The sequence below is a fragment of the Micromonospora sp. RTBAU3-60 genome (assembly GCF_054963695.1).
The window spans coordinates 1-42,485 of sequence record NZ_JBUEGB010000059.1 but is presented as its reverse complement, the minus strand read 5'-3'; the positions used below and the strand labels follow the sequence as shown (position 1 = coordinate 42,485).

The following is a 42,485-nucleotide window of genomic DNA, read 5'->3' as shown; positions in this document are numbered from 1 at the left end:
ACCGGTCCAGGACTCCAGCCCAGCCACCGCTGAGCGGAGAGCGAACCATCCGAACCACTCAACTATGAGCAAGAAGTAGGAAGCAGATCCTCCGGTACGACTCCCCGGTGCAGCTCATCACCCGGTTCACGACCGGCCCGCTGGATCTCGGCGACGGGCTCCGGCTCGCCGGCGGCGCGGAGCTGACCATGCTGCTCGGTGCCGCCAACCGCGACCCGGCGCGCTACCCCGACCCGCACCGGTTCGACCCGGACCGTCCGAACATTCAGCCCGTCTCGTTCGGCGGCGGCGCCCATTACTGCCTCGGCGCACCGCTGGCCCGGCTGGAGGCGCAGGTCGCGTTCCCGCTGCTAAACCATGCTGCCTCGGCTGAACCTGGCCGCCCCGGGCGAACGCTGCGACCGCCTGGTGCTGCGCGGCTACGCCACGCTGCCGGTCACCACCGGCTGACCTGGCCGCACCGCGAAGACGAGGGATTCGTGTCGGTGGCTGCCGCCGAACCGGCGTGTACGACAGAAGGCCGTGTTCGGCTAGTTTGCCGGGCAAGGCGGTTTCGTCAGGCCGCAGTCGTGTCAATGACAAGTCGTTCGAGCGCCTCGCCCTGTCACATCGGCTCGTCGGCTGGGCTCATAGGTACGAGTGCAAACACGCAAGGAGGCACAATGCAGTTTGAAGAAGCCGTCGAGGCCGCCGACGAAGCGACGATGCGGTCGATGCTGGCCGCCGACCCCGGGCTGCACGAGCGGCACGCAGACCTGGTTACGCGGATGGCCGAGGCGCGCAACTGGTCGGCGGTCCGGCTGCTGATCGATCTTGGCTTCGGCGTCAACGGTGTCACCGCCGCCGGCGCCACGGCCTTGCACTTTGCGGCGGCGGCTGGCGAGCTGTCGATCGCGCGCCTGCTGGTCGAGCACGGTGCCGACCACACCGCCCGCGAACCCGGGTTCAATGCGCAGCCGGCGGGCTGGGCGCAGTACTTCAAGAAGCCGGAAACCCAGAAATATCTCGAGTCCCTGGCCTGAGCCGCGCCGCCTGGTCATGCGGCATCAGGCCCCGGCTCGTCGAAGGAGGGCTCGCTCGCCATCCCGTTCCGCGTTCACCGCCCTGTTCGCTCCGTCCGGTTGAGGAGGGCGGACGGGAGGCGGTGGACGTGGTCGGGGTCACGGACAACGTCGATCCTGACGATCTTGTCGCCCGCGACGGTGAAGGCCATGACAGAAAACGGCCGCCCGTCGCGGGTGATCAACGTTCCGATCGCGCCGTTGACCAGGGCGGGGCGCAGTTGGCCACCACGTGGGGCGCGGGCCTGCTTGGCCACGGCTGGCGCGCCGCGGACGACGGTTGGCGGCCGGGTGGTGCCGACGTCGGTGCGCAGGACGACGTCGGGGTCGAGGACCTGGACGAGGGCGTCGAAGTCGCCGGTCCACGCAGCCGCGTAGAAGGCACGGACGACCTGCCGCTGGCGCGCCAGATCCGGATCGGGTGATGGGATCTCGGCATCGTGCACCCGGCGCCGTGCCCGGCTGGCGAGTTGCCGCGCGGCGGCCGGGGTGCGGCCCGCAATGCCGGCGATCTCCTCGAAGGGCAGGTCGAACATGTCGTGCAGCACGAACGCCAACCGCTCAGCAGGAGTGAGCTGATCGAGCACGACGAGCAGGGCCAAGCTCACCGAGTCGGCCAGCAACGCCTCCTGCTCGGGGTCGAGGTCCCCGTCCGGGATGACAACCAGGTCGGGCAGGTGCGCGGCCAACGGATCCTCCCGGCGGCGTCGGCGGGAGCGCAAAATATGCAGGCACTCCCGGGCCACGACGGTGGTCAACCATCCGCCGAGGTTGTCGATCTGGTCCGCGTCGGACCGGCTCAGCCGCAGCCAGGCATCCTGAACAGCGTCGTCCGCGTCAGCCAGCGAGCCGAGCATTCGATAAGCCACCGCCCGCAGGCGGGGTCGGTGCTGCTCGAAACGCGCGGCCAGCCGCTCATTCTCATCCATCGGTCACACCATTCCATCGCCAGGGCTCCGAGAGACGAACCCTCAGGCATGGCGAATGTGACACGTCTGGCCCGGCTCACATTGTTTCAGGCTGGCGACCCCGACTATACCTGACTAAGGTCAGACATATGGATGCGGAGCTCATCGCCGCCGTACGGCGGTTCAACCGGACAGTGACCCAGCGGGTGGGCGCTCTCGACGACGAGTACATGGCTCGCGGGCGTCCCCTGGCGCAGGCGCGTCTGCTGTGGGAGATCGGTCCCGGCGGCGCCGAGGTCGCCGCGCTGCGCGCGCGACTCGGCCTGGACTCGGGCTACCTGAGCCGGCTCCTGCGCACCCTCGAGGGCGACGGCCTCGTCACCGTGGGGCCGGCCGACCAGATCGGCGGCGACGGGCGGGTACGGGCCGCCGCGCTCACCGAGACCGGCCGGGCCGAGTGGACGGAGCTCGACAAGCGCTCCGACGAGTTCGCCTGGTCCATCCTCGAGCCGCTGCCCGCGCACCGCCGCCAGCGGCTCGTCGCGGCGATGGCCGAGGTCGAGCGGCTGCTCGTCGCGTCGATGGTAATCATCACACCGTGCCCGCCGAGCGACCCGCGGGCCCGGGCGTGCGTACGGGCCTACGCCCGGGAGGTCGCGCGACGGTTCGACGACGGGTTCGACCCGACCCTGAGCAATGCCGTCCACGACGACGAGCTCGTCCCACCCGCCGGAGTGTTCCTGCTCGCCACGCTCAACGACGAGCCCGTCGGCTGCGGCGCGGTGAAGCTCCACCGCGACGCGCCCGCCGAGATCAAGCGGGTCTGGGTGGCCGACGCGGTGCGCGGGCTCGGGCTCGGGCGGCGGCTGCTGGGCGAGCTGGAACGCTACGCCGCCGAGCGCGGCTGGACCGCCGTCCGGCTGGACACCAATCGCAACCTCACCGAGGCAATAGCGCTCTACCGGGCCGCCGGCTACCGCGAGATCGCGCCTTACAACACCGAGCACTACGCCCACCACTGGTTCGAGAAGAGCCTCGCGCCGTGACATCCTCTCCCACCTAAAGGCGGGAGAATCCCGCTTCCAGCGTCGTACGTCGCCGACGCTGGGTGGGTGGCCGACAGGACACCTTTCGGCTCCTGTCCCGGACTGCCCGCCCGGTGAGTGGGGGCGCCGCCTCGGCGGCGTCCCTGACGTTGATCGCCGCGTTCACGTCAGCATTGGCCTGGTGTCCGCAGGACCCGCACCGAAACACCGCTTGGCTTTCGCGGTTGTTCCGATCGGTGTTCCCGCAGCGGCTGCACCGCTGGGAGGTAAACGCGGCTGGCACCCTGACGATTCGGGTGCCGGTGGTCCGTGCCTGGTTGGTAAGGGCTGTCTCGAACAGTCCCCAGCCCTTGTCGAGGATCGCCCGGTTCAGTCCGGCCTTCTGGCGCACGTTTGTGCCAGGCTCGGCGACGGTGCCCTTCGCGGTAGCGGTCATAGCCTTGACGCCGAGACATTCCAGCTTGACGATCGCGTGCTGGGCGCAGAGCCGGTTCGCCGCCCACATCACGAAGTCACGACGCCTGTTACGGATGTTCGCCTCGGCCCGGGCAATCTCTGCACGGACCTTACGGGCACGATTGGAGGTTGTCGCGCCGCGTTTACGGCGGGCGGTCTCCTGCCGGCCGGCTTTCGACTTCAGTCGGGCCAGGTCGCGCTCCTGACCGGGTGAGGTGAAGGTGCGGTTCCACATACGCCCGTCGGACATCGCCAAGGCGACCTTCACTCCACGGTCGACGCCCACAACCGTGTCCGGCCGGGCGTGCGCCTCGGGCGTGGTGATTCCGGCGTGGACGCCGAACCCGACGTGCCAGGCGACACCGTCGAAGGACACCACCGCGTTCCGGACCGCGCCGCCCAACGGGCGGGACCAACGGAACTTGACTTCGCCGACCTTCGGGAGGCTGACCGCCCCCCACCGGCGGTTGAGACGGCGGACCTGGATCGCCTGACCGGGGAACGGAATCGACAGCCGGGCAGAGCGACGTTTACGGGTCGGGGCCCCGGCGGGGTGCTGCGGGTTCCACCAGTTGCGGTATGCCTGATCGAGTTGCCGCAGCACTTGCTGACCCGACTGCGCCGGCAGGTCGGCCACCCAGTCGAAGTCCTTACGCGCCTCTGTCAATGAAGCGCACTGCGCGGCGACTCCGAGAGTGACCCGCCGCTGCTGCCAGGCGAACCGGCGCTGCTCCAACGCGGTGTTGTACAGCCAGCGGCACGTGTGCCCCCACGAGTCCAGACGCTGCGCCTGCTCGTCGCCGGGGTATAGCCGGTACCTGCGGCCCGTGTCCGCTTTCACATCCATCATCATACACTTGGTTTCATGACCGCCGATGCCCCGGTTCGTACTGGCAGGCACTGTGTTTCCTTGCTTCACGCCCATTTGGTTTTCGTCACGAAGTACCGGGCGCGCGTCTTCACTGACGAACACCTGCGCTACCTCGAACAGGTCATGCGCCAGGTGTGTGAACAGTTCGAGTGCGAACTGGTCGAGTTCAACGGCGCAGACAACCACGTCCACCTGTTGGTCAACTTCCCACCCAAGGTGGCGCTGTCCAAGCTGGTCAACTCCCTCAAAGGCGTGTCCTCGCGTTACCTACGCCGCGACTTCCCCGAAATCCACCGCTACTACTGGCGCGACGCCCGACTGTGGGCCGGCTCCTATTTCGCCGGCAACCTCGATGGCGCACCGCTGTCCATGCTGCGCCAGTACATCGAACAGCAGAACTACCTCGACTAGCCAGGACGACCCCAGGAGCTTCGCAGCCTTCGACCGCGCGAAATCGGAAAAGCCGCTTCACTACCGCCCTGAAGGGCGGCGCACTGGGGATTGTCTTGGTAGAGGTTGATGCCGTTTACGTCTGCGTACTGGCCGGCGCGCCGTTGGCCTCGGTCGTCCATTCAGTGGCGGTCAGGGTGATCCTTCCGTCCTGACTGCTGGATGCGGTGCGGATGTCCTCCGCTCGGCGGGAGGCGCCGGTACGCTGGGCTGGTGGAGCGGTGCGATGAGTGCACATTCGCCTATGCGAGCGTGTCCGGCCAGGAGCTGCCGCGACTGCTGCGCGAGTTGCGGGCGCGGTACGCGGCTGCGCTGAGCGAGGTGCTGGACCTGCGCCGGCGACCCGCCCCTGGTGTGTGGTCGCCGCTGGAATACACCTGCCACGTGCGTGACGTGCTCCGCGTGCAGGGTGAGCGACTGGTGCTGGCCCTCACCGTCGAGGCGCCGGAGTTCACGCCGATGGGGCGCGACGAACGTGCCGTCGCTGACGCGTACAACGAGCAGGACCCGGCGGTGGTGCTCGACGAGTTGGCGGCGGGGGCCGACGATCTGGCGGCCCGGTTCGGGGTGCTCGGCCCGTCGGAGCTGGCCCGCACGGGCGTCTACCCGTGGCCGCAGCCGCAGTCCCGGACGCTGCTCTGGCTGGGCCAGCACACGATCCACGAGGGGGAGCACCACCTGCTCGACATCCGCCGGGCCGCCCGGTCCCAGGTCGCCGGCGAGCTCTGAGCCGCTCCCCCGCCGGCGACCCGGCGGTGACCTCGCCGAGACCCGGTCGGTCCGGATTCGGCTGGATCAGCCGCCCGCCGGCCGGACCGGAGATCGACGGGTGGGCCGGGAGCGCGCGGCGGGTTCGCCGAGGCCGGCCCGAGGGATATGCCGGATTCGTCAGAATCAGGGCATGCATCAGGAGCCCGCCGAAGCCGGTCGACGGCAGTCCGTGGACGGTCACCAGCGCCGGAACACGCTGCAACGAATCGTCAGTTTCACCGACGCGGCCGTGGCGATCGCCCTGACGCTGCTGGCGCTCCCCCTGGTCAACTTCGCCGATCAGAGCACCGCCCGGCAGTCGGTGGCCGACCTGGTCCAGCAGCACCTCGGCGACATTCTCTCCTTCGCCGTGTCATTCCTGGTCATCGCGTTGTTCTGGCGGACGCACCGGCAACTGTACGAACGGCTCGTCGACTACGACGAGGTCCTCGTCGTGCTGAACACGATCTGGATCATGCTGGTGGTCTTCCTGCCGTTTCCCACCGCGCGGCTGTTCGTGGAGACCCGCCTGCGCGCCGACTCCGCGGCCTTCTATGTCGCCAACATGCTGGCCATCAGCCTTCTTGCGCTCGCGCAGACCTGGTGGATCGGTCGCCGGCCCCAACTGCGGACGTCAGCGGGTCCGGAGACGGCCCCGGCGCTGCTGCCGCCCGTGGCGCTGTGCGTGGTCTTCGCGGCCGCGACCCTGGCCGCGGTCGTCTCGCCGACTGCCGGGCTGCTGCTGATCCTCCTCGTGCCGGTGGCGCAGTTCGCGGCCGCCCGGCTCAGCAGGTCGGCCGGCGGCTGAACGCGACGGCAGGCCTGGCGGGCGGTCCCGTCCCGGCACGATCGGCCGGCGGCGACGTGGAGAAGGCGAAGGAGGCCCTCCGGCGGGCCGTGCGCGGCCCTGGCCATCCCAGATCAGCCGGTGCGACGTGCGCCCCCGGTACGTGCTGGCATCGCGCCAACGGCCACGCCACCCCCGCGCCGAGCGGCCGGGCAAGCCGTACCGCAGATCGTCGTCTGCCGGGCAGCGAGACGGCCGGGGCCGCCAGGAGTCCCTGGCCGCCCCGGCCGCAGCACGGATCGGGCCCGACGGCGGATCAGTGGATGACGACGGGCGCCGGCGTCTGCTCGGTCTGCTGTCCGTCGAGCAGGTGCGACGGCTTGCGCCGGCGAGGCAGGAACGCGGCCGGGATGAACGTGGTCAGTACCAGCGCGAACCCGACCCAGAACGTGGTGGCGAAGGAACTGGCGGCGAAGTCCAGCCCGCGCTCGATGAGCTGTGCGGGCACCGGGAACTCCCGGAGGAGCTCCGGCCGCAGCTGCGCTGTGATGGCCAGCCCGGCCTCGGTGATCGGCTTGCCGCTGCTGGGGTCCACCGCACCGGGGATCTCCCGGGAGCCGTTCAACTCGCTGGTGAGGATCACCGACATCACCGCGGCGCCCACGGACCCGCCGATCTGCTGGAGGATGTTGACCAGCGTGGAGCCGCGGGCCACCTCCTGGGCCTGCAGCGTCTTCAGCGCCGAGGTCATGATCGGCATCATCGTGCCGCCCATGCCCAGACCCATCACGAACAGCGAACCGCCGAGCAGCCAGTATGAGGTGTGCGGGTCGACCTGGGTGAAGGTGAGGAACCCGGCGGCGATGAGCACCAGCGCGAACGGCACCGTGCGGCCCACGGGCACCCGGTCGGCCAGCATGCCGGCGACCGGCATGGTGAGCATCGCGCCGATGCCCTGCGGCGCCATCAGCAGCCCGGCGGTCAGCGTCGACTCCCCGCGGATCTGCAGGAAGTAGCTCGGGAACAGCAGGCCGGCGCCCATGAACGCGATGATGAACACGAACATGGTCACCGACGCGATGGTCAGGTTGCGGTTGGCGAACAGCCGCAGGTCGACCAGCGGGTGCTTCGGCTTGAACGAGTAGACGATGAAGCTCACCACGAGCGCGGCGCCGACGAGCATCGGCGCCCACACCTTGGTCTCGGCGATCGTGCCGGCCTCGGGGAGCGAGGAGATGCCGTAGAGGAACAGGGCGAGCCCCGGCGACAGCATCAGCATGCCGAGGAAGTCGAACGACTCGGACGGCTCGGGGTTGTCCTTCGGCAGCGCCAGCTGCGCGTAGACGAGCGCGATGACGCCGATCGGCAGGTTGATCAGGAAGATCCAGTGCCAGCTCGCCGTGTCGATCAGCCAGCCGCCGAGGATCGGACCGCCGATCGGCCCGAGCAGCATCGGGATGCCGAGGACGGCCATCAGGCGACCGATCCGGTGCGGACCGGCGGCCTTGGTCATGATCGTCATGCCGAGCGGCATGAGCATGCCACCGCCGAGCCCCTGGAGGACGCGGTAGAAGACCAGCTCGGAGATCGAGTCGGCGGTGGCGCACAGTCCGGACCCGATCGTGAACAGCGCCAGCGCGATCATGTAGAGGCGCTTGGTGCCGAACCGGTCCGCGGCCCATCCGCTGAGCGGGATCACCGTGGCCAGCGCGAGCGTGTAGGCGGTCATGGTCCACGCGACTCGGGCGTAGGAGGCGTCGAACTCGTTCTGGAACGTCGGCAGCGCGACGCTGACGACCGTGACGTCGAGGATCGACATGATCGCACCGAGAACGACGACTCCCGCCACCTTGAGGACCGCGGCGTCGAGCTTGTCCGATGTCGCGGCGGGTTGCTGGGTCACTAACAGTCTCCTGGGTTCGTGTTGATCGGGGGCGGTGGCGGCACCGCGCTGGCGAGCACGGGATGTCACGAGGAGGGGCGACGTCCGCTGGCACAGTAGCGAGTGCGGGCGACAATTCGCGCTCGGATTCTCCGTGACCACCCACACTGGTTGACCCGGTCAGCGCCGGCCGCCGGCCGAGCCCACGTCCCACGCGTCGCCGCGCCCCCCGGGTCGGGCGCCCCGTCTCAGGCCGGCGCCGCACCACGGCGGACCCGCGGCCGTGCGCCGTCTCGTGCTCGGCGCCGGCGGTGAGACATCGACGCCGGGGCTTGTCGGGTCGTCTCGGTGCGCGCGCATCGGCGGCAAACCGCGCTGGTCAGGGCTAAAGTTCGCACAGTTGCCGGCAACCTCGACCCAGTTGCCGGAGGCAGGCCCGGCCGGGGGGACGCACGCGGTCGCGGGGCCACGGCGGGCGCTGCGCGTCAGGTCTCCGCCCGCCGTCGATGTCGCGGAGCGGAAGGCGGGTGGAATCGCCCTGGGCCTGCCCGTGGCCCGCCGGGTTCCGAGGCCACACCGCCGTCGTGATCCTCAGCACAGCAGGCGGTTCGTCGAGCATCCGCGCCGTCCCGTGCCGCCGGTCCGCCGCCACCGCCCGCACGGCGGCCGGCCGGCGGCTCCGCTGCTCGGGTCGTCCCGGGGCGGGTCACCGCTGCCGGGTGAGCGGCAGGTAGTCGGCGGCGGTGAGCGGCTGTCGGGACAGGGAACCGTCCGCGCGGGGCACGTCCAACGGCCGCCCCGCCCGCTGGAAGGACACCGTGTCCACGTCCTGCCGCCTGGTGAGCGTGCAGACGATCTGACCGAAGGCGAGGATCTCGTCGCTGCGACCCGTCTCGTCGACGGCTTCCTCGATGTCGACCTCGGCGAGCCGGCCGTTCACCCGGGCCCCGGTCACCCCGACGGTGCCCGGCAGCGCGCTGGTCAGGCCGCTGTCCCGCTCCGTGCTCGACGGTCCGGCCAGCAGGTGCTGCAGATGGACGTCGACCGGGGGCAGCGCGTCGACCCGGCGTACCGTCGGGTCCAGCCGGTCGTCGCGGACGAAGCAGAGGGTCTCGTCCACCCGGCCCGCCGATCCGGTCGGGCTGCCGGTCACCGGCGCCGGCGGCCGGCCGCGCGGCGCCTGCACCGGGCGGGGGAACTCGTCGACGGGCACCCCGCACCCCGCGAGCAGGACCACGACGAGCAGCAGTGCGCGCGACGACCGGATCACGGCAGGCTCCCCGGCAACTCCACCCGGAACCGCGCGCCGCCGCGCGGCCGGTCCGTCACGCTCGCCCGGCCGCCGTGCGCGGCGGCGTGTTGGGCGACCAGCGCCAGGCCGAGACCGGTGCCGTTGGTGTCCGCGCGGGCGTGGGCGGCACGGCCGCGGACGAAGCGGTCGAAAATGATCTCGCGGTCCTGCACCGGTACGCCCGGGCCTTCGTCGTCGACCTCGATGACCCCGGCGCCGTCCCGCACCCGAAGGTGCACGGCGACCGGGCCGCCACCGTAGCGGACGGCGTTGTCCAGCAGGTTCAACAGGATCTGCGCCACCCGGCGCCGGTCGACCAGCCACCGGCTCGGCGTGCCGGGCGGGATGCTGACCAGATCCTCGGGCAGGCAGCGGCTGCGGCACGCCTCGCCGGCCAGCGCCGCCACATCGACGGACTCGCGCTGCGCGGGCCGCTCGGTCCGGGCCAGCTGCATCAGGTCGTCGACCAGCCGCTGGAACCGCGCGACCTCGTCGGCGACCAGACCGGCTGCGGTGGCGGTGCGCTCGTCGTGATGGCCGCGACGGCGGGTGAGCACGTCCGCGGCGGCGGCCAGGGTCTGCAGCGGCGACCGCAGCTCGTGGCTGACGTCGGCGGCGAACCGGCGGTCCCGCTCGATCCGTCGGACCAGCTGGTCGACCATGTGGTTGAACGAGGTGGAGAGGCGGTTCAGGTCCGGGTCGGTGGCGGGGTCGAGCCGGGTGGTGAAGTCACCGGCGGCGATCCGCTCGGCGACGTCCGCCACGGCGGTCAGCGGTCGCAGGCTGTGGCGGGTGGCATACCAGCCGAGGGCGGCGCCGGCGCCGGCCACCATGATGCCGACCGCGGTGAGGGTCAGCGCCATCACCTGGAAGGTCTGCTCCACCTCGCGCAGTGAGGTGAGCTCGTAGTAGCTGGTGGTCGCCGACAACGGGACTCCGACGAGCAGGGTGGGCTGGCCGTCGAGGCGTACCCGCTGCACGCCCGCCTCCCCGGAGCGGACCAACTGTTGCAGCTCGCCGGGGATCGAACTCGCGCCGATGTCCGCCGAGCGGCCGTACCAGCGGCCGTTGAAGTAGAGCAGCGGGCGGCGGATGCTGCCGGTGTCCAGCGAGCGCAGCACCTCCACCACGTCGGGGGCATCGGTGTCCAGCCCGGTCCGCACCACCGCCGCGTCGAAGTAGGCGACCCGCACCGCCGCCCGTTCCCGCTCGTCGAGCAGCGACCGGCGGGTCAGGTCGTAGGAGAACAAGGCCATGGACGCCGCGAGCAGCGACGCGCCGACGGCGAAGGCGGCGGTGACCCGGGCCCGGAGTCCGAGGCGGGTCATCGCTGCAGCTTGTAGCCGAGGCCGCGCAGCGTAACCAGGTGCCGCGGGTTCGCCGGGTCGGCCTCGATCTTCTGCCGCAGCCGGCCCACGTGCACGTCGACCAGCCGCTCGTCGCCGGTGTCGTATCCCCAGACCCGCTGCAGCAACTGCTGCCGGGACAGCACCCGACCGGCGTGCTCGGCCAGTTCACAGAGCAGCCGGAACTCGGTGCGGGTCACGGCCACCCGCTGGCCTGCGCGGCGTACCTCGCCAGCGTCCGGGCTGATCTCCAGGTCACCGAAGACCTGCGCGGGGACCGGCGCCACGAGCGTCCGTCCCCGCCGGCGCAGGGCCCGCAGCCGAGCCGACAGTTCCTTGATCGCCACTGGCTTCACGAGGTAGTCGTCGGCGCCCGCCTCCAGCGCGGCGACGATGTCGTGGGTGTCGTCCCGCGCGCTGACGACCACGATGGGCACGTCGTCGTCGCGGCGCATCTGCCGGATGCACTCGAAGCCGTCGAGTCCCGGAAGCATCAGATCGACGAGGACGTTGTCAGCCCGGTTCTCCCGCTGCCGCCGCAGTCCCTCCTCCGCGGTCGCCGCGCCGTACGCGGTGTAACCCTCCTCCTCCAAGGCGAGCAGCAGCGCGAGCCGGATCCGGTCGTCGTCCTCGATCACCAGTACGGCCGTCATACGGGCATCATCCCCGGGCCGGTGGCCGCGGCCCAACCGTGTCAGCCGTTCCCGGGTTTTGTCACACAACTGTCATGAAAACGCGGACTCACCGCCACGGTCGCCGCCCAGCCTGGTGAACGAACCGGACGACGCGCACGGGAGCAGGAGACATGACCGGGCCCCAACCACCTCCGCCGGACTGCACCGTGCCGCTCGTGGAGGTGGAGATCACCGAGGAACTGGACCGGGCGCGCCTGTCCGAGGTCAGTCACGTCCTCGACCGAATCCTGTCCCTGCAACCGGACGCGGTGGTGATCGACCTGTCCGGATGCCGACACGTCGACGCGGCGGGCATCGGGCTGCTGCTCGACGTGCACCGCCGGATGAGCCGCCGACAGGGCACGCTCAAGCTCCGCGACCCGAACCCGCGCATCCGTCGAATTCTGGAAACGGCCCGGCTGGACCAGGTCCTGCCGATCCTCGACACCTCCGGGCGGGCCCACCCAGAGGTGGTCGACCAGAACCCGACCGGGCAGCGCCCGGCGGGGGTTCCGGTCGCGCAAGGACGGGCGAAGGTCGCCGTGCGTTCCTGAGCCGGCGAGGAGGCAACCGTGAGCGGCAGTGCGCTCATCAGCGGACTCGCGATCGGGCTCGCCGTCGGCCTGGCCGGTCGGCTCCTCGTGCCAGGGCGCAGAGCGGCTCCCGTCTGGCTGACGATCGCGCTCGGCGTGGCCGCCGCGCTGCTCGGCTCGGTCGTCATCCGCCTCCTCGGCGCCGACCTGGCCGAGCTCACGGTCCTGCGGCTGGTCGCGCAGTCAGGCTTCGCCGGTGTCGCGGTGGTCCTCGCCGTGGTCACCGCCGAACGGCAATCCCCGCGAGACCCGTACGAACCGGTGATCCGCGCTGCCACCGCGGCGCCGCCGCCCCGTGACACCGCCGGCGAGCGGAGAGAACGAGAGGATAGGCCATGACGGTCGTACCGGCCGATCACCTGATGACTCTGATCTGTGACGACTGCGGTGACACGGTCACCGCGGCGGCCAACGTCCTGCCCGATGCGGAGGTCGTCTGGACGCTGGTGTTCGACAACGGCTGGGTCGGTTCACCCTTCGCCTCCGGCCCGCACCACTGCCCCCGGTGCAGCATCGCTGCCGAGACGGGCAGCGGCAGGTCGACCACCGGCCTGGGCATCGACTACCTCGACGAGGTCGCTGCCGAACCGGCCCCGCGCGACGCCAACCCGGCGGAGGCGGTGCGACGGGCACTGGCGGAGGCGATCGACCTCGGTGACCGCGTCCTCGTTGATCTCAGCGAGGTGGAGCTCGTCGACCCGGCGGGGCTCGGCCTACTGGTCCGGGCCCACCAGGAGGCCAGGCACCGCTCCGCCGCGCTCTGTCTGGTGGCGCCCACCCGGTTCGTCCTCACCGTGCTGCACACGATGCGGCTGGACGACGTCTTCCCGGTCTACGAGAGCCGGGCGGCCGCCCTGCACGAACTGGGCCACCCCGCGTCGGCGACCACCGCGCCGGTGGGCCCCGAGCCCGTTACCCCATCGACAGTCAAGGAGCCGCCATGGTGATGCCCTGGCCATTTCCGCCGTTCCCCGACGACAACTCGTTCCGGTCGACGAACGAGGAATCGGAGCAGGAGAGCGAGGACCTTCGCCTCGCCGCGCTGGTGGCGCAACGGCTGAGCATCGAGTGGATCACCCGGCGCCAGCAGATCACCATCACCGTGCAGAACCGGGTGGTGATTCTCGCCGGGATGGTGGCGAACGTGGAGACCCGCCGGGCGGCGGGCGAACTGGCGTGGGAGGTCCCCGGCGTCGTCGACGTCTGCAACGCGTTGCAGCTGTACGGCCAGCGACGGAGTCACCGCTAACCCGGTGAAGCCCACGGGCCGCCGCACGCAGGTACATCGAGGAGGCTGGACGCTCGTACGCTGTGCCGATGATCTCTCCGCCGCGCCTCGTCGACACCACGGCGCGTCACCGGTGGCAGGGTGGCGTGCCGTCCGAAAGGGACAGCCGAGAGGCCGCGGGACCGCCCGTCATGGCAGCGGCCGCAGCGCGCGCGGCGAGCGTGATGTGGTGAGCAGACGACGCGTACCCCGGCAGGGGCCGGTCCCGCCCGCGTCCGCGTCGCGACTGTCGCGACTGGCCCGCTGGTGCGCCGGCGTGGAGGAGTCCCGCTGGTTCGAGGTGGCGATCGTCGTCGTCATCGGCGCGAACGCGGTGGTGCTCGGCGTCGAGACCTACCCGCACCCGGGGTCGCTCGGGACGCTGCTCCGGGCGCTGGAATGGTGCTTCCGCACGGTGTTCATCGTCGAGATCGCCATCCGGGTGCTGGCCCACGGCCGGCGGCCGCAGGACTTCTTCCGGCGCGGGTGGAACATCTTCGACTTCGCCGTCACCGCCGCGGCGTTCATCCCTGGCCTGCATGGCGAGTCGGCGGGGCTGCGGGTGATCCGCATCGCCCGGGTGGTGCGCCTGGTGCGCTTCTCGCCCGGGCTGCGCACCATCGTGACGGCCCTGCTGCGCAGCCTTCCCGGCGTCGGCGGATTCCTCGCCCTCGCCCTGGTGACGCTGTACGTGTACGGGATGGCCGGCTGGCTCATCTTCAAGGAGGCGTATCCCGAGGACTACGGCACGATCGGCCGGGCCGCGCTGACCCTGTTCGTGCTGCTGTCCCTGGAGACGCTGCCCGACCTGATCGAGCAGGGCATGGCGGTGTCGCCGTGGACCCTGGTCTACTACGTCAGCTTCGTGCTCATCACCGCCAACCTGCTGGTGAACATCCTGATCGCGGTGATCGTCAACTCGATGGAGGAGGCCCGCCGGCTGGAGATGACCGCGCGGATAGCGGTGGACGAGGACCGCGATGGCGTACCGGACGAGATCGACCGGATCATGATCAGCCAGCGGCTCGACGACCTGCGGACGCTGGTCGCCGAACTGGAACGCGAGCTACGGATCGACCGCGACGATGGACAGCCGAAGGCGGTGCCCGGGACCGGTGACGGCGGCCGTCACCCGTGACCGGCCTGCCCACCCGGGACGAGGACCACGTGGAGCTGCCGGGGGCCGTGGACGCCCTCGACCCGGTTGAGTTCGATGTCGCTGGTGGCGGAGGGCCCGCTGATCCAGGTCAGCGGGCGACCCGGGGCGACCCGGGCCACGGCGTCCGGCACGGTGGCGACCACCTGGTCGGCGCGCAGCACGCAGACGTGCGCGTCGGGCAGGAGGCTGATGACTCGCCGCCCCTGGTCCGGCGCGGCGTCGAGCACGATGGTGCCGGTCTCGGCGACGGCCACGCACGCCGCGGTGACCACCCCGTCCACGGCGGCGATCTGCTCCGCGGTGAGGTTCTCGTCGGTCACCGGGGTTACCGTGGTGGGCAGCCAGTGCCGGGGCAGCCCGGGCGGGACCACGACGCGCTGGCCGCCGAGTATTTCGTCGACGACCTGCGCGACGTCGGCCTCCGCGCACCGGTGCACGGTGGCCCGGTAGTCGGTGAGCCGATGCACCAGCAGGTCGAGGTCGATGCCGACAGCGCCGGCCGGCCGGTAGTCCCGGGGCACCGCGGCCGGCGGCGCCGGCCGGTCGCCGAGGGCGGCCCGCAGCCGGCCGAGGACGATCTCGCGCGAGTTCATCGCTCGGCCCACCACTGCCGGAAGGTCTGCGGTGGCGCGGCCGGCAGGTCACGGCTGGCGGTCCAGCCGTTCAGCGGCGGTGGCAGCGCGCGGCCGGCAAGCCGCGCCAGGCCCGCGGCGCGCTGCGCGGCCGCGTACAGCCGGGGATGGTCCATGGTGTACGCGGCGGCGCCCATCGCGGCCGCCTCGGTGGGCGGGTGGGGGGCCTGGCCGCGCAGATGCACCAGCAGCTCTGGAATGTTGATCATCACGGGGCAGGCGTCGTAGCAGGCCCCGCAGAGCGACGACGCGTACGGCAGGGAGGCGTTGTCCGGCACCCCGGTCAGCTGCGGGGACAGCACCGCCCCGATCGGCCCCGGATAGACCGACCCGTACGCGTGGCCGCCGGTGCGTTCGTACACCGGGCACACGTTGAGGCAGGCGGAGCAGCGGATGCAGTGCAGCGCCTGCCGGCCGACGGCGTCGGCGAGCACCGCGCTGCGGCCGTTGTCCAGCAGCACCAGGTGCACCTGCTGCGGCCCGTCGCCCGGGGTGACGCCGGTCCACATCGAGGTGTAGGGGTTCATCCGCTCCCCGGTCGACGCCCGGGGCAGCAGCTGCAGGAACACCTCGAGGTCCGCCCAGCTGGGGATGACCTTCTCGACGCCCATCACGGTGATCAGGGTCTCCGGCAGGGTGAGGCACATCCGGCCGTTACCCTCCGACTCGACGACCGCCAGGGTGCCGGTCTCCGCGACGGCGAAGTTCGCCCCGGAGACGGCCACCCGGGTGCTGAGGAACGTCTCGCGCAGGTGCCGGCGGGCCGCAGCGGCCAGCGCCGCCGGCTCGTCGGTGAGCGCGGGGTCGACGCCCGGCATCTCGCGCAGGAAGATCTCCCGGATCTCCGCCCGGTTGCGGTGGATCGCCGGCACCAGGATGTGGCTGGGCCGGTCCCGGCCGAGCTGCACGATCAGCTCCGCCAGGTCGGTCTCCACCGGTTCGATCCCGGCTGCCTCGAGGGCCTCGTTCAGGCCGATCTCCTGGGTGGCCATCGACTTGACCTTCATCACCCGCTCGGCGCCGGCGGCCCGGACCAGGTCGGTGACGATCTGGTTGGCCTCGACCGCGTCGGCCGCCCAGTGCACGGTGCCGCCGGCGGCGGTGACCGCGGATTCGAGCTGCTCCAGCAGTTCCGGCAGGCGGGCCATGACGTCGGCCTTGATCGCGGAGCCGGCGGCGCGCAGCTGCTCCCAGTCGGGCAGCTCGCCGATCACCGCACCCGACTTGGCGCGGATCGTGGTGGTGGCGTGCCGCAGGTTACGGCGCAGCTGCGCGTCCCCCAGCGCCCGGCGGGCCGCCGCCGGGAAGGACTCCTCACCGCGCAGATTGCCCACCCCGCGCGGCGCGGTGGCCGGCATGCCCAGGAACGTGCGCGTCACGACTCCACCTCCAACCGGTCCCGCTCCCCCGCCGTCTCGGCGCCCTCCGTGCTGGCCAGGATCTCCGCCAGGTGCACGGTGCGCACGCCGGCTCTGAGCCGGGACAGCCCGCCGCCGATGTGCATCAGACACGAGGAGTCCCCCGCCGTGCACACCTCCGCGCGGGTGGCGAGGACGTTGCGCATCTTGTCCGCCAGCATCGCGGTGGAGGTGTCGGCGTTCTTCACCGCGAAGGTGCCCCCGAAGCCGCAGCACTGCTCCGCCTGCGGCAGCTCCACCAGCTCCAGCCCGCGGACCTCCCGCAGCAGGCGCAGCGGCTTGTCGCCCACCCGGATCATCCGCAGCGAGTGGCACGTCGGGTGGTACGTCACCCGGTGCGGGAAGTATGCCCCCACGTCGGTCACCCCGAGCACGTCCACCAGCAGCTCCGACAGCTCGTACGTGCGGGACGCGACCTCCTCGGCCCGGCTGGCCAGCCGCTCGTCCCCCGCCCGGCGGGCCACCATGGCGTGCTGGTGGCGGACCGAACCGACGCACGAACCGGAGGGGGCGACCACCACGTCGTACGGGGCGAAGACGCGGACGTGCCGGCGGACCAGCCGCAGCGCGTCATCCGGATAACCGGTGTTGACGTGCATCTGCCCGCAACAGGTCTGGTCCGCCGGGAAGACCACCTCGTGGCCGAGGCGCTCCAACAACCGCACCGTCGCCTTCGCCGCCTCGGGGAAGAGCGTGTCGGCGAGGCAGGTGACGAACAGCGCGATCCGCATCCTCAACCGCCCATCCGGTCCTCGGCGGCCCGCCACGCCGCCTCGTCGCCGCGCGGCTCGTACCGCACGATGTGCTGAGTGTCGCGCAGGACGGCCCGCAGCGCCGCCAGGTCGCCGGCGAGCACACCGGCGGCACGGGCCTGCACCAGGATGTTACCGAGCGCGGCGGCCTCGACCGGCCCGGCGAACACCGGCAGGCCGCAGGCGTCGGCGGTCAGCTGGCACAGCAGGTCGTTGCGGGCGCCGCCGCCGACCACGTGCACGGCGCCGACGTGCCGGCCGGACAGCTGCTGCGCCTGGCGTACCGCCCGCCGGTGGGCCAGGGCCAGGCTGTCGACGATGCAGCGGACGGTCGCGGCCGGGGTGGCGGGCACCGGCTCGCCGGCTCGCCGGCAGGCCTCGGCGATGCGGGCGGGCATGTCGCCGGGCGGCAGGAACCCCGGGTCGTCGGGGTCGACGACCGAGCGGAAGGCCGGTTCCCGGGCCGCTCGGCGCAGCAGGTCGGGCAGGTCGGTGCTGCCCCAGGTGCGCACCGATTCCTGCAGCAGCCACAGGCCCATCACGTTGCGCAGGTAGCGGATCGTCCCGTCGAGGCCGGACTCGTTGGTGAAGTTGGCCTGCCGGCTCGCCTCGCTGAGCACCGGGGCGTCGAGTTCGACGCCGACCAGCGACCAGGTGCCGCAGGAGATGTAGGCGAAGGAGGTCCCCGTCGCCGGCACGCCCACCACGGCGGAGGCGGTGTCGTGGGAGCCGACCGCGACCACGTCGGGGGTGCCGGGCAGGCCCAGGCCGGGCCGGACCGGGCCGATCCGGGTGCCCGGCTCCCGCAGCGGCGGGAACAGGTCGGCGGGGATGCCCGCGTCGGCCATCAGGTCGGTGGCCCAGGCCCGGCGGCGCAGGTCGTACAGCTGGGTGGTGGAGGCGTTGGTGATCTCGGCGGTGACCTCACCGGTGAGCCAGTACGCGATGAGGTCGGGGATCAGCAGCAGCCGCCGCGCGGCGGCCAGCTGCGGGCTGCCGGCCGCCGCGACGAGCTGGTAGAGGGTGTTGAAGGGCAGCTGCTGCAGCCCGGTGGTGCGGTAGAGGCGCTCGGCGCCGAGCTGCTTGGTCACCCGCTCGGCGACCCCGTCGGTGCGGGCGTCCCGGTAGTGCACCGGGTTGCCGAGCAACGCCCCGGAGGCGTCGAGCAGCCCGTAGTCGACGGCCCAGGAGTCGACGCCGAGGCTGGTCACCGGGCCCGCCGCCCGCAGGCCGTCGAGGACGCCCCGGTAGAGCGCGAGGACGTCCCAGTGCAGGGTGTCGCCGAGGCGCACGGGTTCGTTGGGGAACCGGTGCACCTCGGTGAGGTCCAGTCGGCCCGGCCCGACGTGGCCGAGCATGACCCGGCCGCTGGACGCGCCCAGGTCGACGGCGGCGAGCTGGACGCTGCTCACGCCGCCGCTCCGCTTCGCTCCGCGGCGGCGCGAGGCGCCCCGCTGCTGAGCCTGATGGTTCGCTCGCTCCGCTCGCTCACAGCAGCCCCCGCCGGGCCGCCCACACCACCGCCTGGATCGGGGCGGTGACGCCGAGCCGGTCGCAGATGGCCCGGATCCGGCGGCGCACGGTCCGTTCGGACAGCCCCGACCGTCGCGCCACCGTCTCCAGCGGCACACCCGTCGCCAGCAACCGCAGCAGCCGCAGGTCCGCCTCGTCCAGCACCGGATTCTCCGCGAGCATCTTGGTCCTCATCCCCGCACCGGGCCGGCTCAGCGGAGGAAGGCCGCGGCGACGCCGGCGTCCACGGGAACGTGCAGACCCGTCGTGTGCGACAGGTCGCCGCCGGTGAGCACGAAGACGGCGTTGGCCACGTGCTCGGGCAGCACCTCCCGCTTGAGCAGGGTGCGCTGGGCGTAGAACTCGCCCAGCTTCTCCTCCGGCACGCCGTAGACGGCGGCGCGCTGGGCGCCCCAACCGGCGGCGAAGATGCCGGAGCCGCGCACCACCCCGTCCGGGTTGACGCCGTTGACCCGGATGCCGTGGCCGCCGAGTTCGGCGGCGAGCAGCCGCACCTGGTGCGCCTGGTCGGCCTTGGCGGCGCCGTAGGCGACGTTGTTCGGGCCGGCGAACAGGGAGTTCTTGCTGGCGATGTAGACGATGTCGCCGCCCATCTGCTGGTCGATGAGGACCCGGGCGGCCTCCCGGGAGACCAGGAAGGAGCCCTTGGCCATGACGTCGTGCTGCACGTCCCAGTCCGCCTCGGTGGTCTCCAGCAGCGACTTGGACAGCGACAGTCCGGCGTTGTTGACCACCAGATCCAGGCCGCCGAAGGCGAGGACCGCCGCGCGGACCGCGGCGGCCACCGCGCCGGCGTCGGTGACGTCCAGCGGTACGGCCACCGCGACGTCCGGGCCGCCCAGCTCGGCGGCGACCGTCTCGGCGGCGGCGGTGTCCCGGTCGGTGACGACCACGCAGGCGCCCTCGGCGGCGAGGCGGTGCGCGATGGCCCGACCGATGCCGGAGCCGGCGCCGGTGACCAGGGCGATCCGGGTGGCGAGCGGCTTAGGCTTGGGCATCCGGGCCAGCTTGGCCTCTTCGAGGGCCCAGTACTCGATGCGGAACTTCTCGGCCTCGTCGATCGGGGCGTACCGGGACACGGCCTCCGCGCCGCGCATGACGTTGATGGCGTTGACGTAGAACTCCCCGGCGACGCGGGCGGTCTGCTTGTTGGCGCCGAAGCTGAACATGCCCACGCCCGGCACGAGGACGATCGCCGGGTCGGCGCCGCGCATCGGCGGGCTGTCGCCGGTGGCGTGCCGCTCGTAGTAGGCGCGGTAGTCGTCGCGGTAGGCGGCGTGCAGCTCCTTCAGCCGGGCGACCGCGTCGGCCAGCGGGGCGGCCGGTGGCAGGTCGAGCACCAGCGGGCGGACCTTGGTGCGCAGGAAGTGGTCCGGGCAGGAGGTGCCGAGCGCCGCGAGGGCGGGATGCCGCTCGCGGGCGACGAAGTCGAGCACCACGTCGCTGTCGGTGAAGTGGCCGACCTGGGGGCGGTCGGTCGACGCCAGGCCCCGCAGGACCGGCGCGAGTACCGCCGCGCGGGCCCGCCGCTCCTCGGTCGGCAGCGGCTCGTACCCGGGGATCACCGGGCCGAACGGCTCGGCCCGGCCGTGCTCGTCCAGGTACGCCTGGGCGGTGCGGATGATCTCCCGCGAGTGGCGTTCGCACTCCTCGCTGGTCGCGCCCCAGGCGGTGATGCCGTGCCCGCCGAGGATGACGCCGATCGCCTGCGGGTTCGCCTTCGCGACGGCGGCGATGTCGAGGCCGAGCTGGAAGCCGGGTCGCCGCCACGGGATCCACAGCACCCGGTCGCCGAAGATCTCCTTGGTCAGCTCGGGGCCGTCGGCGGCGGTGGCGATCGCGATGCCGGCGTCGGGGTGCAGGTGGTCGACGTGGGCGGCGTCGACCAGGCCGTGCATGGCGGTGTCGATCGACGGGGCGGCGCCGCCTCGGCCGTGCAGACAGTAGTCGAACGCGGCCACCATCTCGTCCTCCCGCTCGACGCCGGGGTAGACGTCGACGAGGGCGCGCAGCCGGTCGAGCCGGAGCACGGCCAGGCCGGCCTCGGTGAGGGTGCCGAGGTCGCCGCCGGAGCCCTTGACCCAGAGCAGCTCGACCGGGCCGCCGGTCACCGGGTCGGTGGTCTCGCCCTTGGCCGAGGTGTTGCCGCCGGCGTAGTTGGTGGTGCTCGGGTCGGCGCCGAGCCGGTTGCTGCGGGCGATCAGCGCCTGAACCTCGGAATGCATCGTCGTCACGTCTCCTGTGTGCGTTCTCGGTGGTGGTCAGGCGCCCCAGCCGGCCTGCTGGCCGCCGACGCGTTCGGCGCGGATCTTGTCGAAGTAGCCGGAGCGGGCGTACGCGCCCATCGGATCCGGGTCCAGGCCCAGCTCGGTGCGCAGCTCGGCGAGCAGCGGCCGCACGTCGGTGTGGTAGGCGTCCATCAGCACCGCGTTGGCGCCGAGCACGTCACCGGCCTGCTGGGCGGCGGCGAGCGCGTCGGCGTCGACGAGCAGTGCCTTGGCGGTCGCCTCCTGCACGTTCAGCACCGAGCGGATGATCGCGGGGATCTTCGGCTCGATGTTGTGGCACTGGTCGAGCATGAACGCGATCCCGGCCTCCGGGCGCAGCGCGTCGCCGCGGACGATCTCGTACATGATGCGGAACAGCTGGAACGGGTCCGCGGCGCCGACCATCAGGTCGTCGTCGGCGTAGAAGCGGGAGTTGAAGTCGAACGCCCCGAGCTTTCCGGCCCGCAGCAGGAACGCCACGATGAACTCGATGTTCGTGCCGGGCGCGTGGTGCCCGGTGTCGATGACGACCTGCGCCTTCTCCCCGAGTTCCAGGCAGTGCGCGTACGCGGTGCCCCAGTCCGGCACGTCTGTGGTGTAGAAGGCCGGCTCGAACAGCTTGTACTCCAGCAGCAGCCGCTGGTGGTCGCCGAGCCGGTCGTACGTCTCGCGCAGCGCGGCGGCGAGCCGGTCCTGCCGGGCGCGGATGTCGTCCTGGCCGGGGTAGTTGGTGCCGTCGGAGAACCAGAGCTTGAGGTCGCGGGAGCCGGTGCGGTCCATGATGTCCACGCACTCGAGCAGGTGGTCGATCGCCTTGCGACGCACCCCCGGATCCGGGTTGGTGACGCTGCCGAGCTTGTAGTCGTTGTCCTGGAACACGTTGGCGTTGATCGCGCCGAGGGCGACGCCCTGGTCCGCGGCGTACTTCGCCAGGTCGGCGTAGTCGTCGACCCGGTCCCACGGGATGTGCAGGGCCACCGTCGGCGCCACCCCGGTGAGCCGGTGCACCACCGCCGCGTCGGCGATCTTCTCGTACGGGTTGCGAGGCACACCCTCCTGCGCGAAGACCTTGAACCGGGTGCCGGAGTTCGCGTACGCCCAGGACGGGGTTTCGATGCGCTGGGTGCGCAGGGCCTGCTTGACCCGGTCGCGGGTCTGCGCGTCGGACTGGCTCATCGTGAATCTCCCGTCTGGGCGGCGAGCTGCGCCTCGAGGTTGAAGACCTCGTCCAGCGGCCGCATGGCGCGGTCGGCCGTGCCCTGGTCGAGGTCGAGGAAGAAGGACGCCATCTCCGCCTGCCAGCGGGCGTTGACGTCGCGGGCCTGCATGGCGGCCTGCGCCGCCGCGAAGTCGTCGGTCACCAGGAACCCCACGAGCAGACCGTCCTCGCGCAGGAACAGCGAGTAGTCACGCCATCCGCTCTCGGCCAGGGCGGCGAGCATCTCCGGCCAGACCCGCTCGTGCCGGGCGCGGTACTCGTCGAGCCGGGCCGGGTCGACCTGCAGGGTGAAGCAGATGCGGGGCATGGTTCTGTTTCCTTCTCGTTGCTCACTGTTGGTCAGTTAGCACGAGTAGGACAATTCGCTCTTCGCCACCACCTTGTGAAGGTGTGGCTGAAGTCCAGGCTGGGCAGTCTCAGCCGAACGGTCATCTGCCGCTACCAGCGGAGATGACTACGACGTCGCCGGTTCCTGGAGTAGCCCGAATCCTCGGTGATGCCTCAGCCGAAGCCTCGACATGTCAACTCCAGGCCCTTGACGGGCCGTCACCAAGAACCTCTTGGTGTTGCCGGAAACCTTCCGACCGCGAAGAACCTACTCGCGCTGTCCAGTTGTGTCTAGCTGTAGTCGAGAAACCGACTACTAGTCAGTCCTCCCGTCGGCGCCCTCGGATGATGCCGGCGCGACCGGCGCCGGCATCACCTCCGGCCGTCAGAACTGGAACTGGTCGATGTTGCTCTTGTCGAAGACGGTGGGCGGGCCGAGGACCACGACGCCGTCCTTGCCGACAGTGAACTCGCCGAGCTTGCCGGCCTTGAACTTGTCGCCCTCGGCGCCGGTGATCTGGCCGGAGGCGAGCGCCGCGCCGGCGTACGCGGCGAGGTAGCCGAGGTCGGCGGGGTTCCACAGGGCGAACGCGTCGACCGTGCCGTCCTTGACGTACTCGCGCATCTGGTTGGGGGTGCCCAGGCCGGTCAGCTTGACCTTGCCCTTGTACTGCGATCCGCTGAGGTAGCGGGCGGCGGCGGCCACGCCGACCGTGGTCGGGGAGATGATGCCCTTCAGGTTGGGGTACGACTGCAGCAGGCCCTGGGTCTCCTGGAAGGACTTCTGGTCGTCGTCGTTGCCGTAGGCCACCGTGACCAGCTTGATCTTGCTGTACTCGGGCTTCTGCAGTTCCTCCTTCATCAACGCGATCCAGGCGTTCTGGTTGGTCGCGTTGGCGGTGGCGGACAGGATGGCGATCTCGCCCTCGCCGCCGATCTGCTGAGAGATGAGCTTGACCTGGTTCTCCGCGATGCCCTCGGCGGTCACCTGGTTGACGAAGATCTGGCGGCACTCCGGCTTGGTGTCCGAGTCGAAGGTCACGATCTTGGCGCCGGCGGCCTTCGCCTGGTTCAGCGCGCCGCAGATGGCGTTGGGGTCGTTGGCCGAGGTGACGATCACGTCCATGCCCTGCTGCGACAGGGTGTTGATGTAGCTGACCTGGGACGAGGCGCTGGCCTCGGAGGGGCCGACCTCCTTGAACTCGCCCTTGATCTCGGTGACCGCGTCCTTGCCACCGTTGTCGCTGGTGGTGAAGTAGGGGTTGTTCACCTGCTTGGGCAGGAAGGCGATCTTGAGGCCTTCCTTGAGCTTGGCGTCCGGGTTGGCGGCGCCGCTGGCCTGCGCGCCGGCACCGGTGTCGGTGCCGGAGTTCTCGCGCGTGGTGCCGCCGCAGGCGGCGGAGCCGAGCAGCAGCGCGGCGAGGGTGAGGGCGGTGGCCCCGGCGCGGAGCCGTCTGTACGTGGACATCGTTATCCTTCCAGGGAGGTGGGGTGCGGAGACGGTCACGACGCGGTGAGGCGCGCGCGTTGCCGTCGGCGGTGCAGCCGGGCGCGGACGTCCGCGACGGCGTTGGGCAGTACCACGGAGACGATGAGCAGGGTCCCGGTGACGATGGTCAGCGCGTTGGCGTCGACGTCAGCGAGCTGCAGGGCGTTGCGCAGGACACCGAGGAGCAGGACGCCGGCCACCACGCCGAGCAGCCCGCCGCGACCGCCGAAGATGGACACGCCGCCGAGCAGCACCGCGGTCACCACGGTGAGCTCCAGGCCGGTGGCGTTGTCGCCGCGGGCGCTGGCGTAGCGCAGGGTCCAGAAGACGCCGACCAGCCCGCACACCGCCCCGGAGACCACGAACAGCCAGAACTTGGTCCGGGGCACCGACACGCCGGCGAACGTGGCGGCCTCGTCGTTGTTGCCCATCGCATATAGCGCCCGGCCGACCGGGGTGGCGTGCAGCACGACGCCGAACACCAGCGCCAGCAGCAGCACCGGGACGACGGCGGCGGGGATCGACGTGCCCGGGAGGGTCTGCACCGCGGCGGCCGTCCAGCTGGCCGGGAAGTCGGCCACCGCCTGGTCGCCGAGCACCACGAAGGACAGCCCCCGGTACAGGGCGAGGGTGCCGATGGTCACGGCCAGCGACGGCAGCCCGAACCCGGTGACGAACAGGCCGTTGACCGCGCCGAGCGCGGCGCCGAGCAGCACCACCAGCACGCAGATCAGCTCCAGCGACAGCCCGCTGGACAACCACAGCTGCCCCATCAGGGTGCTGCACAGGCCGACCATGCTGGCCACCGACAGGTCGATCTCGCCGGTGATGACGATCAGTGTCATGGGCAGCGCCAGCAGGGCCAGCGGCACCAGGTCGAGCAGCAGGAACTGGGCGTTGCGGCCGGTGGCGAAGTTCGGCACCGACAGGCCGGCCAGCAGTACGGCCACCACCAGGGCGGCCACGATCGCCGCGTCCCAGGAGCCGAGCGCGCCACGCAGGCCCGCCAGGCGGCCCGCCTCCGGCTCGGTGTCCGCGACGGACGGCGGTGCGGCATACAGGCTGTCATGCGCCATGGGCGCTTCTCCCTCGGAGCCGGGCCGCCATCCGGAGGGCCAGGAGCCGGTCCAGGCCGATGGCGGCGAGGATGAGCGCGCCGACCACGGCCTGTTGCCAGAACGGGTCGATGCGCAGGACAGCCAGCGAGCTGCCGATGGTGGTGAGCAGGACGGCACCGAGCGCCGCGCCGTACGCGCTGCCGCTGCCGCCGAAGATGGCCACCCCGCCGACCACCGCGGCGGCGACGACCTGCAGTTCCAGGCCGGTGCCGGCGGCCGCGTCGAGGGTGCCGAACCGGGCGGCGTAGAGCACGCCGGCCAGGCCGGCGAGCGCGCCGTTGGCGACGAAGACCGCGAAGACCCGCCGGCCGACCGGGATGCCGGACAGCCGGGCGGCGGCTGGCTCCGAGCCGATGGCGTACAGCTCTCGGCCGGTGCGGTAGGAGCGCAGGTAGAACCCGACGGCGGCGACCACGATGAGCGCGACCAGGAAGAGCACGGGTACGCCGAGCACCGTCTGGTTGCCCAGGCGCAGGAACGACCGGGGCATGTCGGCGGCGTTGATCTGCCGGCCGGCCGCCCAGTAGTAGTCGACGCCGCGGAAGGCGTAGAGGGTGCCGAGGGTGATGACCAGGGCCGGGACCTTGGCCACCGCGATCAGGCCGCCGTTGACCACCCCGCAGACCGCGCCGAGCGCGACGCCGAGCAGGAGGGCGAGCGGCCAGGGCGTGCCGGGTGCGGCGAGGAAGAGTTCGCCGGTGGCGAAGGCGACCAGCCCGAGGATCGATCCGACGGACAGGTCGACGTTGCGGGTGACGATCACCAGGGTCTGGCCGACCGCGAGGATCACCAGGATGGCGCAGCCGAGCAGCAGGTCCTTGATGCTCTGCCCGCTCAGGAACCGGTCGTTGCGCAGCGTGGTGACCAGGATCAACGCGGCGAGGGCGATCAGCAGGCTGAGTTCGCGTACGGCGAGCAGCCGCTCGGTGAGGCCGCGCCGCGGCCGGCCGGGGCCGGGTGGCGGGTTGTCTGCGGCCTGCACGCTCGCGCCGGTATCGGTGAGGCTCATGCCGTCGCTCCTTGGCCGGTGGCGGCGTACATCACGGAGGTCTCGTCGGCCTCGCCCCGGGGCAGCTCGCGGACCACGCGCCCCTCGTGCATGACCAGGACCCGGTCGGCCATGCCGAGCACCTCGGGCAGCTCGCTGCTGATCATCAGGATGGCCAGCCCCTCGCCGGCCAGTTCGGACAGCAGCCGGTGGACCTCGGCCTTGGTGCCGACGTCGATGCCGCGGGTGGGTTCGTCGATGATCAGGATGCGGGGTTCGGTGGCGAGCCACTTGGCGAGCACGACCTTCTGCTGGTTGCCGCCGGACAGGGTAGCCACCGGCGCGGCGAGCCGGGCGGTCTTGACCTGCAGCCGGCGGGTCCAGCGGCGGGCCTCGGCCCGCTCGGCGCCACCGAGGAGCAGGCCCAGCCGGCTCAGCGCGCGGCGGCGGGCCAGGGTGGCGTTGCGCTCCACCGACAGCTCCATGACCAGGCCCTGCTGGCGGCGGTCCTCGGGCACCAGGGCCATACCGGCGGCGATCGCCTTGCCGGGGTTGCCGGGTGGGAGGACGCGGCCGGCGACGCGGACCTCGCCGGTGTCGTAGCGGTCGACGCCGAAGACGGCACGGGCCACCTCGCTGCGTCCGGCGCCGACCAGCCCGGCCAGGGCCACGATCTCGCCACCTCGGACGGAGAAGGACACGTCGGAGAAGACGCCGGCGCGGCTGAGCCCGCGTACCTCCAGCAGGGTGTCGCGCAGCGGTGCGTCCAGTTTCGGGTAGAGCGAGGACACCTCACGGCCGACCATGCGCCGCACCACCTCGTCAACGGTGAGGTCGGCGGTGCGGTCGCTGGAGACCCAGGCCCCGTCGCGCAGCACGGTGATCCGCTGGCACAGGTCGAAGACCTCGTCGAAGCGGTGCGAGATGAACAGCACGGCCGCGCCGCGCTCGCACAGCGACCGGGCGACCGCGAAGAGGCGTTCCACCTCGACGCCGGAGAGCGCGGCGGTGGGCTCGTCCATGATCAGCACCCGGGCGTCGAAGGAGAGCGCCTTGGCGATCTCGACGAGCTGCTGGTCGGCGATGGACAGTCCGCGCGCGGGGCGGGCGGGGTCGATCCGGACGCCGAGGCGTTCGAACAGCCGCTCGGCGTCGCGGTTCATCGCCCGCGTGTCGATGCGACGCAGGCCGCGCAGCGGTTGCCGGCCCATGAAGATGTTCTCCGCGACCGTGAGGTCCGGGAACAGGGTCGGCTCCTGGTAGATGACGGCGATGCCGGCGGCGCGGGCGTCGGCGGGGCCGCGCAGCTGCAGCGGCCGGCCGTCGAGGGTCATCCGGCCGGAGTCCGGGGCGTGGGCCCCAGCGAGGGTTTTCACCAGGGTGGACTTGCCGGCCCCGTTCTCGCCGACCAGGGCGTGGGCCTCTCCGGGGTGCAGCGCCAGGTGCACTCCCCGCAGCGCGGCGACGGCCCCGAAGGACTTCGTCACGCCGTCCAGTTCCAGCAGCGGAGCGCTCTCCGCGCCCGGTGCGCCGGGGCTCATCCGATCCCCTCCTGAATCGTTTCACGGGTTGTGCATGGACGGTAGGGGCCGGCATTCGTGACCGTCAAGAGTTTCCCGGCGATTTCTCGGCTGTTTCGCGCCGGGGCGAATCAGCAGACGGCGCAACGCCGCTGCGGCTGCGACGGAGGCGCGCCGGCCAGGTCGGCCGACTGGATGAAACGTTTTAGAAGCTATAGACTGCCCGTCATCGCCCGGCCGGCCCGTTCCGGCCGCGCGCCCCGTACGGCCGCGGCAGCATCGCGACCGCGGCGCCCGCACCCGACCGCGGGCCGCAACCACCCACCGCACCGATCATCAGGGGAGCCATGGCAGCGGCGAACATCAAGGAGGTGGCCCGGCACGCCGGCGTTTCCCTCGGCACGGTGAGCAACGTGCTCAACCGGCCCGACACGGTCGCCCCCGCCACCCGGCAGCGGGTGCTCGACGCCATCACCGAACTCGGCTACGTCCGCAACGACTCCGCCCGCCAGCTGCGCGCCGGGCACAGCCGGACCGTCGCCATCGTGGTGCTGGACGTGGCCAACCCGTTCTTCACCGACGTGGTGCGCGGCGCCGAGCAGGTGGTCGAGGAGGCCGGCGCGATGCTCGTCGTCTGCAACAGCGGCGAAGACAGCGCCCGGGAACGCCGGCACCTGGAGCTGCTGGAGGAGCAGCGGGTCCGTGGGGTGCTCATCACCCCGGTCGGCCACGGCCCCCAACCCAACCTGGACAAGCTCATCGACCGGGGCATCCCGGTAGTGCTCGTCGACCGTGGTTCGGGCCGGGCCAGCCGCTGCTCGGTGGCCGTCGACGACGTGCTCGGCGGCCGGCTGGCCATGGACCACCTGCTGGACCAGGGCCACCGCCGCATCGCGTACCTCGGCGGCCCGTTCTCCATCGCCCAGGTCGCCGAACGGCACGCCGGGGCCGCGGCCGCGCTGGAGGAGCGCGGCGGCGCCGAACTGCGGGTGGCGACCACCAGCAGCCTGACCGTCGCCGCCGGACGCCGTGCCGCCGAGGACCTGCTGGCCCTGCCCGCCCGGCAGCGGCCCACCGCCGTCTTCTGCGCCAACGACCTGATCGCGCTCGGCGTGCTGCAGGAGGTCACCGCGCGCGGCCTGCGGGTGCCCGCCGACGTGGCCATCGTCGGCTACGACGACATCGAGTTCGCCGGCGCGGCGGCGGTGCCGCTGTCATCGGTGCGGCAACCCCGCGAGCAGCTCGGCCGCACCGCGGCCCAGCTGCTGCTGGAGGAGGCGCAGTCCGGCGAGACGCACCAGCACCGGCACGTGGTGTTCCAGCCGGAGCTGGTCGTCCGCCGCTCCAGCGAGCAGACCCGGCGCGCCCGGCGCTGACCCGGCCCGCACACGCGCGACGGCGCCGGCCCGCGCTCCCCCGCGCGACCGGCGCCGTCGCCGTCCTCAGGCGGTCGGCGCGGAACTGCTGACGAACCGCCAGATGCCCGCGCCCACCGTGTGCACCAGGTAGCCGCCCACCATCCGCCGGGCGGTCACCAGCCCGCCCGGTGACGCCTCGACGTCCTCGGCCCGTGCCGCGGGCACGTGCACCTCGGCGGTGGCCCCCACCGGCACCTGCACGGTCAGCTCGAACTGGCCGTCCTGGAGCCGCCAGGCCGACGACGCCCGGCCGCGGACCGTCTCCACCGCCGCCGACGCGGCGGACACCTCGACGCGGGCGTCCGGCCGCACCACGATGCGCGCCCAGCCGTCGGCGACACCCCGCAGGCCGGCCACGTGCTCGTACAGCCACTGCACGACGGTGCCGTGGAAGTAGTGCTGGCGCGAGCGGGTGGACGTCGGCCACATCTCCCACATGGTGTCGGCGCCGTTGTCCACCCAGTAGCCCCAGCTCGGGTAGGTCCGCTGCAGGGCCACCCGGGCCGCCACGTCGGCGTGGCCGTGCTCGGTCAGCACCGGCAGCAGGACGCTGGTGCCGAGGCAGCCGGTGTTGAGGTGCCAGCCCCGCTCGCGGATGTCGGCGACCAGGTTGTCCACCACCTTCCCCACCAGGTCGTCGGGCACCAGCCCGAACGCCAGCGGCACCGCGTTGGAGGTCTGCCGGTAGCCGGGATCCCGGTCGGTGCGGTACAGCCCGCGCGTACGGTCGAGGAACGTCTCGTTCAGCCGGTCCCGCAGCCCGGCCGCGGCGGTCCGGAACCGGGCGGCCTGCGCGTCCTGCCCGGTCAGCTCGCCGACCTCGGCCGTGGCCACCAGCGCCCGGTGCAGGTACGCGGTCGCGGTGAGCCGGGTGTCCTCCGGCGGGTTGCCGCCGGTGCCCGGTGACAGGTAGTCCCCGAGCGCGGTCACCGCCAGCCCGTCGCGCAGCCGGCCCAGCTCCCACTCCAGATAGTCGACCACCGGCTGCCAGTGCTGGTGCAGCAGCCGGTCGTCGCCGTACCAGCGGTGCATCTCGCGCAGCACGAACGGGTAGACCGTCGTCCACTCCGGCGCCGGGGCGAGCTCCTGGTAGCCCCAGCCGCCGCTGGGCACGATCACCGGCACCTGCCCCGAGGAGACCTGGCTGTCGCGCAGGTCGCCGAGCCACTTGGTGAAGAACCGGGACAGGTCGAGCAGGCCCGCCATGGTGGGCGCGGCCACCTGCGCGTCACCGGTCCAGCCGTTCTTCTCGTACATCGGGGTGTCGGTGGGGATGCCGTGCAGGTTGTTGCGCACCGTACGGCGCATCATCCGCTCGAACTGCTCGAACAGCGGCTCGCTGCACCGGAACTCGCCGACGTCGCGGACGTCGGAGTGCACCACCCGCATGGTGACGGTGCCGGTGGTGGCCGCCGCGGGCAGCCCGTCGAGCTGCACGTAGCGGAAGCCCTTGTACGAGAACTGCGGCTCCCACACCTCCTCGCCGCCGCCCCGGGCGACGTACTCGTCCTGCTGGAACCGCGCGCTCTGCACGTTGCCGTTGGACGCCTCGACGGTGCCGTCGGCGCGCAGCTTCTCGCCGTAGAGGATGCGGATCGTGGTGCCGGCCGGGGCGGTGACGCGCAGCCGGACCCAGCCGGCGGTGGTGCGGCCGAAGTCGGCCACCCAGACACCGGCACGCGGCGAGGTGAGGGCGACCGGGGCGACAGACTCGACCACCCGGATCGGCTCGTGCTCCTGGGCGCGCAGGGCGCCGGCCGGGGCGTCCAGCACGCTGGCCCGGTCCCAGCCGGAGTCGTCGAACCCGGCCGTCGACCAGCCCGCCGGCTCCTGCCGGGCGTCGTAGGTCTCCCCCGCGTACAGGGAGTTGGACAGGGTGGGGCCGGCGGTGATCCGCCAGGCGTCGTCGCTGACGATCTCGGTGCGCGACCCGTCGGGGTGCTCCACGACGAGGCGGGCGAGCAGCCGGGGCTCGCCGTGCCAGGGCGGCTGCTGCCAGCGCCACACGTTGCGGGTGGTCATGCCGTAGAAGCCGCGGCCCAGCTCGGCGCCGAGGACGTTCTGACCCTCGGCGAGCAGGTCGGTGACGTCGTGCGTCACGTACAGGACGGTGTCGTCGTAGTCGGTGAACCCGGGGTCCAGCACGGCGGTGCCGACCCGCTCGCCGTTGACGTGCAGCACCTGGTAGGCAAGGCCGCTGGCGTACAGCCGGGCGCGGGCCACCGGCTTGGTCAGCCGGAACGCGCGCCGCAGCAGCGGGGCGGGCCGCTCCTCCACGGCCGGCTCGACGCCGCTGCCCCACGGTCCCTGCCCGTACGGGGCGAGCACCACCACCGGCGTCCAGCCCGAGTCGTCGTGGCCCGGCTGCTCCCAGCCGGACTCGACGGTGCCGGTGGTCCGCCAGCCGGCGTCGGTGACCAGCACCAGTTCCCGGCTGTCGGCGGTGCGTACGACGAGCTTCGCGATGAGGCCGCCGGGGTTGACCGACGCGCCGGGCCGGTTGGTGGCGATCGCGGCGAGCACCAGGTCACCGCCGACGGCCTGGCGGGCCAGTTCGGTGACGTCCGCGACCCGGGCGGTGCGCCAGCCGTCGGTCTGCTGGGGCGCCGACAGCGTGAGCCGGCCGGCCACGTACGCGGTGAAGTCGTCGTCGGCGCTCATGATCAGCCGGGCAGAGGTCACGTCGAGCCCCGCGGGCAGGGCCAGCCGGCCGCGGAACCAGCGCGGGCCGGCCGGCGCGTTGTTCACCGTCGCGCCCGGACCCCAGACCCACGACGTGCCGGCCAGGTCCAGGGACCGGGGCTGGGGCACGGTGACGTTGCCGCCCCACGGCCCCTGCCCGTACGGGGCGAGCACGGCCACGCCGGCCCAGCCGGCGTCGTCGTACCCGGCCTCCTGCCAGCCCGGGTGCTCGGTGTCCGTGCTGCGCCAGGCGCCGTCGGTGACCAGCACGAGCCGCTCCCCGGCGGCGGTCACCAGCACCAGCTTGGCCAGCAGGCCGGCCGGGTTCACCGACGGGCCGGGCCGGTTGGTGGCCACCGCGGCCAGGGTGAGCGCGCGCCCGGCGGCGGCGCGAGCCAGTTCGGTGACGTCGGCGAGCTCGGCGCTCTTCCAGCCGTCGCTCTGCTGCGGGGCATACAGCACCTGCCGCCCGTCGAGGTAGGCGGTGTAGTCGTCGTCGGCGGTGACGACGAGGTGCGCGGCGGCGATCTCGACCCCGGCGGGCACCGCGAGCCGGCCCCGGAACCAGCGGGTGCCGGCCGGGGCGTTGCTGGCGCTGGCCCCGGGCGACCAGATCCACGACGCCCCGGCGAAGTCGAGCGGGGCCTGCGCGACGTCCGGCTGCGCGCCGACCCACTTCGCCGCGCCGAAGCCCTCGTCGAGCAGGCCGGTCTCGAACCAGGTCGGCGTGCTCCACCCGGTCTCCCGGCCGGCGCCGTCCCACAGCCGCACCGTCCAGTGGTAGCGGGTGCGCGGGGCCAGCGCCGGGCCGGCGTACGGCACGCCGACGGCGCGCGCGGACGCCACCCGGCCGGAGTCCCAGACGTCGGCCGTGTCCGGGGTGAGCCGGTCGGCGCGGGTGGCCACCAGCACCTGGTACGCGCTCTGCGTGGTGTTGTGGCCGGGGGCGGTGCCGGTCCAGGAGAAGCGGGGCTGCGTGATGTCGGTGCCGAGGAGCTGGTCGGCGTACTCGGTGCGGGGGCGGCCGACCGAGAGGGGACCGGCGCCGGCGCCCGGGGGCGGGGCGGCCGCCGCCGGCGCGGCGGTGCCCGCGCCGAGCGCGACGGCTCCCGCGCCGGCGACGCCCCAACCGAGCAGGGATCGGCGGCTGAGCTCGGTCCCCTGTGGCGGGACCGGTGGTGTCTGGGCCATGGGAGCTACTCCTCGAGGTCGGGTCAGGACGGCGAGCCGGCGGGCAGGGGGGCCGACCAGACGTCGGCGATCGACGGGTCGTAGCCGTCGCCGCTGTCGCGGAAGCGCACCCGCACCACCCCGTCGCGGGTCGCGTCGGGCAGGTCGACGACGAACTGGTAGCTGACCGTGCCGGCCCCGCCCGCGGTGCGCCGGAAGGAGCGGGTGTGCGCCACCACCCCGTCGACGACGATCTCGTAGTCCTTCAGCTGCGCCTGGTCGTACGTCTCCACGGCGCGCAGCACGAACGGTGCGCCGGGTGCGACGGCGAGGTCGAACTCGAACCAGCCGTCGGGGTAGCTGACGTTGGTGTAGCGGCGGGTCAGCCCGGCCTCGGTGTTGGTGCCCGAGTGGGCCGAGGCGGTCAGGTGGTGCGCCTGTTCCGACGCCGGGTCGCCGAGGTCGACGTGGTCGTACGCGCCGGCCGGCGGGTTGGTGAACCGGACCGGGACCGCGAGTGCGCGCCGTTCGGCGGCGGTGTCGCCGGTGGCCACGGTGATCGCGGCCGGTCCTTCGGTCACCGTCACCGGTGCGGTGAGGACGGTCGACACCGTGGTCTGCGCGCCGGGTGCGAGGTCGTACCGGGCGGTGGCGGAGGGCACCCGCCAGCCGTCGGGCGCCGTGGTGGTGAGCTGCCCGGTCATCGGCACGGTGGCCCGGTTGCGCAGCACGGCGCTGACCGTCGTGGTGGCGCCGGGCGTCACGGCGGTGGGGGTGGCGGAGGCCGACTCGATGAGCACGGCGGGTGCGGTGGTGATCGTGCCGGCGACGGGCAGGGTGGCGGTGCCGTCCTGGTGTCGGTAGCTGGCCGACCCGTCGAGGGAGACCGACGCCGGCGGCTGGTCGGCGGGGACCCGCAGGTCGTAGCGGTGACTGACGGTGGTGCCGGGGGCGATGGTGCCGGGGCGGTCGCCGACCGGCGTCACCGTCCAGCCGTCGGGCGCGCGGAGGGTGGAGGTCACCCCGGTCATCGGTGTGCTGCCGCCATTCGTGACGACGACGGTGGCGTGGACGACGTCGCCGGGCAACCGCTCCCCCACCGGCAGGTCGAGCTTGGCCACCGCGCCGACCAGGGTCGACGACGCCGCGGAGAGCCGCTGGTCGACCTGGGTGAGCAGCGCGGTGAACCGGTCGGCGTGGGCCGCGGCGACCCGGCCGACGCCGACCTGGGTACGCAGCCACCGGTCCAGGTCGGCCGCGGTGGCCAGGGCGTGGTGCACCTCGCCGGCGGCGGCAGCGCTGTCGCCGGCCAGGTACGCGGTCCGCGCCGCGGTCGTCTCGTCGGCGAGCTTCCCGAGCTGGGCGCGCAGGTGCGCGACCACCGGCCGGCCCAGGTCGTCGGCGCGCTCGTCGGTCAGCGTCGACAGCGCCTGCACGGTGTCGGCGGTGTCGCCCAGGTCGCCCAGCACCCGGTCGACGGCGAAGGAGTAGGAGCCGGAGCCGATCTCGTAGACGGCGGTCCCGCCGTCCATCCGGACGAACCGCACGCTGTCGGCCTGGTCCGCCGGCCGGCCGCCCTCGGTGACCGCGTGCCGTCCGGGTGCCGGGATGCGCACGGTCGCCGTGACGTTCGCCGGGACGGTGACCTTCAGCCGCAGGTCACCCCGGGCGTCGAGGTTCCAGTCGCTGCCGATCACGCCCTGTGCCGCCTGGTACGAGGCGCGGGCCGAGGTGAGGCCCCCGCCGGGCTGGGGCGCGAAGGTGAGGTGGGTGTAGCCGGGGTTGCCGGAGTCGGGCTGGATACCGGCGACGGTGCGGTACATCCAGTCACCGACGGCGCCGTAGGCGTAGTGGTTGAAGGAGTTCATCGACACGTCGCCGAAGCTGCCGTCCGGCATGATCGAGTTCCAGCGCTCCCAGACCGTGGTTGCGCCCCTGGCGATCTCGTAGCCCCAGGACGGGTAGGTGTCGTTGAGCAGCAGCCGGTAGGCGACGTCGAGGTGGCCGGTGTCGCTGAGCGCCGGCAGCAGGTCCGGGGTGCCGAGGAAGCCGGTGGACAGGTGCCAGTCGTGCCGGCGGACGTTGTCCACCAGCTTGTTGGCGGCCTTGCCGCGCAGCGGCTCGGGTAGCAGGTTCATGCCGATGGCCAGCACGTACCCGGTCTGGCTGTCGCCCTGGACGGTGCCGTCGGCGGCGACGTACGTGTCGACGAAGGCCTTGGCGATGTCCTTGGCCAGCGCCGCGTAGCGGGCCGCGTCGGCGTCCCGGCCGATGGCGGCGGCCATCTCCCCCAGCAGCCGGATGCTGTGCGCGTAGTAGGCGGTGCCGATGACGCCGGCGGGCGTCGGGTCGTCGAGGTTCAGCCAGTCGAGGTACGGGCCGGCGTTGGTGCGCCGGTTGCCGGAGCTGGTGCTCTGCAGCCAGGACGCGTAGCGCACCATCGACGCGTAGTGCTCCTCGACCACCCGGGTGTCCCCGTAGCGCTGCCAGAGCGTGTACGGGACCGTGATGCCGGCGTCGCCCCAGCCGGTCGCCCCGTCGCCGCAGCAGGCGCGCGGCGCCACGTCCGGGTACGCCCCGTTGGCCGACTGGCCGTCGCGCAGGTCCTGCAGCCACTTGCTGAGGAACGTCAGGCTGTCCATGTTGAACGTCGCGGTCTCGGCGAAGACGTTGATGTCGCCGGTCCAGCCGAGCCGCTCGTCGCGGGCGGGGGTGTCGGTGGGGATGGACAGGAAGTTGCCGCGCTGCCCCCAGGTGATGTTGCTGTGCAGCTGGTTGACCATCGCGTTGGAGGTCTCGAACTCGCTGGTCAGCTCTCCGTCGGTGTGCATGACCAGGCCGGTGACCGTCGACAGGTCGGGGGTGCCCGGGTAGCCGGTCAGCTCGACGTAGCGGAAGCCGTGGAAGGTGAACGTGGGCTCGTAGACCTCGGCGCCGCCGCCGCGCAGGGTGTAGTGGTCGGTGGCCCGGGCCGAGCGCAGGTTGGCGGTGTAGGCGGTGCCGTCGGGGTTGAGCACCTCGGCGTGCCGGATGCGCACGGTGGTGCCGGCCGGCCCGTCGACCTTCAGCCGCACCTTGCCCACCATGTTCTGGCCGAGGTCGAAGATCCACGTGCCGGGGGTGGGCTGGGTCAACGCCCGGGCCGGCAGCTCCTGCACCACCCGCACGGGCGGGTCGGCCTGGGCGACGACCGGGCCGGTCGCCCCGGGGTCGTCGACGGTGGCGGGTGACCAGCCGGCGTCGTCGAAGCCGGGCCGGTCCCAGCCGGCCGGCAGCCGGCGCGCGTCGTAGGTCTCGCCGTGGATCAGGTCGCTCAGCAGGAACGGCCCGGGCGTGGCGCGCCAGGAGCCGTCGGTGCGGACGGTCTCGGTGCGCCCGTCGGCGTAGTCGATGACCAGTTGTGCGCCCAGGTGCGGGCGGGAGCCGTAGTGGTCGGTGCCGAAGGAGGCGATGGTGCCGGAGTACCAGCCGTCACCGAGCATGGCGCCGAGCGCGTTGTCGCCCTGGCGGAGCTGGCGGGTCACGTCGTACGTCTGGTACTGCACCCGCTTGCCGTAGTCGGTCCAGCCGGGTGCCAGCTCGTGGTCGCCGACCCGCTGACCGTTGACCGACAGCTGGTAGACGCCGAGGGCGGTGGCGTAGATCCGGGCGCGGGCCACCTCGCCGTCGACCCGGAAGCCCCGGCGCAGCAGCGGGTTCGCGTCCAGCGCGGTGAGCATGGCCTCGGTGTTGCCGGTGACCCGCAGCCCGCTCGACGTGGGGGTGCCGCCGCCGAACGGGTTCTCGCCGTCGGTGAGCGCGGCCGCGAAGAGGGTGTCCTCGCCGCTGGTCACGGAGAAGTCGGAGAAGACGCCGGTCTCCGCTCCGTCGGTGCGCAGGCCGACCGAGCCGCCCTGGTGCCGGGTGTCGCGGGTGACGTCGACCTGGGTGCCGTCGACCCAGGTGGTGATGGTGTCGCCGGCCGCGGTGATGCGCAGGGTGTGCGGGGTGGTCAGCTTGTCGGCCGGCACGACCGCGCCGAGCGGCACCTCCTTGAGCACCGTCCAGGCGCCGTTGACCCGCACGTGCGGGCGCAGCTTCGCGGTGCCGCCGGTGATGGAGAACTGCCACATGTAGGCGTTGGTCGGGCCGTGGGCGCGCAGGTAGATCCCGGCCGCGTCCCGCTCGAGCCGCACCGTGGTCTGCACGGTGTAGTCCCGCCACGACTCGGTGGGCGAGGGCAGCCCGATCCAGTCGGCCCGCCAGCCCGCGGCGCCACCGACGCCGGTCTCCCACGAGGCGGGCGCGCTCCATCCGGAGGCGCGGCCCGCGGTGTCCCACACCCGGACCTGCCACAGGTAGCGGGTGCGCGGTTGCAGCGCCGGGCCGGCGTACGGGACGAGGCTGCTGCGCCGGGAGGTGACCCGACCACTGTCCCAGACGTCGGCGTCGTCGAGGCGGGCCTGGCTGGTGGCGACACGGACCTGGTAGGACTCCTGGAGCACGCCCCGGGCGGCGGATTCGATCCGCCAGCCGAGGCGGGGCTGCGCCACGTCGAGGCCGACCGGGTCGGTCGCCCGCTCGGTGGTCAGGCCGGTCACCGTCAGCTGGGGGGCCTCCGGTGCGGCGGCGACCGCCGGGCCGGCCGGCACCACCGCCGGGGTCAGCCCGAGCAGCAACACGACCACCGCGGTGAGCACGGGTCGGCGCCGCGTCGTGAGCTTCATGGTTCTCGCCCTTCTGTGCGGCGGTCCGCACCGACGTCGTTGGGGGGACGGGCGGGCCGGTGGGCGGCCCGCACGGGGGGGGGGGGGGTCAGCGGGGCTGGGCGGCCGAGTCGGCGACCGGGCGGAAGCTGGACCGGCCGGAGCCCACCTCGAACACGGCGCGGCCGTTCTCGATACCGATGAAGGTGGCCTTGCTCGGACCGGCGGCCCGGTAGGACCTGCCGTCGGTGAGCGGTAGCGCCACCCGGGCGGTGACGTTGACCGGCACCTCGAGGTCGACCAGCAGGCCGGCGCCGGTACGCCGCCAGTCGAGGCGCACCGCGCCGCGCTGGGTGGGCACGACGCCGGACGCGTGGTCGAGCCCGACGGCGGGCGGCGCCACCTCGACCACGGCGGCGCCCGGGGCGGCGGTGCGGACGCCGAGCAGCGTCTCCTGCACGTCGACCACGGCCTGCGCACCCCAGCCGTGGGACTGGCTGAAGTTGGTGCCCGCGTCGAGGGTCCAGGCCTCCCAGGTGAAGGTGCCGCCCTGGGCGAGGATGTTCGCCCAGCCCAGGTCGTCGGGGTTGGTCAGCAGCCGCAGCACCGCGTCGGGCCGGCCGGCGTCGGCGAGCGCCCGCAGCAGCCAGTGGGCGGTCATCGGTCCCTGCTTCATGCCCATCGCCGCGAGGTGGTCGGCGAGCGCCGGCAGGTCGGCCTCCGGGGCCACGCCGTGGGCGATCGCGTACGAGGTGGCGTGCTGGCCGGCATGGCCGCTCTGCGCGCCGGTGGCCGACAGCCCGTCGATGTAGCTGCCGTCGGTGCGGCGCAGCTTGGCGTTCATCGCGGCGGCGAGGTCGGCGGCCTGGCCGTCGTAGGTGGCGACCTCGGCGGCGGGCCGGCCGAGCGCCTCGGCCATCCGGGCGGTGGTGCGCAGCACGTCGACGCCCTGGGCGTTGATGGTGGTGCGGGCGGCGGCGGACATGTCGTACCCGAACCGGCCGGGCTCGGGCCAGTCGATGATGCCGTAGCGGTAGGCGCCGCTGCCGCCGGCCAGTTCGGTGACCAGGCCGGCGGTCGGGCCGGTGGCCGGGATGTGGCGCAGCACGTAGTCGGCGGTGTCCCGGATCGCCGAGTACGCCTCGGCCAGCAGCGCCCGGTCGCCGGTCTCGGTCCAGTACCGCCACACCCAGTCGACGAACATCAGCGAGTAGTCGGGGATGTCCCGCTTGCCGTCGCCGTTGGGGTAGACGGCGTTGTAGCGGCCCCGGTCGTTGCCGGTGTTCCAGTAGCGGGCGGCGGAGCGGAGGAACTCGCGGATGGCCTGCTGGGTGGCGTCGCGCTCGCCGAAGGCGCCCATCGTGGCGTAGGAGATGTTGGCGGCGTCGCCGAGGAACTGCCCCTTCTCCCGGGTGGGCGTGTCGACGAAGCCCTCCTGCACGGAGTAGAGCGCGGACCGCTTCATCATCGTCCACACCGCGTCGAGGGTGGCGTCCGAGCTGGTGAAGCTGGCCTCCCCGCCGGCGGGCACGTCGGTGTGCACCACCACGGCGGTGATGTCGTCGAGCGCGATGTCCTCGCCCGCGTCGGGGATCTCCAGGTAGCGGAACCCGAGGTGGGTGAAGGCGCGGAACTGCTGCGGGCCGTCCTTCTGCAGGTACGGGAAGCTCATGTTGGTGCCCTGCGACTGCAGGGTGGACGTGGCGACCCGGCCGGTGTCGGTGAGGGTGTAGCCGGCCCGCACGGTGACCGTGCGACCGGCCACGCCGGCGTCGAACCGGACGGCCGGGCGGGCCGGGATGACCACCCCGAAGTCCGCGACCACCGTGCCGTCGGCGGCGGTACGCAGCGCGACCGGGGCCACGGTGGTCTCGGCCAGCCGGGTCTCCTGCCCGATCAGGCGCGGGTACGCGGCGTGGGGATGCTGGCCGACCACCTCGGCGGCGGTGAACGGGGCGACAGTGTCGTCGTAGCCGGGTCGCATCCAGCCGATCACCTCGGCGCGGGCGTCCTGCCGCTCTACCCGGTCGCCCTCGCCGTTGCGGCGCTCAGCGTTCGCGACGAACTGGGTGTCCCGGGCGACCCGCCACGTTCCGTCGGTGACGAACACCTCCCGGGTGCCGTCGGCGTGCTCGACCACCAGCTTCATGAGCAGCCCACGGGCGCCGGCGGGGCGACCCTGGCCGCTGCCGTACCAGTGGTAGCGCACGCCGATGGCCAACGGCTCGCCGGCGGTCACCAGGTCGGTGACGTCCGCGGCCTGGTAGTAGTCCTCGCCCGGGTAGCCGAAGGAGGTGCCCCGGTCGGCGCGGATGCCGTTGAGGTACAGCTCGTAGGTGTGGTCGGCGGCGGTGTAGGCGCGGGCGCGCACCACCGGGCTGGCGGTGGTGCGCACCTCGGTGCGGGCGAGGGTGTAGTCGTCGGCCTCGGTGGTGGTGCGGCGGATCCAGGCGGCGCCCTCCCACTGGCTGTCGGAGATGCCGGTCTCGAAGACGCCGGTGGCAGGCGGGGACGGCTGGTCGGTGCGGTCCCAGGTGCGCACCGTCCACCGGTACGCCGTGCCGGCGCGCAGGGCGGGCCCGCCGTAGGGCACGTAGGACTGCTGGTCGGAGGCGACCTTGCCGGAGTCCCACACCAGGTCGCCGCCGGACTCGCCGACGGTGATCCGGTAGGCCGTCTGGGTCTCCCCCGGGTCGGCGTCCTGCGGCAGCCAGCCGAAGCGCGGGGCACCCTCGACGTTGAGCGGGCGGGCCCGGTCGTCGACGGTCAGCGCGGTGGGCGCGTCCGGGGCGTGGCCGCGGGCGGCCACGGCTGGTGGGGCCCCGGCGACGACGGTCGCCACGACGGTCGCCGCCGCCACGATCAGCGCCGTCCGGCGCCTGGCGAGCAGTGGGGATCCGGGAGTCTGAGGTGCCACGCCTGCCTCCGGCCATGAATCGTTTCAGGCAGGCTACGTGTTCGTGTCCCTCCTGTGAAGACATCCATCATGGCCGGATCCGGCCACGGCGCAGGTCCAGCAGCCCCTCGTGCCGCCGGTCCCGTTGAATCGTTCGAGCCACGCCGGACACCGACCTCGGCTACGTTCGGCGAGGCGACGATCTCCGGACCGACACGCTCCCACGGCGGCGCGACCTGTCGGTCCAGCGCAGCCCGACGGTAGCGTGTCCGGATGCTTTTGGTAGAGGAGCGCGACGTGGTCCGACAGCGGCTGCTGCACCTGGCCGAGGAGGATCTCGCCATGGTCGGCGCCAGCTGGCTGCGCCCCCTCCTCGCCGAACTCGTGACGACCGATTCAGTGTCGACCAGCCGCCCCGCACACCGGCCTGTCGGCTCCGCCCGACCCAAGCAGCCATGATCTCCGACGCTGTGAGCGTCGCTCGTCCGTGTGACGATTGCGGGGCAGAGCTGACCGGTGAGCTGACGCAGCGCATCGTCGGTGACCGGCTGCACTGGGCCGACGAGTGTCACTGTCCCCACTGCGGTGCGGCCTGGGTGACGTGCGGCTGGGACGACACGCCTGCCGAAATCCGCGAGGCCTTGATCGCTCAGCGTGGACTGGCACGCCTCACCGTCGAGGGAACGCCGACACACAGCCGGGTGGCGTTGTTGAAGGTGTTCCGCGAAGCCGGCGCCTCGTTACCGGAGGCGACGGCGGCCGCTCAGCGCGCGGTCACCACCGGCATCGAGGGCACCCGGACTGAGCTCGCGCTGCTGGCACAGCGGCTCCAGACGAAGAACATCTCGGCGATCATTGACGGCGACTGTTGTTGATGCGGTGAGATGTCACCGCCCGCCACAGCCGTGACACCCCGGTTCCTCGGCGAGCAGGTGGCGGAGCCGTCGGATCTCGGCGATGAGGCGAGGGACGTCACGACGTGCGCTGGCGATGAAGAGCGCGTTCTCGTCCCAGCGTTCGTCCGCGACATCGACGTAGCGCGGTTGCTGCACGAGGGTGGCGGCGACGATCTCGGAATGGTCGAAATCTGGCCAGCGTTCGCCGCGTCCGGTGTCGGCGACTGTGCTGACCGCGACCAGATTCATGGCGTCGTCATCGTCGAGTAGACGTACGTGCCAGGGTCCCGGAGTCGCCGCCGCGGCAAGCTCCTCGATCTGGGCAAGTGCCTCGTCGGTCAGTGGTTCAGGGAAATCCATCAGGCGCTCCACGCATGACACCGGGCCGCAGACAGCAGAGGGCGAAAGTCTTCCAGAGCGGTGCGGTCTGGACCGCGGCCGGCCGCCATGATCCGATCGACGGATGCAGCCGGTGTGGACGAGCGTCATCGCGGTGCTGGGCACGTTGGCCGGTGCCATCGTCAGTCACGGGTTGGCGCAGCGGGGTGCGGACCGCCGCCACGCCCAGGCCCGGACGGAGCAGCTGCGTCAGGAGCAGCTGGTGGCGTGCCGGGACTTCGCGGCAGCCGCGACGGAGCTGCGTCGCTCCGGAAACGACCTCTGGCACCGCCGCGAGGAACGCCGCAAGGACAAGACCATCGCAGCCGCCGACGCCTTCTACGCGCACCGCACCGCGTTGTGGCGCACCTACTACCACCTGCGCCTGCTGCTGGACGACGTCCGGTTGACCGCTGCGGCGGGCGAGATCATCGAGGGCGCGAGTGCCATCCCGGACGCGGACAGTCTTGACATCCTCCCGGCCCTGAAGGGGCTGGGATTCTCACGGTCGCCCGTGAGGTTTCCTGTTTCACCGCCGATTGCCTTTCCGGGAGGT

Annotated in this window: 36 protein-coding genes and 1 pseudogene; 15 read left to right on the top strand and 22 right to left on the bottom strand. The window is 72.4% G+C overall.

Features of this window, described 5'->3' with window-relative positions; all coding sequences use genetic code 11:
- Positions 1-83 precede the first annotated feature (83 nt).
- Together ACY34I_RS32280 and ACY34I_RS32275 are read left to right on the top strand one after the other, a co-directional pair.
- Positions 84-450 (top strand): annotated as a pseudogene (locus tag ACY34I_RS32280) (cytochrome P450); the annotation flags it as partial.
- 212 nt (positions 451-662) lie between these two features.
- Positions 663-1,022, top strand: a complete 360-nt coding sequence (locus ACY34I_RS32275; RefSeq protein ID WP_462758960.1) for an ankyrin repeat domain-containing protein — start codon at positions 663-665, stop codon at positions 1,020-1,022.
- 74 nt (positions 1,023-1,096) lie between these two features.
- Here ACY34I_RS32275 and ACY34I_RS32270 read toward each other — a convergent pair whose 3' ends face one another.
- On the bottom strand, positions 1,097-1,990 hold the full coding sequence (locus ACY34I_RS32270; protein ID WP_462758959.1) for a sigma-70 family RNA polymerase sigma factor: 894 nt from the start codon (positions 1,988-1,990) through the stop codon (positions 1,097-1,099).
- Between the two features lie 128 nt (positions 1,991-2,118).
- Between ACY34I_RS32270 and ACY34I_RS32265 the strand changes: the two genes are divergently transcribed.
- Entirely contained in the window at positions 2,119-3,015 is an 897-nt protein-coding gene (locus tag ACY34I_RS32265; RefSeq protein WP_462758958.1) for a GNAT family N-acetyltransferase, read from the top strand.
- 13 nt (positions 3,016-3,028) lie between these two features.
- Here ACY34I_RS32265 and ACY34I_RS32260 read toward each other — a convergent pair whose 3' ends face one another.
- Positions 3,029-4,312, bottom strand: a complete 1,284-nt coding sequence (locus ACY34I_RS32260; protein WP_462758957.1) for an RNA-guided endonuclease InsQ/TnpB family protein — start codon at positions 4,310-4,312, stop codon at positions 3,029-3,031.
- A gap of 24 nt (positions 4,313-4,336) precedes the next feature.
- Between ACY34I_RS32260 and tnpA the strand changes: the two genes are divergently transcribed.
- From tnpA to ACY34I_RS32245, 3 genes are all read left to right on the top strand, one after another.
- The gene (gene tnpA / locus ACY34I_RS32255; RefSeq protein WP_462758956.1) at positions 4,337-4,753 is read left to right on the top strand and encodes an IS200/IS605 family transposase; all 417 of its coding nucleotides are present in this window, start codon (positions 4,337-4,339) and stop codon (positions 4,751-4,753) included.
- A gap of 252 nt (positions 4,754-5,005) precedes the next feature.
- Positions 5,006-5,521, top strand: a complete 516-nt coding sequence (locus ACY34I_RS32250; protein WP_462758955.1) for a DinB family protein — start codon at positions 5,006-5,008, stop codon at positions 5,519-5,521.
- A gap of 172 nt (positions 5,522-5,693) precedes the next feature.
- Positions 5,694-6,350 (top strand): TMEM175 family protein, encoded by a 657-nt coding sequence (locus tag ACY34I_RS32245; RefSeq protein ID WP_462758954.1) that lies wholly within the window; start codon positions 5,694-5,696, stop codon positions 6,348-6,350.
- A gap of 295 nt (positions 6,351-6,645) precedes the next feature.
- On the opposite strand, the gene ACY34I_RS32240 is transcribed toward ACY34I_RS32245, so the two are convergent.
- The 4 genes from ACY34I_RS32240 to ACY34I_RS32225 all read right to left on the bottom strand — a co-directional run bounded on the left by ACY34I_RS32240 (position 6,646) and on the right by ACY34I_RS32225 (position 11,501).
- Positions 6,646-8,232 (bottom strand): DHA2 family efflux MFS transporter permease subunit, encoded by a 1,587-nt coding sequence (locus ACY34I_RS32240; protein ID WP_462758953.1) that lies wholly within the window; start codon positions 8,230-8,232, stop codon positions 6,646-6,648.
- A 685-nt stretch (positions 8,233-8,917) separates the two neighbouring features.
- Positions 8,918-9,478, bottom strand: coding sequence for a GerMN domain-containing protein (locus tag ACY34I_RS32235; protein ID WP_462758963.1), 561 nt, complete (start codon positions 9,476-9,478; stop codon positions 8,918-8,920).
- On the bottom strand, positions 9,478-10,830 hold the full coding sequence (locus ACY34I_RS32230) for a sensor histidine kinase (RefSeq protein ID WP_462758952.1): 1,353 nt from the start codon (positions 10,828-10,830) through the stop codon (positions 9,478-9,480). The genes ACY34I_RS32235 and ACY34I_RS32230 overlap by 1 nt, the downstream gene beginning before the upstream one ends.
- On the bottom strand, positions 10,827-11,501 hold the full coding sequence (locus ACY34I_RS32225) for a response regulator transcription factor (protein WP_148801021.1): 675 nt from the start codon (positions 11,499-11,501) through the stop codon (positions 10,827-10,829). The genes ACY34I_RS32230 and ACY34I_RS32225 overlap by 4 nt, the downstream gene beginning before the upstream one ends.
- A 152-nt stretch (positions 11,502-11,653) precedes the next feature.
- On the opposite strand from ACY34I_RS32225, the gene ACY34I_RS32220 reads away from it, so the two are divergent.
- The 5 genes from ACY34I_RS32220 to ACY34I_RS32200 all read left to right on the top strand — a co-directional run bounded on the left by ACY34I_RS32220 (position 11,654) and on the right by ACY34I_RS32200 (position 14,520).
- On the top strand, positions 11,654-12,076 hold the full coding sequence (locus ACY34I_RS32220) for an STAS domain-containing protein (protein ID WP_462758951.1): 423 nt from the start codon (positions 11,654-11,656) through the stop codon (positions 12,074-12,076).
- Positions 12,077-12,094: 18 nt separating this feature from the next.
- A complete protein-coding gene (locus ACY34I_RS32215; RefSeq protein ID WP_462758950.1) occupies positions 12,095-12,454 on the top strand; it encodes a GlsB/YeaQ/YmgE family stress response membrane protein in 360 nt (119 codons plus the stop codon).
- Positions 12,451-13,062 carry an STAS domain-containing protein gene (locus tag ACY34I_RS32210; protein ID WP_462758949.1) on the top strand — a complete coding sequence of 204 codons (612 nt, stop codon included), beginning with the start codon at positions 12,451-12,453 and terminating at the stop codon, positions 13,060-13,062. The genes ACY34I_RS32215 and ACY34I_RS32210 overlap by 4 nt, the downstream gene beginning before the upstream one ends.
- The gene (locus ACY34I_RS32205) at positions 13,056-13,364 is read left to right on the top strand and encodes a BON domain-containing protein (protein ID WP_462758948.1); all 309 of its coding nucleotides are present in this window, start codon (positions 13,056-13,058) and stop codon (positions 13,362-13,364) included. The genes ACY34I_RS32210 and ACY34I_RS32205 overlap by 7 nt, the downstream gene beginning before the upstream one ends.
- A 208-nt stretch (positions 13,365-13,572) precedes the next feature.
- On the top strand, positions 13,573-14,520 hold the full coding sequence (locus ACY34I_RS32200; protein ID WP_462758947.1) for an ion transporter: 948 nt from the start codon (positions 13,573-13,575) through the stop codon (positions 14,518-14,520).
- Here ACY34I_RS32200 and ACY34I_RS32195 read toward each other — a convergent pair.
- From ACY34I_RS32195 to ACY34I_RS32140, 12 genes are all read right to left on the bottom strand, one after another.
- Positions 14,511-15,134, bottom strand: coding sequence for a LutC/YkgG family protein (locus tag ACY34I_RS32195; RefSeq protein ID WP_462758946.1), 624 nt, complete (start codon positions 15,132-15,134; stop codon positions 14,511-14,513). The genes ACY34I_RS32200 and ACY34I_RS32195 overlap by 10 nt on opposite strands.
- Complete coding sequence (locus ACY34I_RS32190) at positions 15,131-16,531, bottom strand: lactate utilization protein B (protein ID WP_462758962.1); 1,401 nt, start codon at positions 16,529-16,531, stop codon at positions 15,131-15,133. The genes ACY34I_RS32195 and ACY34I_RS32190 overlap by 4 nt, the downstream gene beginning before the upstream one ends.
- A gap of 17 nt (positions 16,532-16,548) precedes the next feature.
- A complete protein-coding gene (locus ACY34I_RS32185; protein WP_462758961.1) occupies positions 16,549-17,322 on the bottom strand; it encodes a (Fe-S)-binding protein in 774 nt (257 codons plus the stop codon).
- 2 nt (positions 17,323-17,324) lie between these two features.
- Positions 17,325-18,755 (bottom strand): rhamnulokinase, encoded by a 1,431-nt coding sequence (locus ACY34I_RS32180; RefSeq protein WP_462758945.1) that lies wholly within the window; start codon positions 18,753-18,755, stop codon positions 17,325-17,327.
- A 76-nt stretch (positions 18,756-18,831) separates the two neighbouring features.
- Positions 18,832-19,050 carry a helix-turn-helix domain-containing protein gene (locus ACY34I_RS32175; protein ID WP_148801014.1) on the bottom strand — a complete coding sequence of 73 codons (219 nt, stop codon included), beginning with the start codon at positions 19,048-19,050 and terminating at the stop codon, positions 18,832-18,834.
- 17 nt (positions 19,051-19,067) lie between these two features.
- On the bottom strand, positions 19,068-21,101 hold the full coding sequence (locus ACY34I_RS32170) for a bifunctional aldolase/short-chain dehydrogenase (RefSeq protein WP_462758944.1): 2,034 nt from the start codon (positions 21,099-21,101) through the stop codon (positions 19,068-19,070).
- A gap of 36 nt (positions 21,102-21,137) precedes the next feature.
- Complete coding sequence (rhaI, locus tag ACY34I_RS32165; protein WP_462758943.1) at positions 21,138-22,319, bottom strand: L-rhamnose isomerase; 1,182 nt, start codon at positions 22,317-22,319, stop codon at positions 21,138-21,140.
- A complete protein-coding gene (locus ACY34I_RS32160; protein ID WP_462758942.1) occupies positions 22,316-22,669 on the bottom strand; it encodes an L-rhamnose mutarotase in 354 nt (117 codons plus the stop codon). The genes rhaI and ACY34I_RS32160 overlap by 4 nt, the downstream gene beginning before the upstream one ends.
- A gap of 405 nt (positions 22,670-23,074) precedes the next feature.
- On the bottom strand, positions 23,075-24,157 hold the full coding sequence (gene rhaS, locus ACY34I_RS32155; protein WP_462758941.1) for a rhamnose ABC transporter substrate-binding protein: 1,083 nt from the start codon (positions 24,155-24,157) through the stop codon (positions 23,075-23,077).
- Positions 24,158-24,192: 35 nt separating this feature from the next.
- The gene (locus ACY34I_RS32150) at positions 24,193-25,254 is read right to left on the bottom strand and encodes an ABC transporter permease (protein WP_462758940.1); all 1,062 of its coding nucleotides are present in this window, start codon (positions 25,252-25,254) and stop codon (positions 24,193-24,195) included.
- Positions 25,244-26,305 carry an ABC transporter permease gene (locus ACY34I_RS32145; RefSeq protein WP_462758939.1) on the bottom strand — a complete coding sequence of 354 codons (1,062 nt, stop codon included), beginning with the start codon at positions 26,303-26,305 and terminating at the stop codon, positions 25,244-25,246. Before ACY34I_RS32145 ends, ACY34I_RS32150 begins: the two co-directional genes overlap by 11 nt.
- Positions 26,302-27,825 carry a sugar ABC transporter ATP-binding protein gene (locus ACY34I_RS32140; protein ID WP_462758938.1) on the bottom strand — a complete coding sequence of 508 codons (1,524 nt, stop codon included), beginning with the start codon at positions 27,823-27,825 and terminating at the stop codon, positions 26,302-26,304. The genes ACY34I_RS32145 and ACY34I_RS32140 overlap by 4 nt, the downstream gene beginning before the upstream one ends.
- A gap of 326 nt (positions 27,826-28,151) precedes the next feature.
- On the opposite strand from ACY34I_RS32140, the gene ACY34I_RS32135 reads away from it, so the two are divergent.
- A complete protein-coding gene (locus tag ACY34I_RS32135; RefSeq protein ID WP_462758937.1) occupies positions 28,152-29,180 on the top strand; it encodes a LacI family DNA-binding transcriptional regulator in 1,029 nt (342 codons plus the stop codon).
- Positions 29,181-29,246: 66 nt separating this feature from the next.
- Here ACY34I_RS32135 and ACY34I_RS32130 read toward each other — a convergent pair whose 3' ends face one another.
- The 3 genes from ACY34I_RS32130 to ACY34I_RS32120 all read right to left on the bottom strand — a co-directional run bounded on the left by ACY34I_RS32130 (position 29,247) and on the right by ACY34I_RS32120 (position 40,676).
- Positions 29,247-33,095: a family 78 glycoside hydrolase catalytic domain gene (locus tag ACY34I_RS32130; protein ID WP_462758936.1), complete on the bottom strand. Its 3,849-nt coding sequence runs from the start codon at positions 33,093-33,095 to the stop codon at positions 29,247-29,249.
- Between the two features lie 23 nt (positions 33,096-33,118).
- Positions 33,119-37,780 carry a family 78 glycoside hydrolase catalytic domain gene (locus ACY34I_RS32125; RefSeq protein ID WP_462758935.1) on the bottom strand — a complete coding sequence of 1,554 codons (4,662 nt, stop codon included), beginning with the start codon at positions 37,778-37,780 and terminating at the stop codon, positions 33,119-33,121.
- Between the two features lie 88 nt (positions 37,781-37,868).
- Complete coding sequence (locus ACY34I_RS32120) at positions 37,869-40,676, bottom strand: family 78 glycoside hydrolase catalytic domain (protein WP_462758934.1); 2,808 nt, start codon at positions 40,674-40,676, stop codon at positions 37,869-37,871.
- 252 nt (positions 40,677-40,928) lie between these two features.
- Here ACY34I_RS32120 and ACY34I_RS32115 point away from each other — a divergent pair, with 252 nt between their 5' ends.
- Both ACY34I_RS32115 and ACY34I_RS32110 read left to right on the top strand, forming a co-directional pair.
- Entirely contained in the window at positions 40,929-41,114 is a 186-nt protein-coding gene (locus ACY34I_RS32115; RefSeq protein WP_462758933.1) for a hypothetical protein, read from the top strand.
- Positions 41,111-41,530 carry a hypothetical protein gene (locus ACY34I_RS32110; protein WP_462758932.1) on the top strand — a complete coding sequence of 140 codons (420 nt, stop codon included), beginning with the start codon at positions 41,111-41,113 and terminating at the stop codon, positions 41,528-41,530. The genes ACY34I_RS32115 and ACY34I_RS32110 overlap by 4 nt, the downstream gene beginning before the upstream one ends.
- Before the next feature lie 12 nt (positions 41,531-41,542).
- Here the strand turns inward: ACY34I_RS32110 and ACY34I_RS32105 are convergent, their stop codons facing one another.
- The gene (locus ACY34I_RS32105) at positions 41,543-41,923 is read right to left on the bottom strand and encodes a hypothetical protein (RefSeq protein WP_222870689.1); all 381 of its coding nucleotides are present in this window, start codon (positions 41,921-41,923) and stop codon (positions 41,543-41,545) included.
- A gap of 91 nt (positions 41,924-42,014) precedes the next feature.
- On the opposite strand from ACY34I_RS32105, the gene ACY34I_RS32100 reads away from it, so the two are divergent.
- Positions 42,015-42,485, top strand: a 471-nt coding sequence (locus tag ACY34I_RS32100; protein WP_462758931.1) for a hypothetical protein, incomplete at its 3' end; no start/stop codon positions are given.

Excerpts from the sequence above, each read along its gene's own strand:
- ACY34I_RS32275 (WP_462758960.1), top strand. The coding sequence starts at position 663 with ATGCAGTTTGAAGAAGCCGTCGAGGCCGCCGACGAAGCGACGATGCGG.
- ACY34I_RS32270 (WP_462758959.1), bottom strand. The coding sequence starts at position 1,990 with ATGGATGAGAATGAGCGGCTGGCCGCGCGTTTCGAGCAGCACCGACCC.
- ACY34I_RS32265 (WP_462758958.1), top strand. The coding sequence starts at position 2,119 with ATGGATGCGGAGCTCATCGCCGCCGTACGGCGGTTCAACCGGACAGTG.
- tnpA (WP_462758956.1), top strand. The coding sequence starts at position 4,337 with ATGACCGCCGATGCCCCGGTTCGTACTGGCAGGCACTGTGTTTCCTTG.
- ACY34I_RS32245 (WP_462758954.1), top strand. The coding sequence starts at position 5,694 with ATGCATCAGGAGCCCGCCGAAGCCGGTCGACGGCAGTCCGTGGACGGT.
- ACY34I_RS32230 (WP_462758952.1), bottom strand. The coding sequence starts at position 10,830 with ATGACCCGCCTCGGACTCCGGGCCCGGGTCACCGCCGCCTTCGCCGTC.
- ACY34I_RS32225 (WP_148801021.1), bottom strand. The coding sequence starts at position 11,501 with ATGACGGCCGTACTGGTGATCGAGGACGACGACCGGATCCGGCTCGCG.
- ACY34I_RS32220 (WP_462758951.1), top strand. The coding sequence starts at position 11,654 with ATGACCGGGCCCCAACCACCTCCGCCGGACTGCACCGTGCCGCTCGTG.
- ACY34I_RS32210 (WP_462758949.1), top strand. The coding sequence starts at position 12,451 with ATGACGGTCGTACCGGCCGATCACCTGATGACTCTGATCTGTGACGAC.
- ACY34I_RS32205 (WP_462758948.1), top strand. The coding sequence starts at position 13,056 with ATGGTGATGCCCTGGCCATTTCCGCCGTTCCCCGACGACAACTCGTTC.
- ACY34I_RS32195 (WP_462758946.1), bottom strand. The coding sequence starts at position 15,134 with ATGAACTCGCGCGAGATCGTCCTCGGCCGGCTGCGGGCCGCCCTCGGC.
- ACY34I_RS32190 (WP_462758962.1), bottom strand. The coding sequence starts at position 16,531 with ATGCCGGCCACCGCGCCGCGCGGGGTGGGCAATCTGCGCGGTGAGGAG.
- ACY34I_RS32185 (WP_462758961.1), bottom strand. The coding sequence starts at position 17,322 with ATGCGGATCGCGCTGTTCGTCACCTGCCTCGCCGACACGCTCTTCCCC.
- ACY34I_RS32175 (WP_148801014.1), bottom strand. The coding sequence starts at position 19,050 with ATGAGGACCAAGATGCTCGCGGAGAATCCGGTGCTGGACGAGGCGGAC.
- ACY34I_RS32170 (WP_462758944.1), bottom strand. The coding sequence starts at position 21,101 with ATGCATTCCGAGGTTCAGGCGCTGATCGCCCGCAGCAACCGGCTCGGC.
- rhaI (WP_462758943.1), bottom strand. The coding sequence starts at position 22,319 with ATGAGCCAGTCCGACGCGCAGACCCGCGACCGGGTCAAGCAGGCCCTG.
- ACY34I_RS32160 (WP_462758942.1), bottom strand. The coding sequence starts at position 22,669 with ATGCCCCGCATCTGCTTCACCCTGCAGGTCGACCCGGCCCGGCTCGAC.
- rhaS (WP_462758941.1), bottom strand. The coding sequence starts at position 24,157 with ATGTCCACGTACAGACGGCTCCGCGCCGGGGCCACCGCCCTCACCCTC.
- ACY34I_RS32150 (WP_462758940.1), bottom strand. The coding sequence starts at position 25,254 with ATGGCGCATGACAGCCTGTATGCCGCACCGCCGTCCGTCGCGGACACC.
- ACY34I_RS32145 (WP_462758939.1), bottom strand. The coding sequence starts at position 26,305 with ATGAGCCTCACCGATACCGGCGCGAGCGTGCAGGCCGCAGACAACCCG.
- ACY34I_RS32140 (WP_462758938.1), bottom strand. The coding sequence starts at position 27,825 with ATGAGCCCCGGCGCACCGGGCGCGGAGAGCGCTCCGCTGCTGGAACTG.
- ACY34I_RS32135 (WP_462758937.1), top strand. The coding sequence starts at position 28,152 with ATGGCAGCGGCGAACATCAAGGAGGTGGCCCGGCACGCCGGCGTTTCC.
- ACY34I_RS32130 (WP_462758936.1), bottom strand. The coding sequence starts at position 33,095 with ATGGCCCAGACACCACCGGTCCCGCCACAGGGGACCGAGCTCAGCCGC.
- ACY34I_RS32125 (WP_462758935.1), bottom strand. The coding sequence starts at position 37,780 with ATGAAGCTCACGACGCGGCGCCGACCCGTGCTCACCGCGGTGGTCGTG.
- ACY34I_RS32115 (WP_462758933.1), top strand. The coding sequence starts at position 40,929 with ATGCTTTTGGTAGAGGAGCGCGACGTGGTCCGACAGCGGCTGCTGCAC.
- ACY34I_RS32110 (WP_462758932.1), top strand. The coding sequence starts at position 41,111 with ATGATCTCCGACGCTGTGAGCGTCGCTCGTCCGTGTGACGATTGCGGG.